The following is a 55647-nucleotide window of genomic DNA, read 5'->3' as shown; positions in this document are numbered from 1 at the left end:
TCTGCCACCGCCTTCCCCGAGGTATGGCGCCAGGGCTCCATCGACTACGCGCTGCGCTACAAGTTCGAGCCGGGCGATCCTTTCGACGGCGTCACCGTAGACGTGCCCGTGCCGCTTTTGGCTAACCTGCGGCCGGAAGGTTTCGACTGGTTGGTGCCGGGGCTGCGCTCCGAGCTGGCCGCGGAGTACATCCGCACGCTGCCGAAGGCGCTGCGCAAGACCGTAGTGCCGGCACCCGACTTCGCCGAGCGTGCCCTCGATGCGATCCGCGCGCAGCAGGAGGCCGACGGTGCCAGCGAAAGCGAGCTGCGCGAAACGCCGTTCGCCGAGGCACTCGCGGATGCGTTGCGCAGCGTCGGCGGGCGCGGCATCAACGGCACCGACTTCAACCCCTCTGCGCTGCCCGAGCATCTGAAGGTGACGTTTGCCGCGATCGACCGCCGCGGCAAAGTGGTCGACCACGACACGGATCTCGGCGCACTGAAGCGCCGCCAGGCCGGCAAGATCAAGTCCTCCGTATCCAAGGCAGGGCGCACCTCCGAGTCGGATGCGGTGGCGAAGTGGACTACCGACTCCCTCGGTGCGGTGCCGGAGACGGTGACCACGACTATCGACGGCAACGAGGTCGACGCCTACCCGGCACTCGAAGCCACCAAGGATGGCGTGAAGGTCACGGTGCACCCGACGAAGGCCGCCGCGGACGCCTCTATGGTCACGGCGACGCTGACGCTGCTACTGCGCGAAATCACGGTCAACGCCGCGCAGATGACCAAGGGGCTGCCGCTGCGCCAAAAGGTGGCGGTGGACCGCTACCCGCACGGCGGCGCCGCAGGACTTGTGGAGGACGCCCGCGTTGCTGTTATCCGAGATCTGATGTTCTCCTCCGGCGGGCCGGTGCGCTCCCCCGAAGAGTTCGACGCGCTCGTGGCCGAAATCCGTCCCCAGGTCGCTGGCGGGGTGCGCCGCGTGGTAGTCACGCTTGCGCCCGCGCTTGCGGAGTACGCGAACATCGCCGCGGAGCTGCAGCAGTGGGAAGGCCCAGCTATCGACGACATGGAGTCGCAGCTGCAGTTTTTCCTGCCGAAGCACGCGGTGACTGTCCACGGTATCGGCCACTTGCAGCATCTGCCCCGCTACATCGACGCGATGCGGATCCGACTGGAGGACATGCGCCTGGATCCGGACCGAGACGCCGACAGACAGTCAGTGATTGATTCGGTGAAGGCCTACTTGGCCCAGCGCATGAAGTCCCTGCCCGCTGGCCGCACGAAGACGGAGGCGTACAAGGACATTGTGTGGCAGATCGAGGAGCTGCGAGTGAGCTTGTTTGCGCAACGGTTAGGAACACCGAAGCCGGTGAGCCAACGCCGTATTGAGAAAAAGATTGACGCTCTGCGTTAGCCCCGGGACCGCGGGTTAGAAGTCTTCGCGGTCGCGGCGGCGCATGAGCCGGATTTCGGATTCGAAGTCGTCCGCGCTCTCGAAAGACTTGTACACGGACGCGAAACGCAAGTACGCCACTTCGTCCAGTGCACGAAGCGGCTCAAGGACGGCCAAACCGATCTCGTGGGCGGGCACCTGCGAGCTGCCTTGCGCGCGAACAGTTTCTTCCACTTCCTGGGCGAGGCGCTTCAATGCGTCGTCGGTGACATCGCGGCCTTGGCATGCTCGGCGCACGCCGACGATGAGTTTGTCGCGGTCAAACGGTTCGCTCACGCCGTTGCGTTTCACAACTGTCAACACGGCCTTTTCCACTGTGGTGAATCGGCCCCCGCACTCGGTGCACTCCCGGCGGCGACGAATGGCGGAGCCTGCTTCGACCAGACGCGAGTCCGTGACACGGGACTGCTCATTGTGGCAAAAGGGACAAAACACGGTTTTCCACCCCCGGAGTATTCAAGGCGTGTTCAAGGCTTGGTCTAGCCGTGAGTCTACGCCCTGCCTATCGCGCCGTTGCCACGGTGGCGGTGTGGGCCGCCTGACCGCTGGTCATCGAGGACGGATCCTCGTCCTGCGCCGAGAAGACGCCGCCGAAGGCAGAACCGATGAGCAGCGCCGCAGTCATGCACACGCCGAGCACGAGCGTGTCGCGCGTCTCGTGCCGTGTTTCGAACGTGTTCGCATCGGGGGAACCGCCCGAAACCGCTGTGGACGCCGAACGAGCACTCGTTCGATGGGATCCGGAAATGGTTCGAACACCGGCACCGCTGGTTCGGTGCTGCGACGCAGAATCTACATCCCAAACCTCCGCCGGGGGAACCACGGCTGCGGCACCCGGGCGAGATACGAATGCATTGTGTACTGGATTGATTGCTACAGACATGTTGGGTCTCCCTTCGTTTCGCGGCACACATTACGTTCGGCGCCGACACGCTCGAACGTTCTAACGTTCATTTGTTCGAATACGATTACGTGTTCGATTTATAGCACCACGGCCGATGCGTGTCCACCCAAACCTCGTAACCATCGAACATGAGTGCCCTATCTGGTAGGTTCGTAGGCGCACAACGCCACCGAGCCCAAGGAGAACGTCATGGCACGAAAGAAGTCCGAGCCCGGCAACCCGGATTACAACGCTCTGTCTGACCGTCAGCGCCGAATCCTCCAGGTCATCCAAGACGCAGTTGTTCTGCGCGGTTACCCGCCGAGCATCCGAGAGATTGGCGATGCCGCCGGTTTGCAGTCCACCTCCTCCGTCGCATACCAGCTCAAGGAACTGGAAAAGAAGAGTTTCCTTCGCCGCGACCCGAACAAGCCGCGCGCAGTGGACCTGCGCCAGCTGCCGGAGACTGGGCGTAAGAAGCGCAAGCCGCAGGAGGCGAAGCCGGAGGATTCCGGAAACGCGCGCTACGTGCCGGTGGTCGGCCAGATCGCGGCAGGTGCGCCGATCCTCGCCGAGGAGAACGTGGACACCTACTACCCGCTGCCCGAGGAGCTGCTCGGCGACGGCGACGTGTTCATGCTCAAGGTCGTCGGCGAATCCATGCGCGAGGCTGGCATCCTCGACGGCGACTGGGTTGTGGTCCGCTCCCAGCCGAACGCGGAGGAGGGGGAATTCGTCGCGGCGCTTCTGGACGGCGAGGCGACGGTGAAGGAGTTCCACCGCGACTCCACCGGTGTGTGGCTGTTGCCCCACAATGACGCTTTCCAGCCGATCAAGGGCGACGAGGCGGAGATCATGGGGCGCGTCATCTCGGTGTTCCGTACTCTTTAGTCGGTGCGTTTGCACCGTACACCCCGCCGATCCACGGACTGGATGCCGCACAGCTAGAAGCGCAGGAGATAGATGTACGCCGAGGAGCGTAGACGCCAAATCGCGTCTTTGACCGCAGTTGAAGGCCGCGTCAACGTCACCGAGTTGGCGCAGCGCTTCGACGTCACCGCGGAGACGATCCGCCGTGACCTTTCGGCGTTGCATGATGAAGGCGCGGTGCACCGCGTCCACGGCGGCGCGGTGGCGAACCAGTCTTACCGTTCAACCGAGATCCCGCTCGATACCCGTCAACGAGCGTCGCTAGCCGCCAAGGCCGCGATTGCGGAAACTGCGCTGCAGTTTGTTCCGGATGCCCAGAGCAGCACGATCTTTTTGGACTCGGGCACTACCATCAGCAGCTTGGGCAAGCGTCTTGCGGAAACCCGTGGGGACCGGGAGTACTCGGTGGTGACCAACTCCATCCCCACTGCCTTAGAGCTGAGCGATTCTGGTCTGAATGACGTGCAGCTCCTCGGCGGTTCCGTCCGGCCGATCAGCCAGGCGGTTGTCGGCAGTACCGCGCTTCGCACGCTCGCCCTCCTGCGCGCTGACGTGGCGTTCGTGGGAACTAATGCGTTGTCCATCGGCCACGGCCTTTCCACAGTAGACGCCCAGGAGGCGGCGGTGAAGGCCGCGATGGTGACCAATGCGCGCAGCGTAGTCGTGCTTTGCGATTCCACGAAGCTTGGCAACGACTACGTGGTCAGCTTCGCGCCGCTTGCGGATATCGATGTGGTGATCACCGACGCCGAAGCCCCATCGGCCTTCGTGGACGAGCTGCGCTCGCACGGGGTCGAGGTTGTGCTCGCACAGCCGTAGTGGCCAGAGCCACTCGGCCCGGCGCATGCCAACGCAACGCTGCGGGGTTTTCTCCGCGGATATGGTGGCATCTTCGCCTGTTTGCGACCTACACTCGTTGCAGACCTGAATGAAAACAACGGAAAGGACACCCGAATGGCTTCCAAGACTGTGAAGGTCGGTTCCACCGTCGGGCTGCACGCACGCCCTGCAACGGTGATCGCCGATGCTGCAGGCGAGTACGACGACGAGATTCTGCTGACCCTTGTCGGTGGCGACGATGACGACGAGACGGACGCTGCCTCCTCGCTGATGATCATGGCGATGGGTGCGGAGCACGGCGACGAGGTCACGGTCACTTCTGACAACGCCGATGCGGTAGAGAAGATCGCGGCGCTGATCGAGCAGAACCTCGACGAAGAGTAACCGCTTTTCGCTTCTCGACGAGCTCACGCCCGGGCCACGCGCCCGGGCGTTTTCACGTGCAGTAAGTACCGGACGCTAGAACGTCGACGGCTTCGCCACCTCGAAGTCCTTGCGGTACTGCCCCTCCCCCAACGTGTCGTACGCCCAGCGCATCAGCGGGTAGATCACGATGATGCCGACCGAGCCCAGCGCGATACCTTCTAACGTCACGGCGCCCACGTCCAGGGTGAGGTTGCCGATGCCCACAATCAGCGCCACCGCGGCCGCTGTGAGGTTCGCGGGATCGGTGAAGTCGACCTTATTGTCCTGCCAGATGCGCACGCCCAGCATGCCGATGAGCCCGTAGAGCACCAGGCACGCGCCGCCGAGCACGCCGGCGGGGATGGTAAAGATCACGGCGCCGAACTTCGGGATGAACGCGAGCACGATCGCAAACGCGGCGGCGACCCAGTACGCGGCTGTGGAGTACACCTTCGTCGCTGCCATCACTCCGATGTTCTCGGCGTACGTGGTAGTGCCGGAGCCGCCGAAACCGCCGGCGAGCGTGGTGGCGATACCGTCGCCGATCAGCGCACGGCCCTGCATATCGTCGAGGTTGCGCCCGGTCATCTCGGACACTGCCTTTACGTGGCCGACGTTCTCGGCGATCAGCACCACCAGCACCGGCAAGGTCACCAGCACCGCGGAGACGTGGAACTCCGGGCGGTGGAACTGCGGCAGGCCGATCCAGGGTGCGTCGCCGATGGTTTGCAAGGCGTCCTCGCCTAAGCCTCCCGTCAAAGCTGCGAACAGCCATCCGACGAGCACGCCGATGAGGATGGACAGGCGCGAAAGCAGTCCGCGGGTGGCAACGGTGACCACCACAACCGTCAGCAGTGTCACGCCCGCTACCCAGGGCTGGGTTTCCACGTTCGACACCGCCGTCGGCGCGAGGTTGAAGCCGATGAGCGCGACGATGGCGCCGGTGACCACGGGCGGCATGACCGCGTCGATGACGCGCTTGCCCGCCCATTCCACGATGATGCCGACGAGAATGAGCGCCGCACCAGTCAGCAGCACCCCACCCAGCTGCGCACCGACACCGTACTGTTGCGAGGCCGTCAACGGTGCGATGAAGGCGAAAGATGAGCCCAGGTAGCTGGGCACTTTGTTGCGGGTGATCAGCAGAAAGATGATGGTTCCCAGGCCGGAGAACAGCAGCGTGGTGTTCACCGGGAAGCCGGTCAGGGTTGGCACAAGCAGTGTGGCGCCAAACATGGCCACCACATGCTGCATGCCGATGCCGATGGTGCGCGGCCAGCTCAGCCGCTCGTCCGGGGCGACAACTGCCCCGGGGCGCACAGTGCGCCCGTCTCCGTGAAGGGTCCAGCCGAAAGTGTGAGTCACGAAATGCCATTATCACCCCGCCGCCTGAATTTTCCTGTGCCGGGGGTAGCGGGCGGACAAAGTGAACAGCTCTCAGAGTGCCCTTGCTATTTTGAGCATCATGGAAATTATTGTGCGCCCCACCGCCGAAGAAGTAGGCGTGTCCGCAGCCGACCTTATTGAACCGTTCGTGCGTGACGGCGCGACGCTCGGCCTGGCCACGGGTTCGACCCCGAACCCCACGTACATGGAGTTGGCCCGCCGCCACCGCGAGGAGAATCTGAGCTTCGCCCAGTGCGACGCGTTCCTCTTAGACGAGTACGTCGGGTTGGAACGCTCCGATGAGCAGTCCTACTACGCAACCATCCGCCGCGAGTTCACCGACCACATCGATATCGACGATGCGAAGGTGCAGTCTCTCGACGGCCTGGCGGCAGACCCCGAGGCAGAAGCCCGCAGCTACGAGGAGCGCATCACCGCAGCCGGCGGCGTGGACGTGCAGATCCTCGGCGTTGGCGCCAACGGCCACATCGCGTTCAACGAACCCCCCAGCGCGCTTGATTCGCGCACCCGCGAGATTGACCTGCACCCCACGACCGTGGCGGACAACGCCCGCTTCTTCGACAACGAGGACCAGGTGCCCCGCAAGGCACTGACCCAAGGCGTGGGCACCATCATGGAGGCGCACACCATCGTGCTCATCGCCACCGGCCCGAACAAGGCTGACGCGGTCAAGGCCCTCGTGGAAGGTCCGGTGACACCGGGCTGCCCGGCATCGGTGCTGCAGAACCACCCGCGCACCACGGTGATCCTCGACGAGGACGCCGCGGCCAAGCTCAGCCGCTAGCTAGCTAACCACGAACTCCGCGTACTGCTCAGCCAGGACGCGGGGCAGGCGGACGTCGATACGCGTGCCTGCCTCCTCGTACTCCTCCGAGCGCACCGTGCCCTCGTCGTGGACGCGGCTGACTACATCGCCGCGGGTGTAGGGCACCACCATGGTCACGTGCGCGTCAATGGAGTTGAGGTGCTGCTCAATGCGCGCCTCAAGCTCATCGATCCCCTCGCCAGTGAGCGCGGAGACGAACACGGCCGTGCGACCGGTTTTCTCAAACGCGTGGCGCAGCTCGGCTAGCACGAGCGGATCGGCCTCGTCGATCTTGTTTACCACCACGATCTCCGGGGGCATCTCCTCGCCGGAATCGCGGGTGACCTCCGCGAGCACCTCGTTGACGGCCTCGATCTGCTTCAGCGGGAACGCGTCGGAGCCGTCCACGACATGCAGCACGAGGTCTGCACCCGCGACCTCTTCCAGCGTGGATTTGAACGCCTCGACCAGCTGCGTGGGCAGGTGGCGCACGAACCCGACGGTGTCGGTGAGCACCACGTTGCGCCCGTCCGCGAGCTTCGCCTTGCGGGTGGACGGGTCCAGGGTGGCAAACAGCGCGTCTTCCACCAGCACGCCTGCACCCGTCATCGCGTTGATCAGCGAGGACTTGCCCGCGTTGGTGTAACCGGCAATGGCGATCTTCGGGATGGTGGAGCGCTGGCGCTTCGCGCGCTTGACCTCGCGCGCCGTGGTCATGTCGCGCAGCTGGTGGCGCAGCTTGGCCATCTCGGTGCGCAGGCGGCGACGGTCCGCCTCGATACGCGTCTCACCGGGACCACGCAGGCCCACACCGCCGTTGGAGCCGGCGCGGCCGCCGGCCTGGCGCGACAGGTTGCCGCCCCAACCGCGGGTGCGGCTGTAGAGGTACTCCATCTGCGCCAAGCTCACCTGGGCTTTACCCTCTTTACTTTTAGCGTGTTGGGCAAAGATGTCCAGGATGAGCATTGTGCGGTCGATCACCTTGATCTTCAGTGCTTCCTCAAGCGCGATCATCTGCGAGGGCGACAGCTCGCCGTCGAAAATCACCGTGTCAGCGCCGGTGGCCTGCACGATCTCGCGCAGCTCCGCCACCTTGCCCGAGCCGATATAGGTGCCCGGGTCCGGCTTATCGCGCTTCTGGTACAGCATGTCCAGCACCTCGGCACCGGCGGTTTTCGCCAGCGCCGCCAGCTCCCACATGCTCGCCTCGATCTCTTTGACGGTGCCTTCGGTCCAAGCACCGACGAGGAGGACTTGTTCGATGCGGAGCTTGCGGTACTCCACCTCGTAAATGTCGACGTGGTCTTCGGAGCGCAGCTCCGTGGCTCCGGCAACGGAGCGGAACGAGTTGCGGTCCGCCAGGTCTAGGGCGCCGACGGAAGGTTCTGCGCCGGGCTGTGGCTCGTTATGGCGAAACGCCTGTCGCAGCAGCTCTTCGTGGGTTCGTTGCTCGGGCGTCAGTTCGTCTTCAAGCAAAAAGCGATCTTTCCTGTGTGTTGAATCTGTCACTGTCATATCTACCCGATTAAACGCAGAAAGGCCCAGGATTCTTCCCGGTCGGGGCGATTGATTAGAATCTACGGCCATGAGCACAGCAGTGAGCACCGATCTTTCCGCACTCGGCTTGAGCTTTAACAAGTGGCAGGACGCGGTTGAGGCCGCGATCGCCACCGACCACCTCGCCGTCGTTGGCGAGGTGCGCGGCGGCCAGCTGATCCAGTACACCGACCCGTCGGGCGCGCAACTGAACATCCTGGCTGTGGAGCCGTTTGCCACCTTCGCGGGCTTCGAGTCCGTCACCCGCACTTACGCGCACATCACGCCGCTTAACGACGTCGTCGCGCTGGCCGATGTGGTCGATCCCCGCGGCAACGCCATTGCGTCGCTGACGGTGAACCTCGCGCAGGAGCCGCTGCTTGTGGACGATCCCGCGCTCGAGTGGCAGGAACTGTCCGTCACCGCCCTGGGCTTGGCGGTTGACCGCTACGAATCCACCGACGCCTACCTGGCGCTGCACCCGGGCGCTGTCGTGGGCACCGTGACCTCCCCCGGCGCCGAGGCCGTGGCAAGCGGCAGCGCCACCACCCCGGATGCAAGCGCAGAGTTTTCTGCCCGCGTGCTGGAGGCGGAGTACCGCACCTCCGCGCTGACCGGCCAGCGCTTCATCCACGTCTCCGTAGATGCTGTCTTCCCGTTCGACGTGTGCCTGCCGGACGGCGAGCTGCCCGCGCGCGATTCCGTCATCGCCGGCACCGCCGTGATGGCCGGTTCCATCCCGACTCCTTCCGGCGGCGGCTGCGGAGGCTGCGGCGGATCCTGCGGGTGCGGCGGCCACTAGCCGTTACAGGGGCTTCCCGATGAGCTCACCGAACAGGGATCTCTCCAGAGCGCTGCTTGGCGCGTTTGTCCTGGCCGCTTGCGTGGTGCTTGTGCTCTCGCTCAAGTTGCCGGGATTGTTGCTGTCAGTGCTGCTCATCATCGGCGCGGTCCTGTTCGCGCGCCGCATGCAGGTGGACCCGGAGGTGCTGGCGATCCGATCGTCGCTGCAGTACGCGCGCGACGACATCGCCGAGGTGCTCGACGCCTACGAACAGCTGCAGCACGGCGCGACCGCATCCGACATCGCGGACCGCACGCTGCACTACCCCGCCCTGGCAAACCCGGACAATTCAGTGCCGCAGGTCAACGAATTTCTCCTGCGCGCCTCTTCCGCCCGCCGCTTTTTGGAACGCATCGACGGCTACCTGCAGTCCACCTCCACCGACAAGGCGCAGCTGGAGCGCATCCTCACCGTCGCCGACGAGCGCGCCTTTGAGCTGCAGGAGGCCTGGGACGACGCACGCCGGGCCGCGAAAGAGATCGGCCCGGCGTAGGTCCGAATCTACAGCTCGTCCGCCAGCTCCCCGCGGAACACGATCGTGGACGGGCCGGTCATCGTGGCCTCGCCGTCTTCGAGCAGGACCTCGACGGCCCCGCCCGGCACGTTCACGATTACGGAGCCGTTCTCAATGCCCGCGTCCGCCAGTGCGGCCTGCGCGGCAGCGACTGTGCCGGTGCCGCAGGAGCGGGTCTCGCCCACGCCACGCTCCCACACGCGCATGTGCACGGCTCCCTGATCCAGCTCGGTGAGCACTTCCACGTTGACGCCCTTGGGGAAAAATTCGGGGTCGAACTCAGGGGCCACAAACTCCATGTCGGCCAGGTTCGAGGGGGTCAGCCCCGGGATCACGCACGCCAGGTGGGGGTTGCCCACGTCCACGCCGATGCCCGCGAACTGCTGCTCGCCCATCGCCGCGGTGGAGACACCGGTGACCTCAACGCGTCCCATGCCCACGGAGACAATCGCGTCGGCGCAGTCGGCGGAGATCACCCGGATGTGCTTGACACCGGCGCGGGTGTCAACGTCGAACTCGGTCGCGTCCTCGAGCCCCTCGGCCACCAGCACGTGGGCGAACGCGCGGATGCCGTTGCCGCACATCTCCGCGATGGTGCCGTCGGCGTTGCGGTAATCCATAAACCACATGCCTTCGGCTCCCCCGCGGCGCACCACGCGCAGCAACCCGTCGCCGCCGACACCGGCGCGGCGGTCGCAGAGGAATTCGACCTGCTCCGGGGTGACGTCGAGTTGGTCTTCAACGTCAATAAGAACAACGAAGTCGTTTTCGGTGGCGTGCGCTTTAATGAATTTCACGCCAGCGAGTCTAACGCGGCGCCCATAACGTCCGCGCCGGCCGCGTCCAGCCACATGGTTCGCGGGTCGCGGTTGAACCAGGAGCGTTGGCGGCGCACGTACCGGCGAGTGCCGGTGATCGTTTGCTCCACGGCCTCGTCCTCGGTGAGCTCGCCGTCGAGCATCGCCAGCACCTGCGCGTAGCCGATCGCCCGGCCGGCGGTGGAATCGCGTACGAGGCCGGCGTCTACCAGGCCGCGTGTTTCGTCGATAAGCCCCTGCTCAAACATCTTGCGCGTGCGCAGCTCGATGCGCGGGTTCAGCCACTCGGCGTTCGTGCGCAGCCCCAGGATGCGCGTACCCCAGCGGGGTGCTGCGTTCTTCGGCGGCTGGGAGGCCTGAAACGGTTTGCCGGTTAGCTCGATCACCTCAAGCGCGCGCACGGTGCGCCGCGGGTCTTTGTCCTCGATGACGCGCGCGGCGGCCGGGTCCACCTCGGCCAGCTCCACGTGCAGCGCGTCCACCCCGATCTCGCCGAGACGGGCTTCATACTTCGCGCGCACGGTGGGGTCGGTGGGCGGGAACGACCAGGCGTCGATAAGCGATTGCACGTACAGCATGGAGCCGCCCACCAGCACCGGCGTCTTGCCGCGCGCCATGATTTCTTCCGCCGTCGCGACCGCAAGCTCCTGGTACTCGGCCACCGAGGCCGTTTTCGTCACTTCCCAGATGTCCAGCAGGTGGTGCGGGATGCCCTCCCGCTCCTCCACGGGCAGCTTCGCGGTGCCGATGTCCATTCCCTTGTACAGCTGCATCGAGTCCACGTTGACCACTTCGCCGTCGAACTCGTGCGCCAACGCGATGCCAAGCGCCGACTTGCCGCTGGCGGTCGGGCCCACTACTGCGATCGGTTTCATACGCTCCACTCCGCTACGTAGCGTCCCACGCCCAAGGTGTCGTCGTGGTCCAGCAATGTCGCCTTTTGCGGCCGCAGCGTCGCCAGTTCATGCCACAACGCGGGTTCGAGCAATTGCTTATCGACGACCTCCGGTTGCCCACCGTCCAGCCACCCGCACAGCCGCTGGTGGTACTCCGGCGCGCCGTCGACCAGCGCGAGCGGGGCGCGCTGCGTCAGCCCGGCAGGGCCGTCGAGCACCACCACGGTCACCGCGTCCGGGTCGGGGGTGCCGATCTCGCCGCGGACCTCGCGCACTTCCGGATCCCCCAACGCGAAACGTGCGACCAGCTCGCCTAAGTGCTTGCCTGCACGCACGGTGATCTCCGGCCCGCCCCAGGCAGCAAAGGACCCGGTGTGGGCGGTGCGCCAGCGCTCATCCAGCGAGCAGACGATGTCGATCGCCCTGCCGCCGGCAGTCTCTGCGAGCGCGCGGACGGCCAGTACGAGGCGGTGCGAAGCGTCGTCGCTAGGCGAAAGCGCGAGTGCCGGCGATCCCGGCACGATCCACAGGTTTGGTCTCACGCGCACAACCCTACCCAGCGCCCCGTTTGCACCCCGCAGAGCGTGAAGTGCCGGTAATATCGCACGCATTGCGCAAGGCAGCCGCGACGCGCGGCACAGTGCGGCCATGTCAAAGGCCGCGGAAAGGATGTCCACCATGACCGATTCGAACTCCACTCCGACCCCGGGCACCAAGGCGCCGTCGCCGGCCGCGATGGCGAAGAAGCCCGGGCCGCGCCCCGGAGCAGCGGCGAAGACCGTCACCCCGGCTCCCCTGCCGGCACGCGAACCGTCGGACCCGTCCAAGTTCGGTCGCGTGGACGATGAGGGCAACGTCTTCCTCACCCGCGGCGGCGAGGAGCGCCAGATCGGTTCCTGGCAGGCGGGCACGCCCGCAGAGGGCCTGGCGCACTACGGCCAGCGCTACGACGACCTGGTCACCGAGGTGGAGCTCATCGAGACGCGCCTGCGCGCCCACCCGGAGGACGCGGATGCGCTGCGCAAGTCTGCTGAGGCACTCAAGGCATCGCTTGATGACGCAGCCGTGATCGGCGACATCGACGCCGTGGAGGCCCGCCTGGACAAGGCCATCGACGCCTCCGATACCGCGCGCGAGAAGGCGAAAGAGCAGAAGGCGCAGCGCCGCGAGCAAGCAATCGCCCGCAAGGAAGCGCTCGCCGCTGAGGCCGAGGACCTGGCGGAGAACTCCACGGAGTGGAAGGCCGCGGGCGACCGCATCCGCGAAATTTTGGAGGAGTGGCGCGGCATCCGCGGCATCGACCGCGCAACCGACGACGAGCTGTGGAAGCGCTACTCCCGCGCCCGCGACAGCTTCAACCGCCGCCGCGGCTCCCACTTCGCCGAGCTGGACCGCAACCGCGCACAGGCCAGGAAGACCAAGGAGGAACTGGTCGAGCGTGCCGAGGCGCTGAAGAATTCCACCGACTGGGGCCACACTGCCCGCGCGTACCGCGACCTGATGACGGAGTGGAAGGCCGCCGGCCGCGCCCCGCGCGAGGTGGATGACAAGTTGTGGGAGCGCTTCCGCGCCGCCCAGGACCACTTCTTCGAGGCCCGCAACGCCGTCAACGCCGAGCGCGACCGTGAATTCGAGGCCAACGCGGAGGCAAAGGACGCGCTGATCGCCGAGTACGACTCGCAGATCGATCCCGCGAAGGGCCTCGGCGCGGCGAAGTCGAAGCTGCGCGAGCTGCAAGACAAGTGGGACGAGATCGGCTTTGTCCCGCGCGGGCGTGTGCGCGAGTTCGAGGACAAGATCGGCCGCATCGAGCAGCGCGTGTCCGAGGCGGAGGATTCTCGCTGGCGCAAGACCGACCCGGCGCAGCAGGACAAGGTCAACCAGTTCCAGGTCAAGGCCGACGACTTTACCAAGCAGGCCGAGGCCGCCGAGGCCAAGGGCGACGCCACCAAGGCCGCCTCCCTCCGCGAGCAGGCGAAGCAGTGGCAGGAGTTCGCCGACGTCGCCGCCAAGGCCGTCAACGAGGGCTAGTAAGTTTCTGCGAGTGCTCCACCCCCACCTTTTCGTCCCCCGACCGGATGCTGCCGATGCTGGCGAAGCCGTGGTCGGGGGCTACGCCTTTTCCGCCACGTTGGCCATCCAGGACATCACGGGTCTTGCCACCTCCGGCGTGTCCGCGGCGCACATTGCCAAGCGCCTCGAGCCCTCCACAGAGTCCGAGGCGATGCTGTTCGGCCTGACGTCCTCGCAACACCTGCGACCGGTGACCGACTTGGGCTACCCGGAACTCTTCGCCGAGGACCTCGACTTCCTCGACGCCTGGCTGTTCGTTTCCCTGCCCCTGCTGGAGGACCGCGGGGTGATCGAAGCGAACTTCACGTTCGACTCGGAGCTCGCTCCCCTTCCGGGCGAGCCCATCCCCGACGCACCGTGGGAAAGCGCTCTTTTGCTTCTCGACGCCCTGTCGGCCCGCCTTTCCCGCCCCACCCGCCAACTGTGGGTCACCCACGCCCTCGACGCCGATGAGCCGCCGCACGTGCGGGGCTACGGCTACGCGCCAGCATTCCGGGAGGACCAGGGCACGTTTTCCATCTCCGCGATTGAGGGGCTGCCGGACGCCGTGGACACGGAGAACGTCGAGTTTGCGGTCATCGAGGGGCCGGGATTCTTCTCGCGCCGCAAAGCAGGCGCGAACGAGGTGGAGCAGTTCTCCCGCCTGCTCACGGCGGCGTCGCGCGACTACCCGCGCGGCGAGCTGGTCATGGACACCATCGAGTGGGACATCCAGCGCATCCGCGACGCCGGCGCCAGATTGCAGGACCGCGGCGGCGCGCAGCTGACGGGCCTCGCCTACGTCGACGGCGTGATCGTCGGATTGTGCGAGGTGGTGCGCTTCCTCGCAGACGATGCAAAGGTCTGCGAGCTGGGCCTTGTCTATGTGCTGCCCGAGCACCGCGGCCGCGGCATCGGCTCGGCACTGCTGCGCGCGTCGCTGACGCGCGCCAAAGAGATCTGGGAGGACCTGGAGACGGTCTACTGCTCCTACCCCGCCGACTCGCCCGCGGCGAACGCCATCATGCGCGGGCTTAACGCTGAGGTGGTTTCCTCCACCACCGCGTGGCAGAAAAGTTAGGCAGCGCGCTCACCCTGTAAACGCCGATATCGGCGTTTACAGGGTGAGCTGCCACAAAAGCCCAGTTCGCGGATCGGGGGTCACGCTACATGCCGATATCGGCTTTTGCGGGCTGGGGACCCTCCCCGAACTTGTACCTGTTAGTCCAAGGATTTGCGGTGTCGCTCTGCTGCGCGGGCGCGGCGGTCGTCGATAAGCAACGGGTTTTCCTGCTCCCTCGTCGCCGCGCACTGCGCGAGCGCAACCTCATCCTTGCCTTGCGCCTCGGCGCGCTTTCTCGCGACGGCCGCCTGCTCCTCGTTGCGCGACAGAATCAGCGGCAACACCGTGAACACCACAATCACTACCGCGAGCAGGACTAGGTAGTAGCCGGGACCACGACTAATGCCGGAGGCGTTGGAGTTGCGCAGCCAGATGCCAAGCACGGAGTAGACCAGCGAGACGGTGGTGACCATCCATGCAGGTACTGCCAGTGCGAATCGCTGTGTCACCACGGCAAGCGTGGTCAGCACACCGACGCCGATAAGCGAGATCCACGCGAAGACGTACTCCGTGATCGCGGTCTGGGCGTCCTTCGCCGCGTCGGTGGCGGCGAGCACCTGCCACAGCGACGCTCCGCCGACGAACGGCAGGAACAGCGCCACCAGATAGATGGCCACCGCGGCGGCGAGCACCCATCGCTTTGCGCCCATGTCCACGGTGGATGCGGCTTTCTTCTCCGCGCGGGCAAGGGATTCGGTGTTGGGCTGCGTCATGACAGTCACTGTAGCCCCTAGTACCTGCTATTGATTAGCCGCTACTGCGCGAGCGCCGCAGCCGGCGGAATAGCCGCGGCCCGGCGCGCCGGTAGCACTGCTCCAATCGCCGAAGCTGCGAGCAAGCCCGCCACCAGTGCGGCGAGCGAAGCCCACGGGATCGCTGTCACAACATGGAGCTTCTCGCCTCCTAGTAACGCATTCGCCCCAGCAACGCCGAAGAGCACTCCGAATACCACGCCAATGAGCCCGGCAGCGAGAGCAAGCAGCAACGTTTCAATCAGGATCATCCCTGTAATTTGGGTGCGCCGGGCTCCAAGGGCACGAAGCAGACCTATTTCTCGGTAGCGCTCGGTGACTGAGAGCGCCACGGTGTTGGATAGTCCCACTACGGCGATGATCAGAGCTACGGCGAGAAACGTGAGTCCGAGCACAACGAATTGTGCGAGTTCCGCATCCGTCTCGAGGCGTTGGACGGCCGGGTTGGTCAGCGTTGCCACACCGGGTAGCTCGCCAATCGCATCCGCCGCGTCAAGTGGGTCAGCTCCGGGTACCACCTTCACCCACACGCTGGGCGTCGACACCGCGAATCGTGCAAGATCCGATTGGTGCACGATGCCCATCAGGGGCGTGCCTTGAATAACCGTGATATCGAAGGGGTGTGCATTGCCAGACTGACGGAGGGTGACGGTGACTAGCCCTGACCCCGCAGTGGTCTCCGGTGTGGGTGGCAAAATGATCGTCCCTGGCTCGGGTTCAGGGATGATCGCGTCGGTGCGAAGCACGCTACCTAGCTGCGGGGTCCACGCTGTCACGGTCATCGGACCGTCACTATCCGGCGATGCAGCGAACTCCGCGTCAAGCACGACGTCTGACACGACGGCAGTATTTGCAACCTGGGGAAGCTGACTCACGCGGTTGCCTAGCTCCACAGGGTTGTCCGTGTCTCCGGCTGGAGTGACAATGATGTCGGTTGGTGTCGCAGCCTCGACAATTTCGCCCAACGTGGCCTGGGCCGTGGCGCTTCCGGAGAGCAACGCTGCCATTAATGTCGCCCCTAGCCACACTGCCGCTGCGGTGGCGTCAGATCGCCCGGGGTGGCGCCGCAGCTGCTCGCTGGCAAGCTCCGCGTGCGCTCCCCCTCGAGCAATTGCTATCCGGCCGAAACCCAGTGCCGTACTCGTAAAGATTTGCGCTCCAGGGCTCAACAAGCCGGCACATGCGAGGAGCGCTCCTGTGATCACCAGGGCCAGCGACTGAGTGGCCCCGCCGGTGACGGTAACAGCTATCCCGGTGAAGACGAGCAACACCGCCAACACCGTGCGCGAACCACCCCCACCACGAGAACCGCCAGTTGTCCGGACTGCTGGCTCCGTCCGACGAAGGGCTTCGACTGGCGCGACACGAGTTGCCCGTCGAGCCGGCCTCACAGACGACAACAGGCTAGGAAAAACTCCAGCAGCCAATCCAAGCGCGATCAGCCGCATCCAGAATCCCGCATCTGTTGACGCGGCAGGCATCCCCTTCAGCGCCAAAACTCCGGCAACCACGCCAAGTGCGATTCCGCCCGCCGCACCAAGTGCGCCGGCGACAGCGGCGCGGGCAATTACAGACGTAAACACCTGGCGCCGCAAAGCACCTATGCTCCGCAGTAGCGCAATCTCCCTCGTACGGCGTGCAAGCTGAAGTCTGTGGTTGTTACCAACCACCACGAGCGCAGCAAGTAAGGCGACAGCGGTAAGCAGACGCAGCGCGAGCATTACAGTTTGTGTGCCAGCTTCGTACTTCGACGCGTTCGCAGCAACGTATTCGCTGCTGCTCTCGACTCGCGCGGTAGTGCCAAATTGAGCAACTTTCTCGGCAACCTGTGCCCGAACATCGTCGACGCTGCCTCTTACATGAACAAATGCTGCGTTGCTTCCCGCGATCCCCAACAGCCGCTGAGCGGCACTGCGCGAACACAGAAGCGTGGGCAGGGACGGCTCCATCGTCGCGCCGGGGTCAGCCTCCGCGGTGCCGACAACGACGATGGTTTCGGAACCGCCCCCGTTATTCTTGAGGTTGATCTCGGCGCCGGGCAGATAACGCATCGGCTTTCCTGGGGTTTCCACAATGACCGACTCTTTGTCACTGGTGGGCATACGCCCCGCAGTGAGGCGGAACAACGTTTCGTCGAGAAGCGACTGCACTTCGATGGCTGAGCCTATTTCATCGTCGACCACCGCGATACCGGCAGTCTGTTCTTCGACCTTCTCTACTCCTGGCACTGCCCTGATCCCCCCAATGAGATCTGCGGGTAATGCCGAGTCAGCACCGGTGAGGGTGACAATGAGGTCAGCGTCGCCGGTTGCGGTGCGCACGGCTCGCTCGAGATCTCCGCGTACACCCGCTTGGAGGAAAACGGTGAATGTCACGAGCGCTGTAGCAAACAGGGCAGCGATTAAGTTCGCTGGCGAAGTGCGAGAGATACGGAGCACGCTAATTCACCGGCCTGGCAACGATGTCTCTGGCAATACTGCCATCGCGAAGCTCCACGATTCGATCAGCCCATTCGGCCACGGCTGCGTCATGGGTGACCATGACGAGAGTTTGGTTGAGCTCATCCGTGAGGCGCCTTAAGAACCGAATGAGGCTCGCACTCGTAGCTTGGTCAAGCGCGCCGGTGGGTTCATCAGCAAAGATGATGTCCGGCTGAGTGATAAGCGCGCGGGCGACAGCAACACGTTGTTGCTGCCCTCCGGAAAGCTCCGTCGGTTTATGAGTGAGGCGGTCCTGCAAGCCCAGCATCCCCACAACGTGATCAAACCAAACCGGATCCGCCGTGCGTTTGGCCATTTTCAATGGCAAGACAATGTTGTCTCGCGCGGTGAGCGTAGGAATCAGGTTGAACGCCTGGAAAATGAATCCAATCCGGTCACGCCGGGTGATGGTGAGCTGGTCGTCGCGCATCGCAGTGAGCACGTCGCCGTCCAACACGACCTGTCCCGCATCCACGGTGTCCAGGCCTGCAGCACATTGAAGAAGAGTGGATTTTCCAGAACCGGACGGGCCCATGATTGCGAGGAACTGCCCACGCGGAACATCCAAGCTCACCTGGTCAAGCGCCCGGACCGCGCCCGCACCGGTGCCGTAGGTCTTTTCGACTGCGTGTACATGCAGCAAGGGAGGATGTGTCATGGCGACAGTGTCCCTGAGGCCCACGCGTCGCCACATCGGACTGCGGTACACAAAGTTCATCTACTGCAGGAGGATGTATTGCGTAACGACAACGGAGGACAATACAGAGCATGGTTGAGGATTTCGCCGAACGCGTCAAAACCCGCCCATTAGTATGGGGCTGCATAGTTGCGACGCTTTCCTTTCCCTTGCTCACGATCGGAGCACTAGCCCGGTACCCGCTCCCCGATGAGTGGCCCAATCTCCTTCTTGCACTGGCATTCACCCTGCCCCTGATATTCCTGTTCGCCATCCCGGAACTCACCGTGATACTCAGCGTCCCCGCGCTCGTGGGGCAGGTGTTTCTGGGGCGGCTTGCGGATGCCGCAGATCTCACCTCCGGCAACGTCGTCCCGCTCATCGGCTTGTGCTTCATCGCTGTTCGGCGAGGATCGAAGACCACACGCTGGTGGACTGTGGCATCAGTGCTCGCGATGACCGTCCACACATGGTTCCGGTGGAACAGTTCGACACTTCGGCCAGCACGCACGCTCGTCGATTGGGTTCTCGATCCGATCCCGGTGCTGTTCGTTTCCGCGATCCCGGTGATCGGTGCCGTGTTGATTGGTGTGGTTGTCCGCATGCATCGAGAGCGCACAACCATGCTCGCCGTCCAAGCAGCGCAAACCGAACGCGACCATCGCCTCACCACTCAACTCGCCGTAGAACAGGAACGATCGCGTATCGCCGCAGATCTTCACGACATCCTCGCCCACTCCTTGTCGGTCATCGCAGTACAGACGGATGCCGCGGCGCATGTGCTCAACCAGTCTCAGAACTGCCCGCCTGGAGCCTATGAGGCAATCAGTTCCGCACACGCGGCCGCTGTGCAGGCACTACAGGACACCCGCAACCTGGTTCGTGCAGTCAGTTCCGAGACCGAAGACCATGCCCCGCAGCCCACCTTGGAGCAATTGCCTGACCTGGTGCGATCGTGCGACCCCACGGGTAAGCGCTTCGAACTTCGAAGCCCCGACGACCTTGCAAACTCCCCGCTTTTGCCCTCTGCTCAAGTCGCTTTGTACCGCATCGTGCAAGAGGCCCTCACAAATGTCATGCGCCACGCCGGTGAAGGGGCCCAAGCGTACGTGGCCGTCGCCGAAGTGGGTGAGCACGTCCGCGTCGAGATCGTCGATAATGGCGCTGCCCGCCAAACCGACGGCGCCCGCGGCAACGGAATTGCGAACATGACCCAGCGAGCTCGAAGCGTCGGAGGGGATCTTGTTGCAGCCCCACGGGACGAAGGAGGCTTCGCAGTGGTTGCACAGGTGCCAATTGCAGGCCAGGAGGTCAAGGCATGATTCGCGTATTGCTTGTCGACGACCAGCAACTGGTACGAACCGGCTTTCGCTTAGTACTTAGCACCGCGCCGGATATCGAGGTGGTCGGCGAGGCTGCAAACGGCAACGAAGCGCTCGAACTGCTTGAAAGCGGTTTGGAAGTGGACGTGTGCTGCATGGATATCCGCATGCCGCACATGAACGGGTTAGAAGCAACGCGAGCAATCACTGCCGCCGGGTACCCCACCCGCGTAATTGCCCTAACCACCTTCGATCTAGATGAATACGCCTATGAAGCACTCGCCGCAGGCGCGTCGGGATTCATGCTCAAGGACTGCGGCGCGGCCGACCTCATATCGGGGATTAGAACCGTTGCTACTGGCAACGCGATGCTTGCCCCCTCGACCACTGCACGGGTGATCGATCGGTTCCGCCCCCATATGGCCGCAACGAGTCCTTCCACGCTAGCGGCCAAACTCGCAAAAGAACTCTCACCCCGCGAGCTCGAGGTGCTCACCGCCATCGCGCGGGGACAGAGCAATCAGGAGATCGCCGCATCACTGCACATGGCGGAAACAACCGTGAAAAGCCATGTCGGTCGCCTCCTGAGCAAGCTCAACGCGAGGGATAGGGTTCACCTCGTCATCATTGCATACGATGCCGGTCTAACCACTCCGCGGCAGTGAACCGAGGAGGCTGCCCTAGCCGCCGCAGCAGGCGGAATCTGCTGGAGCGGCGGCGGGCCGGCCGAACGTCGGCAGGCCAAGGCCCACACCGATCGGCGCGGTGGTGGGCACCTCTCCCCGCTCAGAGTTGTCGCCGGCCTTAGTGCGGCGGTGCTCGTGGATCCCGGAATCTGCGATCAGGTAGTGCGGCTTCGCATCGGTGATGGTGACGGTGACGATATCGCCTGGGCGGACCTCGCCGTCGATGTTGCCCTCGAGCGCGAAGTGCACCAGACGCCCGTCGCGCGCGCGGCCGGACATGCGCTGGGTGCGGTCGTTCTTGCGGCCGTCCTCCTGCACCAACAGCTCCTGGCGCGTACCAACGAGCTTCGCGTTCTCCTCCGCACTGATGCGCTCCTGCAGCGCGTGAAGACGCTCGAAGCGCTCCTGGACCACGGCCTTGGGGATCTGCTGTTCCATCTCCGCCGCCGGGGTGCCGGGGCGCGGCGAGTACTGGAAGGTAAACGCCGAGGTGAAGCGGGCCTTTTCCACGACGTCGAGGGTGGCCTGGAAGTCCTCTTCGGTCTCGCCCGGGAAGCCGACGATGATGTCGGTGGTGATCGCCGCGTGCGGCAGCTTCTCGCGCACCTCGTCCAAAATGGCCAGGAACTTCTTGGAGCGGTAGGACCGGCGCATGTCTTTCAGCACCTTGTCGGAGCCGGACTGCAGCGGCATGTGCAGCTGCGGGCACACGTTCGGGGTCTCCGCCATCGCGTCGATGACGTCGGACGTGAACTCCGCCGGGTGCGGGGAGGTAAAACGCACGCGTTCCAAGCCCTCGATGTCGCCGCAGGCGCGCAGCAGTTTGGAAAACGCCGAACGATCGCGCTCCATGTCCTCGTCGACGAAGTTCACGCCGTACGAGTTCACGTTCTGCCCCAGCAGGGTCACCTCGGAGACACCCTGGTCCACAAGCGCTTCGACTTCGGCGAGGATCTCGCCCGGGCGGCGGTCTACCTCCTTGCCGCGCAGGCTGGGCACGATGCAGAACGTGCAGGTGTTGTTGCAGCCCACAGAGATGGACACCCAGCCGGCGTAAGCGGACTCGCGCTTGGCCGGCAGCACGGACGGGAATACCTCGAGGGCCTCCACGATCTCCACTTGGGCCTCATCCTCCACACGGGCGCGGTCGAGCAACGCCGGCAGCGCGGAGATGTTGTGGGTGCCAAAGACGGCGTCGACCCACGGCGCTTTTTCAATAACGGTGTCGCGGTCCTTTTGCGCCAGGCACCCGCCGACGGCGATCTGCATGCCCGGGTGGCCGGCCTTGACGTTCTTCAGCTGCCCGAGCGAGCCGTAGAGGCGCTTGTCGGCGTTCTCGCGCACCGCGCAGGTGTTGAATACCACCAAGTCAGGCTCCTCGCCGGCATCGGCCGCGACGTAGCCCGCGTCTTCGAGCATGCCGGAAAGGCGCTCGGAGTCGTGCACGTTCATCTGGCAGCCGAACGTGCGCACCTCGTAGGTGCGGGGATTGCTGTTTTGGGTGGTGCTCGCCGTAGTCACGGCGAGACAGTCTAACCAGGTGAGCTGTCTGCGCCTAACCGCCGCCTAACTGTCTGTAACCCGGGTTCTGTACGCGGTTTTCCAGGTGATTCACAAAATTATTTGCCATTTGTGTCATCTGGCTCACACTCTTGTCCTATGGTGCGTTACATGACACAGGAAATTGCCGAACCCATGATTCGCATGGTGGGTGTGGAGAAATACTTCGACGACTTCCACGCGCTGAAAAACATCAACCTCGAGATCCCCCGCGGACAAGTGGTTGTGGTGTTGGGGCCGTCGGGGTCCGGAAAGTCCACCCTGTGTCGGACGATTAACCGCCTCGAAACCATCGAGGAAGGCGCGATCGACATCGACGGCCAGGAACTGCCCGCAGAGGGCAAGGAACTGGCGCGGCTGCGTTCGGACGTCGGCATGGTGTTCCAGCAGTTCAACCTGTTTCCCCACCTGACCATCCTGGACAACGTCACACTCGGACCGATGAAGGTGCGCAAGGCCAAAAAGGCTGACGCCACCGCCCGCGCCCGGGAGCTGCTGGACCGCGTGGGCATCGGCAACCAAGCCGACAAGTACCCCGCCCAGCTCTCCGGCGGCCAGCAGCAGCGCGTGGCCATCGCTCGCGCTCTGGCCATGGAGCCGAAGGTCATGCTTTTCGACGAGCCCACGTCCGCCCTCGACCCCGAAATGGTCGGCGAGGTGCTCGATGTGATGAGCGAGCTCGCACGAAGCGGCATGACCATGGTTGTTGTCACCCACGAGATGGGGTTCGCCCGCAAGGTCGCGGACCGCATCTTGTTCATGGCCGACGGCGAGATCGTCGAGGACACCGACCCCGAGTCGTTCTTTACCAACCCGCAGTCCGACCGTGCCCGGGATTTCCTGGGCAAGATTCTGCCCCACTAAATCACCCTGCTTTTGAGAAGGAGACCCACAATGAAGCGCTCTATCCGCATCGCATCGTCCGCAGCCGCCGCCCTGCTCGCTGCCACTACCCTTGTCGCCTGCGGCGGCGAGGAAACCTCCGCAGATGGCGGCCTGCTCGGCCAGATTGAGGCCGGCAATGTCACCCTCGGCACCAAGTACGACCAGCCGGGCCTCGGCCTGCGCGAGGCAGACGGCTCCATGACCGGCCTCGACGTGGATGTGATCACCTACGTGGTCAACCACATCGCCGACGAGAATGGCTGGGAGCACCCTGAGATCACCTGGCGCGAGACCCCTTCCGCACAGCGCGAGACCGTTCTGCAAAACGGCGAGGTCGCGGCGATTGCGGCAACCTACTCCATTAACAAGTCCCGCTCCGAAGCCGTGGACTTCGGCGGCCCGTACCTGCTCACCCACCAGGCGCTGCTCGTGCGTTCCGATGACTCGGAGATCACCGGCTTGGAGTCTCTTGACGGACGCATCCTGTGCTCCGTGACCGGCTCCACCCCGGCGCAGAAGGTCAAGGACACCCTTCCGGGCGTGCAGCTGCAGGAGTACGACACCTACTCCTCCTGCGTTGAGGCGCTGCGCAACGGCAACGTCGACGCGTTGACCACCGACGCGACCATCCTCGGCGGCTACTCCGCCCAGTCCCCGGGCGACTTCAAGGTCGTCGAGCTGAAGAAGGACGGCGAGGAGTTCACAAACGAGCACTACGGCGTCGGTCTGAAGAAGGAGGACCCGGGCGCGCTTGAGGCCGTGAACAAGGCACTCGACGAGCTGTATTCCGACGGCTCCTTTGACAAATTCGTCGACGAGAACCTCGACGGCGGCCAGGGCGTGGAGAAGGACACCGTCGGCGACCTCTCCTTCGTCGAGTAACGCCCCCTCCGCCTCTTCCTATTCAGTTTTCACCGTTGGGAGTTTCCCGCTATGGATGCAATGTGGGCCGATCTCGCGCCCAAGCTGTGGCCAGCGTTCTGGACCACCATCAAGCTGACCTTCTACTCAGCGATCGGGTCGATGATCCTGGGCACGATTCTCACCGCCATGCGGGTTTCCCCCGTCGGTATCTTGCGGAGCATTTCGTCGTTCTACATCAACACAGTGCGAAATACCCCGCTCACCCTCGTGGTGCTGTTCTGCTCCTTCGGGCTGTACCAGAACCTGGGCCTGGAGCTTGCCAGCCGCGAGTCCCCAACTTTCCTAGCGGACCAGAACTTCCGACTGGCCATCTTGGGGTTTGTCCTATACACCTCGTGCTTCGTGGCCGAGTCTCTGCGAAGCGGCATCAACACCGTGCACTTCGGCCAGGCTGAGGCGGCGCGTTCGCTGGGTTTGAGCTTCGGGCAGATCTTCTCCCTGATCATCTTCCCCCAGGCGCTGCGCGCGGCGATCGTGCCGCTGGGCAACACCTTGATCGCGTTGACGAAGAACACGACCATCGCGTCCGTCATCGGCGTGGCCGAGGCCTCACTTTTGATGAAGTCCACCATCGAGTTCCACGCCAACCAGCTCTTCGCCGTGTTCGGCATCTTCGCGCTCGGATTCATCATGCTGACCCTGCCCATGGGCTTGCTCGTCGGCTGGCTCTCTAACCGTTTGGCGGTGAAACGATAATGTCTTCTTCCGTTCGAGCCACGGTGCTTTACGACGCCCCAGGGCCCAACGCCGTCCGCCGAAACTACATCTACACCGCACTGACCGTCGTCGCGGTCGTGCTCGCTGGCTGGTGGGTGCTGGACAACCTCGCCGCAAACGGCCAGCTGGAGGCGAGCCGCTGGAACCCGTTCTTGCAGGGCAACACATGGACCACCTACATCCTGCCGGGCCTGTGGGGCACGATTAAGGCAGCGGCGGTCTCCATCGTGTTCGCCATCGTCTTCGGCGTGGTATTCGGCCTTGGCCGGCTCGCGCCCAGCAAGCTCGTGCGGGGCATCTGCGCAGTTGTTGTCGAATGCTTCCGCGCCATCCCAGTGCTGCTGCTGATGATCTTCCTGTACCAGGTGCTGGCCGTCTACCGGCTGGTCCCGCCGAAGGACCTCGCGTTCTGGGCCGTGGTGATCGCGCTGACGCTGTACAACGGCTCGGTCATCGCGGAGATCCTGCGCGCCGGCATCAAGGCGCTGCCCCGCGGGCAGACCGAAGCCGCCCAAGCGTTGGGCCTGAGCCACTGGCAGACCATGGGCCGGATCTTGCTGCCGCAGTCGGTCGCGGCGATGCTGCCGGCCCTGATCTCTCAGATGGTCATCGCACTGAAAGACTCCGCGCTCGGCTACCAGATCGGCTACGTGGAAGTGGTGCGCTCCGGCACCCAGGTCGCATCCGCCAACCAGAACTACCTGCCGTCGTTGATCGTGGTAGCCATCATCATGATCCTGATCAACTACGGCCTGACCATGCTGGCAACGCGTGTGGAACGCCAGCTGCGCGCCGGACGCGCCCGCCGCAACCCGTTTGCCAAAGTGCCCACCGCCGGCAAGAACGTCGGACTGGACACCAAGGACACGGTGAACGTGGATTGGCAGGCGCCGGACTACACCCAGATTGATAACCCGGTGGAAAAGCGCTTCTAGCGAACCTGCCTCAGCGCCTGCGCCAGCCCGTCGATCTGCGCGTCGGTGTGAGTGGCCATCACCGTCACCCGCAGCATCGCAGCACCACGCGGGACGGTTGGCCAACGGATCGCGGGCACGAAGTACCCGGCCTCGCGGAGCCTGGCGGCCGCGTTCACCGCTCTGGTTTCGTCGCCGATGGGCACCGGGATGATCGGACTGGCCCACTCATCCATCCCGAGCTGGCTTGCTAAGCGACGGATGTTCCGATGCAGCGCAGGCACCGGACTCTCCTCTCCCTCGAGCACGCCGATGGCCGCCGAAACCGCCGCGCACGTGGCCGGTGTGGACGAGGTGGAGTAGACGAAGGTGCGGGCCTTCTGCCGCAGGAGTTTTGCCACGGGTGCGGAGGCAGCCACTGCCCCGCCTTCGACTCCGAGCGCCTTGGATGAGGTGGCGACGAGGATGTCCGGATGGTCGTCGATAAGCGAAAAGTGCTCCGTGATGCCGCGGCCCGTGGCACCGAGGGTGCCGGTGCCGTGCGCGTCGTCGACCATGAGGGCGGCGCCGCGGGCGCGGCAGACAGTGAGGAGTTCGGGGACGGGCGCGAGGGTGCCGTCCATGGAAAACAGCCCGTCGGTAACCACGATCGCTGCTCCGGAGTGGCCTCGCAGCAGCTCGTCGACGTGCGCCGGGTCGCGATGGCGGTACACACGCACCGTGGCACCCTGTGCCTTGGCCAAGCGGCAGCCGTCGATGATGCTGGCGTGATTGCGCTCGTCCGAGACGATGAGCGTGCCGGGGCCGGCGAGCGCCTGCAGCACGCCGGCATTGGCCATGAACCCGGCGGAGAAAAACACGGAGTCCTCGTAGCCGAGGAAGCGGGCGAAATCGCGCTCAACCTGGCTGTGCAGGTCCGTGGTACCGGTGGTCAGGCGCGATCCGCCGGAGCCCGCGCCGAAACGGTTGAGTGCGTCGGTAGCCGCTGTGGTCACGGCGGGGTGTTCGGCCAGCCCCAGGTAGTTCGAGGAGCTGAACAGGACATACTCGCGCCCGTCGATGGTCGCTACCGGGGTCTGGCCAGTGCTGAAGATTGCTTGGGTGCGCTCGAAGCCTTGGCTGCGCCAGTTGTCGCACTGTTGCTCGGCAGCGTTGTCGAGCCAGCTCATTTGGCCTCCCCGACCAGCACGGGAGTGTGCTCGAGGTAATCGATCAGGTCCGCAGGATCATCGGTGTCTACCACGAACAGGCGCCCGCCCATTTCGGAGCCGACCGGCTTCATGTTGGGCACGCGCAGGTACCCCATCTCTCTGGAGGCCACGTATCCGGTGGTGTAGTCCGGATCGTCCGAGATGCACACCTCGGCGAGCACCGCCGGGTGGTGCGCCACCTTGGAAGCGAGCACGAGCGCATCGGTGACGCGGGTCTTGCCGGAGTGCGCCTCGGGACGCTCCCCGGTGGCGGTGGCGGCGTCCATGGAGGTCACCCGTACGCCGCGGGCGTGATCCGGTTCGAGGCGTGCACCGGTATCCGCGTGGAACAGGATGGCCCCGCGCATGTCGCGCACGCCAGTGAGCAGCTCCCAGGCCTCGGCGGCGTGCGGGGTCAGCGGGGCGAGCGCGTCGATCACGGTCTCGCGGGCCTCTACCGGGTCTGCGCAATGCGCCTCCCTGATTGGCAACGCCGGGATATCTGCCACTTCGCCGTCGATTGCTGTGACCGTCACGGTGATCGAATCCGGCTTTCCCTTGCCGTGGGCCAGTGCGCGCTGACTCATCGCGGCGCACACGTCCGACACTTCTCGCTCCTCCACGATTCGTTCGGCGCCCGAGATGTGGGTGCCGAGCGCGCTGGAGCGCATCTTCACGCTGAACAATGCCATGCGGACAAGTCTAGGAGACCGTCTTGAACACTGTTCAGTGTTTCGGCCTACTCCGCGCACGCGGCGATGCGCGCGTCCAGCTCCTCTCGAGCGATGCGCAGCGCCATGCCCTGGTCAAAGCCGCGCCGGGCCAACGCACCCACGACGCGGCGCAGATGCTTGTCGTACTCGGCGCGGTCTGCGGGAGCCGCTTTGACCTTCCGCGCGGACTTTTCCGCCACCGCGCGGGCTGTGTGCTCCTCGTCTTCCTCGGAGATCTGCTCCAAGGCCGCGGCGCGGTCCGCTCCCCCGACGCCCTTGTCGCGCAGCTCCATGTCCAGCGCACGGGCGGACTTGCCCCGGCGGGCGGCGCGCTGGCGCACCCACTCGTGGGCGAACTGCGCGTCGTTGATCAGGCCGGAGCCGGCCAGGTCGTCGAGGACTTCGTCCACAAGCTGCGGTTCGAACTCGGCCTTGACCAGTCGCTCGTGCAGCTCCGCGCGGGAGCGCGCACGCTGATCCAGCAGGCCAAGCGCCCGTTTGCGAACGGGCGCCAAGGCCTCCTCGTGTGTCCGGTCGAAAAGACCGGTGCCCGGCTCGTAGGCGTCAAGCGCCGCCTGGAGCCGGGCAACCTTGTCCGCGTCCGTCAACTACTTCTCCGCGGTTGCCGGTGCAGCCACGTCGTCCTCGTCGTCGAAGTCGATGTTCGGCACCATATCCACCGGCTCGTCCGTCAGCTCGTCGGACGCGTTGGCGTACTTGCCCACGCCGAGCGCGCGGAAGATCTTGTCCTCGATCTCGTTGGCCAGGTCCGGGTTCTCCTTCAGGAAGATGCGGGCCTTCTCCTTGCCCTGGCCGAGCTGGTCGCCTTCGTAGGTGAACCAGGAACCGGACTTTTTCACGATGCCGTTTTCCACACCCATGTCGATGATCGAGCTCTCACGCGAGATGCCCTCGCCGTACATGATGTCGAACTCGGCGATCTTGAACGGCGGGGAGACCTTGTTCTTCACCACCTTCATCTTGGTGCGGTTGCCAATGGAGTCCTGGCCGTCCTTCAGCGTCTGAATACGGCGGACATCGCAGCGCACCGACGCGTAGAACTTCAGCGCCTTACCGCCAGTGGTGGTCTCCGGGGAGCCGAACATCACGCCGATCTTCTCGCGCAGCTGGTTAATGAAGATGGCGGTGGTGCCGGAGTTGTACAGCGCACCGGTCATCTTGCGCAGCGCCTGGGACATCAGGCGGGCCTGCAGGCCGACGTGGCTGTCGCCCATCTCGCCCTCAATCTCGGCCTTCGGTGTCAGTGCGGCCACCGAGTCAATCACAATCATGTCGATCGCGCCCGAGCGCACAAGCATGTCCGCAATCTCCAGCGCCTGCTCGCCGGTGTCCGGCTGGGAAACCAGCAGGTTGTCGGTGTCCACGCCGAGCTTGCGCGCGTAATCCGGGTCGAGGGCGTGCTCCGCGTCGATAAACGCCGCGATGCCGCCGCCGCGCTGCGCCTCCGCGATCGCGTGCAGCGCCACGGTGGTCTTACCGGAAGACTCCGGCCCGTAAATCTCCACGATTCGTCCGCGCGGCCAACCACCGATGCCGAGCGCGACGTCGATGGCAGTGTTGCCGGAAGAGATGGACTGGATCGGCGGGCGGTTCTCGTCGCCCAAGCGCATGACAGCGCCCTTGCCGTAGTCCTTCTCAATCATTGCCAGCGCTGCATCGAGCGCATTCTTGCGGTCGTTGCCGGCCGAAGCCGCGGACTTCTTTTTCGTTGCCATGTGGTGTTTCTACCTCCAAGTATTCGGCGGCGCTGGGCGCGTCGCGTGCACAGTTTCTTAGTTAGACGTATCGCCATACCGCTTCGGTTCCCTCGAACGCGAAGAAATCTTTCCCAAGCGGAAAACACGGCACACTGTAGAACGCGACGGCGACACGCCAGAGAATACACGCAAACGTGTTCGAAACTCAACAACACGCCGGGGCAGCGGAGCCGTCGATAAGCAACGGCCCCTAAGTGCCCGGGCGATCGACCCCGAGGCGGCGCTCCGCCGGGACATCGAACGCGTCGCAGAGCCCGCGCCACGCATCGCGCGGGTCCACGCCGGCATCAATGAGCTGTGCAGACGTCTGCTCAAACCCGGGCAACACCTGGGTCTGAATGATCCACTGCGCACGCTCCGAGCCGAATTCGTCCTGCACAAGCTGGTGAAACTCCGTCAAACGCATGCGCCCGACAGTACACGCCACCCGCCGCGGTACACTCCCGCGCATGAAGAAAAACTCTACGGCACAGGACATTGCGCTCATCGCGGTCTTCGCCGCCATCATCATCGTGCTGGGCTTCGTGTCCATTCCCGTCGGCGCTGCCGGCGTGCCCATTGTGCTGCAGAACGCCGCGGTCATCCTCGCTGGCCTCGTACTGGGGTGGCGTCGCGGGTTCTCCGCCGCCGCAATCTTCCTACTGGTGGGTCTGGCGCTGCCGGTGCTCGCGGGCGGCCGCACCGTGATTTCCGCCCTCGGCGGGCCGACCGTCGGGTACCTGGCCGGCTACCTCGTCTCCGCCGCCGTCGCCGGTGCGGTCGCGTACACCGCACCGTTCCGCTCGAACAAAGCGGCGAGCATCGGAATCCTCATCCTCGCCGGCTACCTGGGCCTGTTTTTCCAGTACCTCTGCGGCGTGTTCGGCCTGATGTGGCGCGCTGAAATGACCTTCGGCGCAGCTTGGGCGGCGCAGGTGCCGTTCCTGCTGCCGGACGCCGGCAAGGTCGCGCTCATGATCGCCATCGCGTTCGCGGTGCACCAGGCGTTCCCGGATCTGCGCGGGGCCCGCAAGTAGGCGCCATGCCCCTCATCGAGTTCCGCGGCGCCGCCGTCGCATATGACGGCGAGCAAATCCTCGCGCCGCTCACCGTGAGCCTGTCGGAGCAGCGCATCGGCATCATCGGCTCCAACGGCTCCGGCAAATCCACCACCGTGCGCCTGATCAACGGCCTCATCGAGCCAACAGCAGGGCAAGTGCTTTACGACGGGCTCACGCCCGACAAACGCGGCAAAGAGATCCGCAAACGCGTCGGTTTTGTCTTCTCCGACGCCGAATCCCAAATTGTCATGCCGCGCGTTTCCGACGACGTGGCGTTTTCCCTGCGACGCTTCAAGCTGCCGCGCGAGGAGGTCAAACGCCGCGTGGCAGACGCACTCGAGCGCTTCGATCTTGCCGACCGCGCGGAGCACTCCCCGCACACCCTCTCCGGCGGCGAGAAGCAAATGCTGGCGCTCGCCTCCGTGCTCGTGATCGAGCCGGACACGATCATCGCCGACGAACCCACCACCCTGCTGGACCTGCGCAACCGCCGCCGCATCGTGCGCGAGCTGATGTCGCTGGACCAGCAGCTCATCGTTGTCACGCACGACCTGGAGATGCTGCGCGGATTCGACCGCGTACTGGTCATCGACGACGGTGCCTTGGCCTACGACGGCGCCCCCGACGAGGCCATCGCCTTCTACACCGACCTAATGGACGCTAAGCCGTGATACGCGAACTCCCCCTAGGCGTCTACATACCCGGCGACACGTGGCTGCACCGCCTAGGCGCGGCGCTGAAGTTCGTGCTGCTGGTCGTTTTCATCATCGCCGTCACCGCCCTGCCGACCCAGCCGTGGCACGCTTCGGCCGCGCTCGGGCTCGTCGCTTTGCTCTATGTGTGGGCGCGCATCCCCGCACGGGTGGCGTGGCGCCAGCTCATGCCGCTACTGCCCGTGTTGCTGTTTCTGGGCGTGTTCATGGTGTGGCAAAACGGCGTGCAATCCGCGCTGACGCTGCTGATCGGTCTGCTCGCCACCATCGCCGCGGCGAACCTGCTCACGCTGACCACCCCGGTCGAGGCGCTCATGGACGCCCTCGACCGCGCCCTCGCCCCGCTCGGCCGCGCCGGCGAGCTGACGTCGCTGACCATCGCGCTGACCATCCGGCTTATCCCACTCATGCTCGCCACGGCCAACGAAGTGCTCGACGCACGCAAAGCCCGCGGATCCGGCTTCTCGCTTCGCGCCTTCGGCACGCCACTTGTGATCCGGTCCGTGCGCCGCGCGCGGATGATTGGGGAGGCGCTGATGGCCCGCGGAGCCGTGGATTAGCTGCGCAGCCACCCCTCCCCTTTTCCAAATCCAGCTACTAAGACCCGGCTATTCGGCTCTGAGGGACGGATAGCTGGATCCTGATAGCTGGAAACGCCAAGGAGAAGCCGTGGAGAGGTTGCGCTCGCACTCCGCTGTAGAACGACAATCCGCCCGGCCCCGCATCAGAGGGACCGGGCGGAAAGCGTTTCGAAAGCGTCTGCGGCGCTACGCGCTTACTCCCCGCGCAGCTCGCGCATGCGCTGTGCGACAGCGTCGTCGGAGACATCGTTAGCGACCGGGTTCGAAGCACCAGAAGCACCGGCGGCACCAGCCTGGGCGGCGCCACCCTGTGCGGAATTGCCCTGCTCGATGGCCTGCTTGTTGCCGGAGGTCAGCTCGCCCGCCATCTCGGCGCGCAGCTGCTCCAGGCGGCCGTGACCCGCCATTTGGATGCCGGCCTGCTCGACCTCAGCCATGCGGCCTTCGATGGAGTTCTGCGCCAGCTCGGCGGCACCGAGTGCGTTGGCGTAACGGCGCTCGATCTTGTCGCGCACCTGGTCCAGGTTCGGGCCGGAGGCGGTGATCGAGTTCATGGACTGCATGGTCTCCGAGACCTTCTCCTGCATCTTCGCCTGCTCCAGCTGGGACAGCAGCTTGGAGCGCTCAGCCACCTGCTGCTGCAGGTGCGCGGCGTTGCGCTCGACGGCCTGCTTTGCCTGCGCGGCCTGCTGCAGCGCCTGGTCGTGCAGCTGCTTGGTGTCCTCGACGCCGGACTCGGCGGTAACCAGCTGTGCAGCGAATGCCTCGGCGGCGTTTTCGTACTCCTGCGCCTTCTGGGCGTTGCCCTCGCCGCGTGCCTTGTCGGCGAGCTGGAGTGCCTGGCGAGCGTTCGCCTGCAGCTTCTCGACGTCCTCCAGGCGGCGGTTGAGCTGCATCTCCAGCTGGCGCTGGTTGCCAATCACGGCAGCCGCCTGCTGGGACAGTGCCTGGTGCTGACGCTGTGCGTCGTTAATGGCCTGCTCGATCTGGACCTTCGGGTCTGCGTTTTCTTCGATCTTGTTGTCGAAGAGCGCCATTAGGTAGTTCCAGAACTTGGTAAAGGGATTCGCCATGGCTAAAGCACCGTGACCTTTCTGTCAGTAGATTGCGTTAAACGCCAACCACTGTAGTCGCGGATTGCCGGCTACGCTTCCGCTGCGGCCGGCGTGGTGCGCTCCAGCTCTTCGGTGAACGAATGCAGCGACATGTTCGCCACAGCCTCCAGCAAAACCTCGGAGACCGTGGTCCCCAACGCCTCGCACAGGGAGGCCAACAGCTCGGAGGAAACTTCCTTCCGGCCACGCTCCAGCTCGGAGATGTAGCCGGAGGACACTCGCGCTTCCTTTGCCAGCGCACGCAGCGTCACGCCCTTGTCCGCGCGGAACGCACGCAGCGACATGCCGAGCGCCTCACGGAACAACGGCTCGCGGGATGCGGCGGGGGCAACATCGGCCGGGGCGAGCGGCACGTTTACCGGGGTGTCGTAGAGCAAAGTAGTAGTGGTCATCATTTTCTCCAACGACTCGCCGTTTAGTTTTGTTCCCGCACGCCCGTCAGCGCACCGACCAGCGCGGCCTCCACCGCCAGGCGGCGGACCTCATTGCGCTGCCCCGACAGCACACGCACCGGCACCGCAGCTCCCGGCATAAGCGCGTACTGGCCTACTGCTGGATCGAGCAGATCCGCCGCCTGCGACGAGGCGGTCCATTTCGGCCCGGCCAGACCGATCCACACGGTGCCGGCGGGTACGCCGTCCTGGCCGTCGGGGCCCGCGACACCGGTCAGCGCCACCGCCCAGTCGGTACCGCACACGCGCCGCGCCCCACGCGCCATCTCGCGCGCGACGGCGGCAGAGACTACGCCCTCGCGCTCGATCAGATCCGCGGGCACGTCCACAAGCGATGTCTTCAACTCCGGCGAGTAGGTCACCAGCCCGCCGACCAACACATCCGAGGCACCGGGCACATCAGCCAACGTCGCCGAAGCGAGACCGGCAGTGAGCGACTCGCAGAAGGCGATGGTTTGGCGGCGGGTGCGGAGCTCGTCGATAAGCAATTGCGCAGTAGTCACTTGTTCACCTTCCCTGCATCAACCAAATACTGCACACCCGTGACCACAGTGACCGCAACCGCCAACAGCATCACCACGAACGTCGGAGTGTCCATCCACGCAGGCAGCGGGCACAGGTACAGCCCCACGGCGAGGGTTTGCAGCGCGGTCTTGAGCTTGCCGCCCTTCGACGCCGGCACCACCTTGCCACGGCGCAGCATCACCATGCGCCACACCGTAATGCCCAGCTCACGCGCCACAATGACCACCGTCACCCACACCGGCAGCGTGCTCGCGATGTTCAGCGTGACCAGCGCGGTGATCATCAGCGCCTTGTCCGCGATCGGGTCGGCGATTTTGCCGAAGTCCGTGACCAGCCCACGGGCGCGCGCGATGTCGCCGTCGAGCTTGTCCGTGATCATGAGCGCAACGAACAACCCGAACGCCCACCACCAGCGCTCAGACAGCACCAGCCAGGCAAAAACGGGAATGAACAGGATCCTCAACGAGGTCAAAATGTTCGGGAGGTTCCAATTCGACTGCTTGTCGGGTTGCATCACAACCTCCACCATACCCATGCTGCGCCGCGCTCCTAGACTGCCCTGCATGAAGTATTTCGCAGCCACGTACACCTACGGCGAGCAAAAGCTTGTCGACGACACACGCCCCGCCCACCGCGAATTCATCTCGTCTCAGCTGTCGCTGGGCCGGATCGTCGGCTCCGGGCCGCTCGCGGGCGCCGAGCAGGCCCTGATCATCCTGCAGCTGCCGGACACCGCCAGCGAGACGGACGCGGCGGCCATCCTGGACGGCGACCCCTACACCGTCGCAGGGGCCCTAGCCGCCCGCGAGATCCGGGAGTGGAACCCGGTGATGAATATCTTCAGCTAGGGGTTTAGCCCTTGCGGCCGCCGCGCGCGACGTCGAGGTGGGCGGTATCGCGCGAACCAGTGGCGGTGTGGTCGCCCTTGCCGGAGGTGGCCGGATCGTCGATCCATTCGACGTGGTGGCCTTCGCGGTCCACCTTGCGACGGTTGCCGTGATCGTCGTAATCGATGTGGTACTTGCCCTCCTCCGGATCCCGGCGGCCGGCCTTCACGTCCGCGCGGTCCTTCATCAGCGAGGCAACCGCGGTGACCACAAGCACGCCAACGATGACCAGCAGCGAGGCCACGGTGCCGACCTCCGGCACGTTGAGGCCCTCGCCGCCGTTGATGAACGACAGGTTGTTCTCGTGCAGCGCGTGCAGCAGCAGTTTCACACCGATGAAGCCGAGTACCACCGCCAGGCCGTACGGCAGGTACACGAGCTTATCCAGCAGGCCGTTGAGCAGGAAGTAGAGCTGACGCAAACCAAGCAGCGCGAACGCGTTGGCGGTGAAGACAAGGAAGGATTCCTGGGTGATGCCGTAGATCGCCGGAATGGAGTCGAAGGCGAACATGACGTCGATGAACCCGATGGACAGCAGGGCCACGAACAGCGGGGTGACCGCCTTCTTGCCGGCCTGAGTCTTCGAAACAAGCCGGTCGGAGTGGTACGACTTGGTCACCGGAATGACTTTGCGCAGCGTTTTCACCACGAACATGTCGTTCGGGTCCGGGTCCTCCTGGTCGGTGACCTCGTCGTAGACCAGCTTGATGGCGGTGTAGATGAGGAACGCGGCGAAGATGTAGAACACATCCGACCACGCCTCGATGATCACGGCGCCAAGCAGAATGAACAGTAGGCGACAGATCAGCGCGATCACGATGCCGATGAGCAGCACCTTCTGCTGGTACGCGCGCGGGATCTTGAACGAGCCCATAATCAGGGCGAAAACGAACAGGTTATCCACCGACAGCGACAACTCGGTGATGTAGCCGGTGAAGAACTGCACGGCGTGCTCCGCATCCCACAGCCACCAGACAAGCCCGCCGAACACGCACGCCATGGACATGTAGAACAGGGCCCAGCCGCCCGATTCCTTCATCGTCGGCTCGTGCGGGGTGCGCACATGCGAGACGAAGTCGAAGATGAAAAATCCCAGGATCACAGCCGAGGTGATCAGCCAAATGTAAAGGGGCACATGCATAAATAAGCCTCCGGTCAGCGTTGCGAAAAAGACCGGAGGTCTCCCCCACCACTGTGGGCGGTCCGGACCGGGGCCATCGCCTTACGACGGCACCGTGCTGACGATCCTGGACACTTCCGGGGTACTCCCCTCCAAGCGCGTTACACACTACACCACGCGGGGTGGCATGCCGTTTTCGCCGCCCGGAGCATCCCCGTTCTCCCACCCAAGCAAAGGATCCAGCTACTAGGACCCAGCTACTCGTCTCTCAGGGGCTATTAGCTGGGTCTTAGTAGCTGGATTTGGAGCTGAATCCCCCACCGCGCAGCGCCGCAGCCTAGAACGCGCCGCCGGTCGGGTTGTACGTCGCGGTGACGGTGCGGGTGTCGGAGTCGCCACCGGCATCGGAGCCATCCGCGCCAGAACCGGAACCGTCGGCGTCGTCGGCGCCGTCGTCAAGCGAGACGTCCTTCGGTGCCTCGGCCGGGTCCGCGCCCTTGATCATCCAGATGATGGTCTCCAGCTCCTCGGGCTTGACCAGCACGTCGCGGGCCTTGGAGCCTTCGGACGGGCCGACCACGCCACGGGATTCCATCAGGTCCATCAGACGGCCGGCCTTGGCGAAGCCGATGCGCAGTTTGCGCTGCAGCATCGAGGTCGAGCCGAGCTGGGAGGTGACCACGAGCTCGACGGCTTCGAGCAGGTCGTCCATGTCTTTGCCGATGTCGTCGTCGATGACTTTGGCTTCGGCCTGCTTGTCCTCGGTGACGCCCTCGACGTAGTCAGGCTCGTCCTGCTGCGCCTTCGCGGCCTCAACGACCGCCTGGATCTCTTCGTCGGAGACGAACGCGCCCTGGAGGCGCTGCGGCTTGCCGGCGCCCTGCGGGATGAATAGTCCGTCGCCCATGCCGATGAGTTTCTCGGCGCCGCCCTGGTCCAAAATCACGCGGGAGTCGGTCAGCGAGGACGTCGCGAAGGCGAGGCGCGACGGCACGTTGGTCTTGATCAGGCCGGTGACCACGTCCACGGACGGGCGCTGGGTGGCCAGCACCAGGTGGATGCCCGCCGCACGCGCCTTTTGGGTGATGCGCACGATGGATTCCTCGATCTCCTTCGGCGCTGTCATCATCAGATCGGCAAGCTCGTCCACCACGCACACAATGAACGGGTACGGGCGCATCTCGCGCTCGGATCCCGGGGGTGCGGTCAGTTCGCCGGAGCGGACCTTGCGGTTGAAATCCTTGATGTGGCGCACGCGCGCGGACTTCATGTCCATGTAGCGCTGCTCCATCTCCTCCACCAGCCACTGCAGGGCGGCGGAGGCCTTCTTCGGCTGGGTGATGATCGGCGTGATCAGGTGCGGGATGCCCTCGTACGGGGTCAGCTCCACCATCTTCGGGTCCACCAGGATCAGGCGGACTTCCTCCGGCGTCGCGCGCGTGAGCAGCGAGATCAGCATCGAGTTCACAAACGCGGACTTACCGGAGCCGGTAGAACCGGCGACCAAAAGGTGCGGCATCTTCTGAATCGAGGAAGCGATGAAGTCGCCCTCGATGTCTTTGCCCAGGCCGATGAGCATCGGGTCGTCCTGCGCGGAGACCTTCGGCGAGTCCAGCACGTCGCGCAGCCGCACCATTTCGCGGTCGGCGTTGGGCACCTCGATGCCCACGGCGGATTTGCCGGGGATCGGGGTGAGTAGGCGCACGTTGTCCGTGGCTACGGCGTAGGCGAGGTTGGACTGCAGGTTGGTGATCTTGGAGACCTTCACACCGGGTCCAAGCTCCACCTCGTAGCGGGTCACTGTCGGGCCGCGGGAGAAGCCGGTGACTTGGGCGTTGACCTTGAACTCTTCGAAGACGTCGGTGATCGCCTCGATCATGCGGTCGTTGGCCTCGGTGCGCGTCTTCGGCGCATTGCCCGCGAGCAGCAGGTCCGTGCTGGGCAGGTGGTAGTCGCCCTGCGGGATCTTGCGCACCTGCTTCGGCGCGGGCTGCTCGGTCTCCGACTTTGGGGTGGTCGCGGGGATCTTGGAGGCGTCGATGCCGCTGCGCGCCGCGATCGCCTTCGCCATCTGCTCGCGCGAGCTTGCTACGGTGTCGGGGGCAGTTGCTTCTCGACGTTCACCTTCCGGCGCTTCCCGCTGCAGTACCTTCGTCTCGTTGTCGCGCTGGGGCGGCTTCGGTGCTGCAGGTTTGGGTGCCGCTGGCTTGGGTGCCGGTGCCGTTGCGGCCGCCGGGCGCTGGACTACGGCGGTCTCTGCGGAGTCGGCAGGCTCGGCTGCGGGCTGTTCAAAGCTATCTTCGACCTCGTCGGCGAAGTCGAACAGGTCCAGCTCGTCGTCGCCGTCGGCCGGGTAGCTTTCCATCGGAGTGGGGCGGCGCAGCGACGGTCGCCGCGTCGGGCGGGCCGGGCGGTCCGGGCGTTCGGTGTCGGCTGTGCGGCCGCGTGAACGTCGAGAAGCTGCGCGAGTGGTGCGGCGCTCACGGCCTTCCGCGATGTCGTCCAGGTCTTCGGCGACGTGGCTGTACGGGTCCTGGTCTTCGTTGTCGGGTGTGTCCGTGTTGGACAGCATGCGGGTGACCAGGTCTTTGATGTAGTCGTAGGCTTCGCGCACGGTGATGCCGGTGGCCTTGAGCGCGCCGTAGAGAATCACCAGGCCAAGCAGCGGGATGGCGACGAACGAGGAGAAGCCTGCTGCGAGCACGCCGCCGGTGAAGGCGCCGAGCGCACCGCCTGCGAGCTTGCGCTCCTCCCACGACGCCGGGTTGCCGGCGAAGACGTGGATCAGCCCGAGCATGCCGATAGCGATAATCGAAAAGCCCAGCGTGACGCGTGCGCGCACTGCGTCGGAGGTGCGCACGTTGAGCATCAGCGCGATGGCGATGCCGACGAGGATCACAGGCAGGATAAGCGCGCCTGCGCCGATGAGCCAGTGCGTGCCGGTGGAGATGACCTCTCCCACAGGACCAGCCACGTCGAACCAGACCGAACCGCCGATAACGGCGGCCAGACCAATGAGAACTAAACCCCACGCGTCGGCGTGGGTTTCAAACGTGCTGTGGCCGACGGAGCGGCTTTCCCGTCGCAGTTCGCGGCTTCGGCGTTCGTCTTTGGCGGAGCTTTCAGTGCGCTCCTCTGGCATCTCGAAATCGTCCTCCCATTCGTCGTCCCAATCGCCGCGGCTGCGTCTGGGGCTGCGTGTGGCGGTGTCGTCGTAATCGGACTCGTCTTTGTCGCGGCGGAAGAACGACCCGACGCCCCGGGCGGCGGCGCTCAGCGAATGGCCGACGACCTTGTACGCGGAACCCACACGTTCATCCGCGGTTTCAGCGGCCACGTTCGACGATGTCGTCGGGTGCGTCATGGACACCGGACCGCCATAGCGGGTGCCGCCTGTAGGACGGCGCGTTGAAGACCGCGACGAGCGCGGCGCGGTGTTTTTGACAGACATGCATGTAACTCTAACGCCTTAAGTCACATTTACACCTCACGCCACACCCGCGACGTGCAGTCAAGGGTCACATCTTGATCTCGAAACCCTCAAACGCCTCCACGGCACCAGTCAGCTCCATCTTGGCGGCGTCGCGCCCGGACACCCACAGCAGCAGCTCGCCCGGATCGCCAGCGACACGCAGCACGTTATCGCCGCGCTCGGCGACCCCAGCCTTATCGCCGATGGTCGCGGGCGGCATGGTCGGCGGGGTCAGGATCACCGGCACCGGCGCATTGCGCAGCGTCAGTTTGCCGAAGCGCTTCGCCAGCACGAAGAGCTCCTCGTTGATGACTTGGGAGAATTCGCGCGGCTCCACCACTCCCCCGCCCCGGCGCACGTCCTCGTGGTGGATGAAGTGCTCGGACGTGTTCATCGCAGAGTTGAGCGGCTTGAGCCACACCGGCGGGCCGGCAGCCCATTCGCGCACGACGTCCTCGTACGGGCGGGCCTTCTGCTTCGCAGTCTCCTTCTCGGTGATGCCGGACAGCGCATCCACGAAGATTCCCGGGGCCGCCGCCGGCTTGGACTCGCGGATGAGCAGGTGGACTGCAAGGTCCCGGGTGGTCCAGCCCTCGTTCAGCGTCGGCGCATCGGGGCCGACCTCAAGGAGCAGCTCGGCGAGGCGTTCACGTTCTTTCTGCGCAAAAGACATGCGCCCAAGCCTAGCTGGAAAGGCTCACCCCGGAGTCGCTGGACAGTTTCATCTCCAGCTCGTGGTAGCTCCTGATCTGCGGGGCGAACTGCTCAATCTTCGGGTCGAAGGTGATCACCTCGCCGCCGCGGCCCCAGCCGAGCTTGGTTGCCTGCTTGCCATCCTTGTAGCACTCGTTGCGTCCGCCCTTGGCGTTCATGTGGCACATGACAGAGTCGCCCTCGAAGGCGCCCAGCACGCGCACTCCCTGCACCTTAATGTTGCGGAAGTTCGGGTCACCGAAACGGATCACGTCGTAGAGTTTCCACGCGGACGCGTAGCCAGGGTCGTACGGAACCTCAGTACCGGGCGGCAGCGGTCGGCCGCCGGTCCAGTCAACGTCGTCCTGTGCATGAGCGGTTGGTACAAGTGTCACCGTGGCGGCAAGCAGTGCCGCGGCGGTTTTCGTAGCGGTCTTCATGGGCCACATTGTGCACACCCGTCTCAGAGCTGCCTAGCCCTTGTTGCGTGGTTGTTATGAAACCGTACGGTTTCCGCCTAGATCTGGGAGGACCCCGCAAGGAGGTTGGACAGGCCCAGCCGTGCCTGGAGTCCCAGGAAGAAGCGGATCACCGGTGCGAAGAAGGTGACCAGCGGATCGGTGGTGACAACCTTGCCGTACGGCATGTAGGCCAGCTCCGTCGCCTCCTTGCCGTCGACGTAGCAGCCCCACATGCCGGACTTCGCGTTTTCCAGGCACAGAATCGAATCCTGGTTGAACTGCCCGATCACGCGAACGCCCCGCGCGTCCTGGTTGCGGAAGTTCGGCTCGCCCCACTTCACTACGTCGTAGCTGCGCCACTGGGTGGCGTAGCCGGGATCGAACGGGACCTGCGTTCCCGGCGGGAGCGGGTGCCCGCCGGTCCAGCTGGTCTCATCGGCGGCGGCTGCTGGGGAGAGAAGCGAAGCGGAAAGAACGACGGCTGCTGTGGTGCGGTTGAGGTGTCTCATACCCGTTGTATCGAAATGCCCTGGAAAAGCGTTAGCCCCTTCGGCTGCCACGGGGCGGGCCGAAGGGGCGTCGATAAGCAAATGCTTAGCGGGATTCGCGGGTGGACGCGATCTCGTCCTCGGTGGCGATGTGGTTCTCCGACGACATCGGCACCACGGTCGGCAGAATCACCGGCTGACGCTTGTAGTTCTGCTCAATCGCGCGGGAAACCTTGCGGCGGATCTGCTGCACCATGCGGAACGCATCGTTCTCGCCTTCGGCGGCCAGATCGCCCATGACGGCCTCGACACCCTCGACGACCTTCTTGTTGAAGTCGCGGTCGTCGTCGCTGTAGCCCGTGGTGGACACCTGCGGCGCCTCCAGCAGACGGCCGGTGCGGTCGTCGATCACACAGGTGATGGACACGACGCCACCGGACGCCAGCGAGGTACGGTCCGCCAGCACGTCCGGGTCCACGTCACCCATGGTGGTGCCGTCGACGTAGAGCTGGCCCACCTGGTACTGACCGGCAACCTTGATGTTGCCCTTGTGCATGTCCACAACCACACCGTTCTGGGCGAGCGCCGTGTTGTTCGGCTTCACGCCGGTGGAGATTGCCAGCTCCTTGTTGGCACGCATGTGACGCCACTCGCCGTGCACCGGCATCGCGTTGCGCGGGCGCGCCGCGTTGTACAGCGCGAGCAGCTCGCCTGCGTAGCCGTGGCCGGACGCGTGGACGTGCGCCTCGGCGTTGGTGATCACGTTCGCGCCGATCTGCGCGAGGTTGTTGATCACCGCGAACACCGCCTCCTCGTTGCCCGGGATGAGCGAGGAGGACAGGATGATCGTGTCGCCGTCGTGGATGGTGATCTGGCGGTGCTCACGGCGGGACATGCGCGACAGCGCAGCCATCGGCTCGCCCTGGGTACCGGTGGTGATCAGCACCGTCTTGTGCGGCGCCATTTTCGCGGCTTCCTCGATCGGGATGATCGTGCCCTTCGGCGCCTTGAGCAGGTTCATCTTCTCCGCAATCTCCATGTTGCGCAGCATGGAGCGGCCGTTGAAGGCCACCTTGCGGTTGTTGGCCACTGCGGCGTTAATCGCCATCTGCACGCGCGCCACGTTAGAGGCGAACGACGCGATGACCACACGCTGGCGGGCATTCGACACTAGGCGGGTCAGCGTCTCCTCGATGCCGGCCTCCGAGGCGGAAATGCCCGGAATGGTGGCGTTGGTGGAATCGCACATGAACAGGTCGATGCCCTCGTCGCCGAGGCGGGAAAGCGCCGGGATGTCCGTCGGCTTGCCGTCGTACGGCGTCTGGTCCACCTTCACGTCGCCGGTCATCACAACGTGGCCGGCGCCGGTCTTGATGGAGACACCCAGGCACTCCGGGATGGAGTGGTTGACGTGCCAGAAGCGCAGACGGAACGGGCCGACGGTGACCTCGGAATCCTTGTTCACGTCGTTGAGCTTCGGACGCTGGCGGTGCTCCTGCGTCTTCGCCTTGATCAGCGCGTTGGTGAACTTGGACGAGTAGATCGGGATATCGCTGCGCAGCTTCAGCAGCCACGGGATCGCGCCGATGTGGTCCTCGTGGCCGTGCGTGACCACGAGTGCGTCGATCTTGTCCAGCTTGTTTTCAATCGGGCCGAAGTCCGGCAGCACCAGGTCCACGCCCGGCTCATCGGAGTTCGGAAACAGCACGCCGCAGTCCACGATGAGCAGGCGGCCGTTGTACTCGAAGACCGTCATGTTGCGCCCGATCTCGGAGATGCCGCCGAGCGCGTAGATGCGCAGCGTGTCCTTCGCCGGCTTCGGCGGTGCGGGCAGGCGCTTGGTCAGATCGGCACCCTGCATGGACTTCATGGGGTTGCGGCGGCCGCCGCCCTGGCCCCCACCGTTGCCACCATTGCCGCGGCCACGGCGACGGCGGTTGCGGTTGCTGCCGCCACGGTTATTACCACCGTTTCCGCCGCCACGGTTGTTGCCGCCGTTGCGGCCGCCGTTGTCGTCGCGGTTGCCGCCGTCACGGCCGTTGTTTCCACCGTCGCGCTCAACTGGCGCGTCGTTGCCGCCGCCGTTCGCAGGGGCGTCGCTCGGTGCCTGGAAAACCGGCTGCTGTTCGTTTGCCTCCGGCGGCCCGGCCTTGCGCGTCACCTTGCGTGCGCGGTTGCGGGGTTCATTCATATTTATAGGACTCCAGCCTGTGTCATTTCTTCGCGGAGCCGCTCGACCTGCTCGTCCGTCGCCGCGGCGACGGGCAGGCGCGGGTCTCCTACTTCGATGCCCTGCAGTCGCAGAGCTGCCTTTGCAAATGTCACGCCGCCCAGCGCGCCTTGTTGGCGTGCGAGCACGTTGAGTGTGTTGGCGTTGATTTCCCGTGCGCGGGCGAGATCGCCGTTCTCGTATGCAGTCACTAGTTCACGCAGTGCCTTCGGTGCGGCATGCCCAACCACGGAGATCATTCCGGTCGCGCCGAGGGCGAGCCACGGCAGGTTCAACGGATCGTCGCCCGAGTACCAGGCCAGCCCGGTCTCCTGGATCAAGGTAGACGCTTCGAGCATGTCGCCCTTCGCGTCCTTCATTGCCTTGATCGTGTCCACTTCCGCAAGCCTGCGGATGGTGTCGGAATCGATCGGGATGCCGGAGCGGCCGGGGATGTCGTACAGGCAGACCGGGAGATCGGTTGCTTCCGCGACTGCGCGGAAGTGCGCCTCCACCCCTGCCTGAGACGGCTTGGAGTAGTACGGCGTGACAACCAACAGGCCGTCAGCGCCGGCCTCCGCGGCCGCTTTCGCCATTTCCACCGCGTGGCGGGTGTCGTTGGACCCCGCGCCTGCGATGATGCGGGCGTTGCCCCCTACCTCTTCGCGCACTGCCTTTAGCAGCGCGACCTTTTCTTCGTCGGTGGTTGTTGGGGATTCGCCCGTTGTGCCTGCGAGCACTAGTGCGTCGATTCCTTGTTCTACCAAGTGGGCAGCGAGATCGCGGCCTGCCGCAACGTCAAGTTCGCCGTCGGAATCAAACGGCGTGACCATTGCTACGCAGACGGAGCCGAAGATGTCGGCTCCCAGATCAGCTTTGAGAGATGTGCCCATGGCCCAGTAGGATACCTGCCTCACGCGAGCAATTGCTTATCGACGTTCCCCTTCGGCCAAATCGCCGAAAAGCAGCGGCGCCTCGCCCTGCATGACCTCGAGCACAGCAAGTGCGAGCTGACGGATCTCTTCGTGCTCGAACTTGCCGTTGTGTGTGCCGATGAATTCGCGCCAGGCCCGGTAGGTGCCAGTAGCGACCAGCTCGGTCGCGGCCGCAGCGGGCACAAGCGCGTCCGCCGCTTCCTGCGAGCGCTTGCGCCTCACCAGCGCATTCGGCTCGTCCACCATCGCGTCCTCCAGCGCGTGCAGCAGCTCGCCGCGGACGAACTCCGCCTCCTCGACGGCAGCCTCGAACAACCGCGTGAGCTCCTCGTCTGCCGCGATCGCGGCCGGGATCACCGCGCCCTGCGCCGCGTGTTCGCTGACTGCCAAGCCGTGTCCGCGGACCGCGGCTGCCGCGTCGCGCGAGACACCCCGGATATGCAGGGTGGCGCTGGCGTGTTCCAGCATGGCCGCGCGCGAATCCGCCAAGTCGTCGGCGTTGCGGCGAAGGAGGGCGGCCGAAGGTTCGTCGCTAAGCAAGGCGTAGGCAACCGCACCCTCGCCTTGGGTGATGCCCTCTGCGACCGGGACCCTAAGTGCGGTGGCCGCGATGAGTTCAACCTGCATCTACAACCCGAGGTAGGCGTCGAGGCCAATCGTCAGGCCCGGGCGGTTCGCCACCTCGCGCACCCCGGTGAGCACCCCGGGGACGAAGGATTCGCGGCCGTAGGAATCCTGGCGGATGGTCAGGGATTGCTCGGTGGTGCCGAAGATGACCTCTTCGTGCGCGACCATGCCCTGCATGCGCACTGCGTGCACCGGCACGCCGTCGACGTTCGCGCCGCGCGAGCCGTCGAGCGCCTGCTCGGTGGCATCCGGCATGTCGGTCAGGCCCGCTTCCTTACGCGCATCCGCAATGCCCTGCGCGGTCTTCACCGCGGTGCCGGAAGGCGCGTCCAGCTTGTTCGGGTGGTGGAACTCCACGACCTCGGCGGACTCAAAGAACGGTGCGGCCTGGCGGGCGAACGCCATGGTGAGCACAGCGGAGATGGCGAAGTTCGGGGCGATGAGCACTCCCACGCCCTCGTTTGCCACGCACCAGTCGCGCACCTTTTGGTAGCGCTCGTCGTCGAAGCCGGTGGTGCCCACCACGCAGTGGATGCCGTTATTAATGCAGAACTCCAGGTTGTCCATCACGGCGTTCGGGGTGGTGAAGTCGACGATGACGTCCACGCCTTCGTCCACCAGCACCTGCAGCGAGTCACCAGCGCTCACCTGTGCGGCGAGCTGCAGGTCATCTGCCTTTTCCACACCGGTAACAACGGCGGAGCCGACCTTGCCGGTCGCCCCAAGCACTCCAACTTTGATCATGGGTGTCCTTTCTGTTTGTCTCCGCTGGCCATGGTAGCCCCGCTAGGGTGGGACTATGACACTCCACAGCCGCAAGTTCAGCCCCACCCGCCGCCGAGCCGTGTACGCAGCACTCGCGGCGGCCGCCTTGACCGTTGCGGGCTGCGGCGCAGAAACGGGAGACACCGGTTCGTCTGCTGAGCCGGAAGCGGGTTCACCCACGACCTCCGCTGCGACCTCCACTGCACCGGCATCCACTTCCGCGACCGCAGAAGACACGTCGGAGGCGGATACCAAGGACGTCTCCGCAGCGGCGGCGCCGGCAGGCGGCCAGTCCGCCACCCCGTTCACCCTGGAAGACACTCACTTACAGAACCCGGGCCACCCCGAGCTACAGATCGAGGACGTCCGGGCCGGCTCCCACGAAGACGTCGACCGCGTCGTGGTGGAGCTATCTGGCACCGGCACGCCGAACGTGTTGGCTGGCTACACCGCAGACCCGCGCCAGCAGGCCTCCGGGCTGCCGCTCGTACCGGCTGGCAATGCGTACTTCGAGCTGATCATCCAGGGCGTGCCGTGGTCGATGGGCTTAAGCGATGCCGACTTGGCTAAGGCCGACCCCTCCGGAGTGGCGGCCGGTGGCATCCAGGAGATCGCCGACGGCGGAATCTTCGAAGCGGACGCCCAGTACATCGTGGGCCTTAACGCTCAGCGTCCGTACAACCTGTACCTGTTGGAGAACCCGACCCGCGTGGTCGTGGACTTTCAGAAGTAGGAGGCAACAATGAGTCTCATTTCTTGGCTTGGACTCGGTTTCGTGGCATTGCTGGCCATTGGCGACATCGTCGCCCTGGGCAACACCTCCAAGGAGATCTACCGCAGCGACATGGAGGAAGACTCCAAGCGCCGCTGGGGATTCCTCCTTGGCTTTTCTCCCCTTGCCGGGTTGTACGCCTACAAGAAGCGCGATGAGCTGTTCGGCCACGGCGAGCGGCCAGTAGATGAACCTGGCCGCGGCGACGATCGGGATGAATTTCGTCGCTAACATTCTGAGCCTTTATGCGACACCGCACCTAGCAAGCGTCTAGAGTGAACGGGAACACACTGACGCCCAAAAGTGGCGCCGGAGAGTCTGTGTGAAAGGTTTAAGTGATGTTTGACCCCTATCGCCGCCCCACGGTGGCGGTTGTCGGCGCTGGTATCTCTGGTTGCACCGCTGCAGCGGAGTGCGCGTTTTCCGGCTTCGACACCACACTGTTCGACCGCCAGGAGTACATCGGCGGCCATCTCACCGCCCCGGACGCGCCCACGGTGTCCAGGCGGCAGCACTTCCGCACCCCGTATTTGAAGCGCACAACTACGGACGGCACCCCGCGCTCCCTTATCGCGCACCTCGAGGCGGCTGTCGATGCGAGCGGTGCGACATTCACAGGTGGTGCCGAGGTCACGGGCGCCGAATGGAACCCCGCAGAAGGACAGTGGGAGGTCAGCTACACCCGCGGCGGTGAGACACGCACTGAGCTTTTCGACGTGCTGATCCGCGCCACCGGCGAACCCTCCCCGTGGATCGGCGTCCCCGGCCGGGCGAACATCAGCGCAGACGAGCTGTACCTTCACAACGGCGTGGACGTCGTCGGCCTGCCAAACGCCCTGTTCGTGGACTACCACACCCCTGACCCGAAATTTGACCAGAAGTCCTGGGCCGTGTTTGAGGCGCGCGGCGACTACGCACGCAGGTACGTGCGCCAACTGGAAATCCGCGGCCCCGGCGCACTGACCGTCAAGTCTGATAAGTGGCGCGTGCAACCCGGCACCGTCCGCGGGCTGAAGGCAGCCCTCGTCGAGTTCGATCCGGACGTGCACTCTTTCGCCCGCGCCGAGAACTACCAGGCCGCATCCCGCCGCACCCGAAGCGAAGCCGCAAGCTAGACCGCGACGAACGAACACTTCCGAGGAGACACGATGACCACCCTGAAACCCTCCGCCAACATCGCGCCGAGTGAGCAAGACGTTCCAGCTGTTGCAGTAGACACCAGCGGCCTGCCCGAGCTCGGCCCGGATTCTATTTTGTGGCAGCGCTTCGGCGACTGGCGCTCCCTGTTCGTGGCGCTGAGCGCCGGCGTGCTGCAGATCGCGCAGCGCGACATCAGCCGCTCCCTGGTGCAGCAGTCCAACGTGTTCGACAACGAGGTCGCCCGCCTCGTCCGCTCCGCGTTCCCGATCATCCGCACGGTGTACGAGGGCCCGGAAGTCGGCGCGATGATCCGCGACTTCCACAAGGACATCAAGGGCACCCACCCGGACGGCTCGCGCTACCACTCGCTGAACCCAGAGGTCTACTACTGGGCGCACGCGACGTTTACCGCCATGCCGTACCTTCTGGCGGGCAACTTCATGCCCGACATGACGCGCGCCGAGCGTGAGCAGCTCTTCCAGGAGTCGCGCACGTGGTACAGCTACTACGGTGTTGCCGAGCCGGAAGGTGCCCCGAAATCCTACGACGAGTACGTCGCCTACATGGATGCCATGTACGACAAGCTGGGACCGAGCGAGACCATCGACCGCTCCCGCATCATGAACGGCCTGACGCTGGATCCCCCAGATCCGTCAGTGCCGCGCTGGGCGTGGAAGCCGATCGCGCCGTACGCGTCGAAGCTGCTCTTGTGGGTGTCCATCGGGTTGCTTCCGGAGAAGGTCCGCAACTCCCTTGGCCTTGAGTGGACAAAGTCGGACCAGCGAAAGCTCAACGTCTTCTCCCGCGCCACCCGCACCGTTTTCTCAGTGCTGCCGCGTAAGGCCCGCATGGTGCCAATCGCATCCCGCGCCTTCGAGCGCGCCGAGACTAGTTAAGACACACAACAGAGGGGCCGCCGGTTTTCCAACCGACGGCCCTTCCAACTTCTCCAGCGTTATTTCGGCACCCTCAACTGCACTGCGGGCGCGTGCAGGTGCAGCCCGTCGAGGCTGACCATCTGCATGGTGACCCCGCCGAGCGATATCCGGTCCATCACAAAGTTGGGCACGGGGACGTTCGGTACCGGGCGAGCATCCGGCACACCCAACTGGGCGAGTATGTCGCCGAGCGAGCCCTGAAGATCCACTGTCACCGGCACCGTGGGCACCCCGGCAACCACTGGGGTTGCGGTCAGTCCCGTGGCTACGACGGTCACCGGCCCGTCGTAGACCTTGGTCTCCACCGGGCCGGTGGTCAGCAGGCCGCGCGCCGAGAAACCCGGCACTTCCAGTGCAAGGTTGCGCGCGGTGAGTCTGTCGCCGGTAAGGATTAGCGTCCGAGTCGGCACATCTCCGATGGTGACCATGCCCATCGTTGCGCGAACATTGCCGGAGATAGCGACGTTGTCTGCGGTCACGGTGCTGAGGTTCTGCGGCGCAATCGTGCGCGTCGGCTCGAGCTCGGGATATGTCAGGAGATTACGCGGATCTGGGGGTTGTGGCGCCGACACCGAAGGTAGCTGCGGCGCCAGCGGCAGCTTGATGTCGGGCGAGTTGGGCAAGCTCGGCAGCTGCGGCAGGGTGGGCACCGACGGCAGTTCCGGCAGCGCAGGAATCTGCAGCTGCTCAGGCGCCGTCTCTTGGGCGTTCACCGCAGGTTCGTCTCCCATGTTGGCGACGATGAGGCCCGAAGCCGCGATTGCGATGGCCACCGTTTTGGCGTTTCGCAGTGAGGCGAGATCGATTTTGGTTGATCCTCCTGGGCGGGGCGTTTCCCCTCCGCCCGGCACCGCTGGGTCTTCGTGCTCCGAATCCGGAGGTGCCTGCTCCCTCTTCCCGCCACGCGCATGCCTGCCCTTCGGTGTCGCGTCTGTGTCTTCCCACGCGAGACCGAGAGCGCCCCCGATAATGCCCAGCAACGAGCCGACCACAAACCCGCCCAGATTCGACGTGGGCAGGGCGATGATGGCGACCAAGATGCTCATCACGCCCAGGTAGGGTGCGGCAAACGGCTGCAGCCACATCCCGATGCCGAACATGATGAGCGCGGCGCCGATCAGCAGCGTGGATACTCCTGAAATGGTCGCGATCATCACCAGCAGGTCGGACACGCGGATAGTGAAGTAGGCCGGCGCGAGCATCACCACGCCAGAGAGGATCACGAGCAAGCCGGGAAGAAAAGGGCGCTGTTTCCTCCAGGTTGCGAACCGTTCCCGTACGGACGCCCGCTGCGTGCGGTGCTCGCCGTCGCGACGCGTCGCCCCTCGCCTCCTGCGGGTTGCAGGGGCTGCGGCATCGGCAGCGCTGTCGTGAGGGTTCTCGGAATCGCCGCCGTCATCCCCGAAGAAGAAGTCGTCGTCCTCCGGGTCGGTGCTAGCTTGTGCAACCATCGGCCATTCCCCGAGAGACGTCAACAACCACACCGGAGGCTATGAGCTTCTTCGCGCCGACGGAGGTGGCGCGAATGTCCTCCGCACTCAGCGTGACCTTATTTGCGTGCAGACCCCACGTGCCCTGTGGCGCCATGGAGTTGAATTGGCTGGCATCGGCACCTACCGAGGCGTCCGTCAGATCGAGTGCACCCTTGATGTCCGTGGCACCCACGACGAGGTCGCGGACCTCAACGCTGTTGTCGCCGAGCGCCTTCAACGTGAACGTACTCTCGCCGACCACGGGCACGTCGGGCAACGCAGCGGACAGGCAGAGGTTCGACGCATACGCATGCTCGAACTTGAGCCGCGCGACAGGAAGAGTGTCGTTGGCCATCTGTTCACTGTCGGTGAAGATGCTCAAGCCCTCCCCCTCAAGGTGGGTCATGCTGATCTTAAAAAACGTTCCGGACAACGCCAGGTTGGCTGTCAGCCCGCCCTGCGCTACCGCAACGCCCGTCGCGCCGAAGCCGATGAGCCCGGCGAGCAGAGCGACACCAGCTTTCGTTTTGTTGATCCTTCCCATGGCAATTCCTTCCGCCCGTGGCCGGACACCAAACCGCCAGCGTATCGACGGCTGCCATCACGGTAATCACTTATGATTTGGAACACCGTAACACACGCTATGTAAGGGGTTTAACAGCTCGGCCGCTTGTTTCCGTCACAATACTCGTGACCTAACCCGCAGTGACTATTTCGGTGTATTACACTTCACATAAAGCAACAAACACCTCAGCAGGGAAAGGAAGACGCGATGTCTCAAGCAGTTGCACCTGAAGGAGCAGACGCCCGTAAGAACGATTCTGGGGAAGATACCCGCTTCGCCCAACCAGATAACCTGGACAAACCGGAGCGAGCCAAGCGGGAGCTGAAGCGGGCGCCGCTGGGCCCGGATTCCCTGCTGTGGAAGTGGGGATCTGACCAGCGTCTGCAGTTGCTGCGCGGCTACACCGGCGTGCTGCAGAACATGCACCCGGCGATCGGCCAGTCGCTGCTGGATCACTCGAAGTTTTTCGACGAGCCCTTCGCACGCCTCGAGCGTTCCACCCCGCAGATCATCTACTCCATCTACGACGACGGCACGCGCGCCAAGATGATCCGCGATTACCACCACACCATCAAGGGCAAGCTGCGCAACGGCGAGCGTTACCACTCACTGAACCCGGACGTGTACTGGTGGGCGCACGCCACCTTCGTCTGGCGCGTCATCTGGGCGCAGGAGCTTTTCGGCACCCCCTTCACCCGTGCGGAGAAGGAGCAGATCATTCAGGAAGGCGTGACCTGGTGGGATATGTACGGCATGTCCGAGCGCCCGGTGATCGACACCCTCGACGGCTACATCAAGTACTTCGAGGAGATGGAGGATGAGGTCCTCGAGCGCAACGAAACAGTCGATTTCGCCCTGCGCACCGCCCGCGTGGAACCGGTGAAGGCCCCGGACGGCGTGCCGGAAGCCGTGTGGAAGGTCATTTGGAAACCGCTGATGAACAGCGTCATCTGGTTGACCTACGGCACGCTGAGCGACAAACAGCGCAAGATCCTGGACCTGCCGTGGTCCAAGAAGGACCAGCGCAGGTTCGACCGCATTGCGAAGGCGGTGAAGAAGCTCTTCACGATCCTCCCGGAGGACAAGCGCTACATGGAACCGGGCCGCTCGATGATGATCAAGGCCGGAATGATCGAGGGCAAGTACAAGGAGCCGAAGCTTGCCGACGCCTACCACGGCCAAGGCGAGAACGACGCGGACAGCGCGCCCAAGGACGCCCCCAAGACCGGCGCTCAGGACGGCGACGCGGACGAGCGCCGCGCCGCCGGCTGCCCCTTCTAACCCCGTATCCACCCCAGGACCGCTGGCCCTGCACCCCCGCAGGCGCCGCCGGTGCTGGGGTGCGCTTCTCTTTCAACCATTGTTACGGAGATTTCATGGCTATCACTCGCTTGAAAGAACAACCGCTTCCCGCCGATTTCCTCGACCGGCTGCAGAAATTCACCACCAACGCGACGACCGGCTCCCTGTACACAGGCGAGCGCAAGGCAGTCAATTCCCCGTTCTTCGAGGGGGAACTCGGCTGGGTCGGTGTCGGCACCGCCGCAGACGTGGATGAGGCATTCAGGCTCGCCCGCCGCGCGCAGCCGTTGTGGGCCGCAAAGCCGGTGAAGTACCGCGCCGCTCTGCTGGAACGCTTCCACGACCTGGTCAAGGAAAACCGTGAGCTTCTCGCGGACATCGTCCAGCTTGAAACTGGCAAGGACCGCACCGCGGCGTACGACGAAGTGCTGGACGTGATGAACAACGCCCGCTACTACGCCAACATCGCCGCCGATGAGCTGGAGATGAAGGCGCGACCGGGCGCATTTCCCCTCATCACAAAGACCGTCGAGCAGCGCGTACCGAAGGGCATCGTCGGCCAGATCAGCCCGTGGAACTACCCGCTTGCGCTCGGCATCTCCGATGCGCTCGCCGCGCTCGTAGCCGGCAATGCCGTGATTGCCAAGCCGGACCTGAACACCCCGTTTTCCAACATCATCTCGCTGAACCTCCTGCTCAACGCCGGCCTTCCGCACGACGTGTTCCAGATTGTCACAGGCACCGGCAGCGAGGTGGGCCAGGCGATCGCGCAGCAATGCGACTACCTCATGTTCACCGGCTCCACCGCCACCGGCAAGCTTTTGGGCAAGGTTGTCGGCGAACGCCTCGTGGGCTACTCCGCCGAGCTCGGCGGCAAAAACCCGATGATCATCGCGCCGGATGCGGACATCGAGGCCCACATCGACACCATCGCCACCGCCTGCTTCTCCAACTCCGGCCAGCTGTGTGTCTCCATCGAGCGCATCTACGTGCCTGACGAGGTCTTCGACCGTTTCATCGGCGCGTTCCGTGATGCCACCAACCGCATCAAACTTGGTTCGGGCTTGAACTGGAACTATCAGATGGGCTCGCTGATCAACCAGGACCAGTTGGACACCGTGCAACGGTTCGTGGACGACGCCGTGTCCAAGGGCGCGACCGTCGTCACCGGCGGCACACCCCGCCCGGACCTTGGGCCGTTCTTTTTCGAACCGACGGTGCTCACCGACGTGCCCGACAGCGCTGACCTGCTCACCCGGGAGGTCTTCGGACCCGTCGTCTACGTCCAGCGGGTGGCGGACACCGATGAGGCGATCCGCCTGGCTAACAACACAAACTACGGCCTCAACGCCTCCGTTTTCGGTGCTCCCGACACCGCTTGGGAGATCGCCGAACAGGTGCAAGCCGGCGGCGTGACCATCAACGACGGCTACGCGGCAACCTGGGCATCCGTGTCCACCCCGCTCGGCGGCGTGAAGGAGTCGGGTGTGGCCCGCCGTCACGGCCCCGAGGGCCTGACGAAGTACACCGAGGTCAAAAACATCTCCCAGCAGCGGATCATGCCAATGCGCGGCCCGAAGCAGATGCCGCGCAGGTACTACGGCGAGCTCATGACCACTGCGCTGGATCTGGGCAAGAAGTTGCGATTCTTGCCGTGACGTGAAACGTCGATAAGCAAGAAAGCGGGCGCCCTCGCCACGAGAGCGCCCGCTTTTCGACGACTACCTGTCGGTTTACTCGCCGTCCTCGACCGGGACCAACGAGATCTTGCCGCGGTTGTCGATGTCGCGGATCTCCACCTCGACCTTGTCGCCGACGTTGATGACGTCCTCGACGTTTTCCACGCGGGTGTTGCCACCCAGGTTGGAGATGTGGATTAGGCCGTCGGTGCCCGGCATGATGGACACGAACGCGCCGAACGCAACGGTCTTGACCACGGTGCCTAGGTAGCGCTCGCCCACCTTCGGCATCTGCGGGTTGGCAATCGCGTTGATCTTCTCAATCGCGGCGTCCGCTGCCTCGCCGGAAGCGGCGGAGACGAACACGGTGCCGTCGTCCTCGATGGAGATCTCGGCGCCGGTGTCCTCGGTGATCTGGTTGATCGTCTTGCCCTTCGGGCCGATGACCTCGCCGATCTTGGACACGGGGACCTTCACGGTGGTGATCTTCGGGGCGAGCGAGTTCATCTCATCCGGGCCCTCGATGACCTCGGCCATGGTGTCCAGGATGGCGTCGCGCGCGTCGCGCGCCTGGTTCAGCGCGTCCGCCAGCACCTTCGACGGGATGCCGTCGAGCTTGGTGTCCAGCTGCAGCGCGGTGATGAACTCGCGGGTGCCGGCGACCTTGAAGTCCATGTCGCCGAACGCATCCTCGGCGCCCAGGATGTCGGTGAGCGCAACGTATTCGGTCTCGCCGTTGACCTCGCCGGAGACCAGGCCCATGGCGATGCCGGCCACCGGGGCGGCCAGCGGCACACCCGCGTTGTACAGCGACAGCGTGGAGGCGCACACCGAGCCCATGGAGGTCGAGCCGTTGGAGCCCAGCGCCTCCGAGACCTGGCGGATGGTGTACGGGAAGTCCTCGCGCGACGGGATCACCGGCAGCAGCGCGCGCTCAGCGAGCGCGCCGTGGCCGATCTCGCGGCGCTTCGGAGAACCGACGCGGCCGGTCTCACCGGTGGAGTACGGCGGGAAGTTGTAGTGGTGGATGTAGCGCTTGGAGTCCTCCGGGTGCAAAGAATCCAGGTGCTGCTCCATCTTCAGCATGTCCAGGGTGGTCACGCCGAGAATCTGGGTCTCGCCGCGCTCGAACAGGGCGGATCCGTGGGCGCGCGGGATGAGCTCGACCTCGACCTCGAGGTCGCGGATGTCGGTCACGCCGCGGCCGTCGATGCGGAAGCCTTCGGCGAGGATCTTCTCGCGCACGATCTGCTTCATCAGCGCGTTGTAGGCCGCGCGGATCTCCTTCGACGCTGCCGCGTACTCCTCGCGGTCATCGTCGTCGATGTCGAAGTCGTCGAGAAGGCTCTCCTCGATGTCTTCCATGTACTCGTTGGTGGCCTCGTCGCGCTCGGCCTTGCCCTTGATGGTGAGCAGCTTGCCCAGCTTCTTGGACGCCTTCTTCTCCACGGCATTGAACACCTTGTCGGAGTACGCCGGGAAGAGCTGGAACTCCTTGGTCTCCTTGGCCATCTCGTCTGCCAGGCCGCGCTGGGCGCGGCACAGCGTCTCAATGAACGGCTTGGCGGCCTCGATGCCCTCGGCGACGGTGGACTCAGTCGGTACCGGGTAGCCGGCCTCAATCTGCTTGACCACGTTCACGCCGGCACCAGCCTCCACCATCATGATGGCGACGTCTTCCTCGGTCTTGCGGCCGCGCTTGCGCTCGACCATGCGGCCGGCCACAACCATCTCGAACAGGCAACGCTCGTGCTGCTCGTGGTTGGGGAACGCCACCCACTGGCCCTCCGGGTGCTTGTCGTCTGCCAGCAGCGCCATGCGCACGCCGCCTACCGGGCCGGAGACCGGCAGACCCGACAGCTGGGTCGCGGCAGACGCGCCGTTGATGGCCACGACGTCGTAGTACTCCTCCGGGTGCTGCGAGAGCACGGTGATAACCACCTGCACCTCGTTGCGCAGGCCCTTGACAAAGGTCGGGCGCAGCGGGCGGTCGATCAGGCGGCACGCCAGGATCGCCTGGGTGGAGGGACGGCCTTCGCGGCGGAAGAAGGAGCCCGGTATCTTGCCGGCTGCGTACATGCGCTCTTCCACGTCCACAGTCAGCGGGAAGAAGTCGAAGCCCTCGCGCGGCTGGTTGGATGCGGTCGTGGTGGCCAGCATCATCGTCTCGTCGTCGAGGTAAGTGGTTACGGAGCCGTCCGCCTGGCGGGCCAGCTGGCCCGTTTCAAAACGGATGGTGCGCGAACCGAAGTCGCCGTTGTCCAAGGTTGCTACTGCCTCGGTGATGCCAAATTCCTCGTCCACGTGGACGTCGAAAGCATTCTTTGGCTTGAAATTGCTCAAAAGGATCCCTCTCCTTGAAGGTTCGTGGCGATCATCGGTGCCGCCTTGTCGTGTTTCTCATGCAACGGCCAATGATGATAACAAAAAACGCCCCACCACGCAGGTGAGGCGTTCTTTTTGGGCCGAAGCTTTGCGACGGCTTGACGACGCTTAGCGGCGCAGACCCAGGCGACCGATCAGGTCACGGTAGCGCTCGACGTTGTTCTCGCGCAGGTACTTCAGCAGACCGCGACGACGGCCGACGAGCAGCAGCAGGCCACGAC

At 64.7% G+C, this 55647-nt stretch carries 58 protein-coding genes (2 of these 58 running past the window's edge); 25 read left to right on the top strand and 33 right to left on the bottom strand.

Translation table 11 applies throughout. The features are described 5' to 3' along the window. On the top strand, positions 1 to 1401 hold the 3' end of the coding sequence (hrpA, locus tag QP996_RS01630; RefSeq protein WP_284870894.1) for an ATP-dependent RNA helicase HrpA. The gene continues 2565 nt to the left of window position 1, outside the view; the window shows 1401 of its 3966 coding nt (coding positions 2566-3966); the start codon falls outside the window, past its left edge; its stop codon occupies positions 1399 to 1401. Between the two features lie 15 nt (positions 1402 to 1416). On the opposite strand, the gene nrdR is transcribed toward hrpA, so the two are convergent. After that, a complete protein-coding gene (nrdR, locus tag QP996_RS01625) occupies positions 1417 to 1875 on the bottom strand; it encodes a transcriptional regulator NrdR (RefSeq protein WP_034998765.1) in 459 nt (152 codons plus the stop codon). Positions 1876 to 1942: 67 nt separating this feature from the next. Beyond that, entirely contained in the window at positions 1943 to 2071 is a 129-nt protein-coding gene (locus tag QP996_RS01620; RefSeq protein ID WP_284870893.1) for a hypothetical protein, read from the bottom strand. A gap of 462 nt (positions 2072 to 2533) precedes the next feature. On the opposite strand from QP996_RS01620, the gene lexA reads away from it, so the two are divergent. From lexA to QP996_RS01605, 3 genes are all read left to right on the top strand, one after another. Continuing rightward, complete coding sequence (gene lexA, locus QP996_RS01615; RefSeq protein WP_284870892.1) at positions 2534 to 3214, top strand: transcriptional repressor LexA; 681 nt, start codon at positions 2534 to 2536, stop codon at positions 3212 to 3214. 72 nt (positions 3215 to 3286) lie between these two features. Beyond that, on the top strand, positions 3287 to 4072 hold the full coding sequence (locus QP996_RS01610) for a DeoR/GlpR family DNA-binding transcription regulator (RefSeq protein WP_284870891.1): 786 nt from the start codon (positions 3287 to 3289) through the stop codon (positions 4070 to 4072). 135 nt (positions 4073 to 4207) lie between these two features. Continuing rightward, the gene (locus QP996_RS01605; RefSeq protein ID WP_070474252.1) at positions 4208 to 4477 is read left to right on the top strand and encodes an HPr family phosphocarrier protein; all 270 of its coding nucleotides are present in this window, start codon (positions 4208 to 4210) and stop codon (positions 4475 to 4477) included. A 75-nt stretch (positions 4478 to 4552) separates the two neighbouring features. Here QP996_RS01605 and QP996_RS01600 read toward each other — a convergent pair whose 3' ends face one another. Beyond that, positions 4553 to 5863: a uracil-xanthine permease family protein gene (locus QP996_RS01600; protein ID WP_284870890.1), complete on the bottom strand. Its 1311-nt coding sequence runs from the start codon at positions 5861 to 5863 to the stop codon at positions 4553 to 4555. A 100-nt stretch (positions 5864 to 5963) separates the two neighbouring features. On the opposite strand from QP996_RS01600, the gene nagB reads away from it, so the two are divergent. Then, positions 5964 to 6689 carry a glucosamine-6-phosphate deaminase gene (gene nagB, locus QP996_RS01595; RefSeq protein ID WP_284870889.1) on the top strand — a complete coding sequence of 242 codons (726 nt, stop codon included), beginning with the start codon at positions 5964 to 5966 and terminating at the stop codon, positions 6687 to 6689. Here the strand turns inward: nagB and hflX are convergent, their stop codons facing one another. Continuing rightward, positions 6690 to 8225 (bottom strand): GTPase HflX, encoded by a 1536-nt coding sequence (hflX, locus tag QP996_RS01590; protein ID WP_284870888.1) that lies wholly within the window; start codon positions 8223 to 8225, stop codon positions 6690 to 6692. Positions 8226 to 8295: 70 nt separating this feature from the next. On the opposite strand from hflX, the gene QP996_RS01585 reads away from it, so the two are divergent. Further along, a complete protein-coding gene (locus QP996_RS01585) occupies positions 8296 to 9048 on the top strand; it encodes a hypothetical protein (protein WP_284870887.1) in 753 nt (250 codons plus the stop codon). A gap of 19 nt (positions 9049 to 9067) precedes the next feature. Further along, positions 9068 to 9583: a hypothetical protein gene (locus QP996_RS01580; protein ID WP_284870886.1), complete on the top strand. Its 516-nt coding sequence runs from the start codon at positions 9068 to 9070 to the stop codon at positions 9581 to 9583. A gap of 8 nt (positions 9584 to 9591) precedes the next feature. Here QP996_RS01580 and dapF read toward each other — a convergent pair whose 3' ends face one another. From dapF to QP996_RS01565, 3 genes are read right to left on the bottom strand one after another with little or no spacing between them, the layout of a single operon-like run. Next, positions 9592 to 10401, bottom strand: coding sequence for a diaminopimelate epimerase (gene dapF, locus QP996_RS01575; RefSeq protein ID WP_284870885.1), 810 nt, complete (start codon positions 10399 to 10401; stop codon positions 9592 to 9594). Continuing rightward, positions 10398 to 11297 carry a tRNA (adenosine(37)-N6)-dimethylallyltransferase MiaA gene (miaA, locus tag QP996_RS01570; protein ID WP_284870884.1) on the bottom strand — a complete coding sequence of 300 codons (900 nt, stop codon included), beginning with the start codon at positions 11295 to 11297 and terminating at the stop codon, positions 10398 to 10400. The genes dapF and miaA overlap by 4 nt, the downstream gene beginning before the upstream one ends. Beyond that, complete coding sequence (locus tag QP996_RS01565; protein WP_284870883.1) at positions 11294 to 11860, bottom strand: hypothetical protein; 567 nt, start codon at positions 11858 to 11860, stop codon at positions 11294 to 11296. Before QP996_RS01565 ends, miaA begins: the two co-directional genes overlap by 4 nt. A 127-nt stretch (positions 11861 to 11987) precedes the next feature. Between QP996_RS01565 and QP996_RS01560 the strand changes: the two genes are divergently transcribed. Together QP996_RS01560 and QP996_RS01555 are read left to right on the top strand one after the other, a co-directional pair. Beyond that, entirely contained in the window at positions 11988 to 13349 is a 1362-nt protein-coding gene (locus tag QP996_RS01560) for a DUF349 domain-containing protein (RefSeq protein ID WP_284870914.1), read from the top strand. A 13-nt stretch (positions 13350 to 13362) separates the two neighbouring features. Next, positions 13363 to 14451: a GNAT family N-acetyltransferase gene (locus QP996_RS01555; protein WP_284870882.1), complete on the top strand. Its 1089-nt coding sequence runs from the start codon at positions 13363 to 13365 to the stop codon at positions 14449 to 14451. Positions 14452 to 14591: 140 nt separating this feature from the next. Here QP996_RS01555 and QP996_RS01550 read toward each other — a convergent pair whose 3' ends face one another. The 3 genes from QP996_RS01550 to QP996_RS01540 form a co-directional block, all read right to left on the bottom strand. Continuing rightward, positions 14592 to 15206 carry an Rv2732c family membrane protein gene (locus tag QP996_RS01550; protein WP_284870880.1) on the bottom strand — a complete coding sequence of 205 codons (615 nt, stop codon included), beginning with the start codon at positions 15204 to 15206 and terminating at the stop codon, positions 14592 to 14594. 41 nt (positions 15207 to 15247) lie between these two features. Next, a complete protein-coding gene (locus QP996_RS01545) occupies positions 15248 to 17620 on the bottom strand; it encodes an FtsX-like permease family protein (protein WP_284870879.1) in 2373 nt (790 codons plus the stop codon). A 64-nt stretch (positions 17621 to 17684) separates the two neighbouring features. Further along, complete coding sequence (locus QP996_RS01540; protein WP_284870877.1) at positions 17685 to 18383, bottom strand: ABC transporter ATP-binding protein; 699 nt, start codon at positions 18381 to 18383, stop codon at positions 17685 to 17687. A gap of 110 nt (positions 18384 to 18493) precedes the next feature. Here QP996_RS01540 and QP996_RS01535 point away from each other — a divergent pair, with 110 nt between their 5' ends. After that, positions 18494 to 19723, top strand: coding sequence for a sensor histidine kinase (locus QP996_RS01535; RefSeq protein ID WP_284870876.1), 1230 nt, complete (start codon positions 18494 to 18496; stop codon positions 19721 to 19723). Next, on the top strand, positions 19720 to 20388 hold the full coding sequence (locus QP996_RS01530; RefSeq protein WP_284870875.1) for a response regulator: 669 nt from the start codon (positions 19720 to 19722) through the stop codon (positions 20386 to 20388). Before QP996_RS01535 ends, QP996_RS01530 begins: the two co-directional genes overlap by 4 nt. 15 nt (positions 20389 to 20403) lie before the next feature. Here the strand turns inward: QP996_RS01530 and miaB are convergent, their stop codons facing one another. Beyond that, a complete protein-coding gene (miaB, locus tag QP996_RS01525; protein ID WP_284870874.1) occupies positions 20404 to 21930 on the bottom strand; it encodes a tRNA (N6-isopentenyl adenosine(37)-C2)-methylthiotransferase MiaB in 1527 nt (508 codons plus the stop codon). 174 nt (positions 21931 to 22104) lie between these two features. On the opposite strand from miaB, the gene gluA reads away from it, so the two are divergent. From gluA to QP996_RS01505, 4 genes are read left to right on the top strand one after another with little or no spacing between them, the layout of a single operon-like run. Continuing rightward, the gene (gluA, locus tag QP996_RS01520; protein WP_284870913.1) at positions 22105 to 22833 is read left to right on the top strand and encodes a glutamate ABC transporter ATP-binding protein GluA; all 729 of its coding nucleotides are present in this window, start codon (positions 22105 to 22107) and stop codon (positions 22831 to 22833) included. Positions 22834 to 22863: 30 nt separating this feature from the next. Continuing rightward, positions 22864 to 23736, top strand: a complete 873-nt coding sequence (locus tag QP996_RS01515) for a glutamate ABC transporter substrate-binding protein (RefSeq protein WP_284870873.1) — start codon at positions 22864 to 22866, stop codon at positions 23734 to 23736. A 51-nt stretch (positions 23737 to 23787) separates the two neighbouring features. Next, a complete protein-coding gene (gene gluC, locus QP996_RS01510; RefSeq protein ID WP_284870872.1) occupies positions 23788 to 24474 on the top strand; it encodes a glutamate ABC transporter permease GluC in 687 nt (228 codons plus the stop codon). After that, positions 24474 to 25430: an amino acid ABC transporter permease gene (locus QP996_RS01505; RefSeq protein WP_284870871.1), complete on the top strand. Its 957-nt coding sequence runs from the start codon at positions 24474 to 24476 to the stop codon at positions 25428 to 25430. The genes gluC and QP996_RS01505 overlap by 1 nt, the downstream gene beginning before the upstream one ends. Here the strand turns inward: QP996_RS01505 and QP996_RS01500 are convergent. The 5 genes from QP996_RS01500 to QP996_RS01480 form a co-directional block, all read right to left on the bottom strand. Beyond that, on the bottom strand, positions 25427 to 26578 hold the full coding sequence (locus QP996_RS01500) for an aminotransferase class I/II-fold pyridoxal phosphate-dependent enzyme (protein ID WP_284870870.1): 1152 nt from the start codon (positions 26576 to 26578) through the stop codon (positions 25427 to 25429). The two genes, QP996_RS01505 and QP996_RS01500, sit on opposite strands and share 4 nt — an antisense overlap. Then, a complete protein-coding gene (locus tag QP996_RS01495; RefSeq protein WP_284870869.1) occupies positions 26575 to 27291 on the bottom strand; it encodes a 6-carboxyhexanoate--CoA ligase in 717 nt (238 codons plus the stop codon). The genes QP996_RS01500 and QP996_RS01495 overlap by 4 nt, the downstream gene beginning before the upstream one ends. A 47-nt stretch (positions 27292 to 27338) precedes the next feature. Continuing rightward, the gene (gene recX / locus QP996_RS01490) at positions 27339 to 27920 is read right to left on the bottom strand and encodes a recombination regulator RecX (protein ID WP_284870868.1); all 582 of its coding nucleotides are present in this window, start codon (positions 27918 to 27920) and stop codon (positions 27339 to 27341) included. After that, positions 27921 to 29048: a recombinase RecA gene (gene recA / locus QP996_RS01485; protein WP_239357377.1), complete on the bottom strand. Its 1128-nt coding sequence runs from the start codon at positions 29046 to 29048 to the stop codon at positions 27921 to 27923. Positions 29049 to 29280: 232 nt separating this feature from the next. After that, a complete protein-coding gene (locus QP996_RS01480; RefSeq protein WP_239357380.1) occupies positions 29281 to 29496 on the bottom strand; it encodes a DUF3046 domain-containing protein in 216 nt (71 codons plus the stop codon). 43 nt (positions 29497 to 29539) lie between these two features. Between QP996_RS01480 and QP996_RS01475 the strand changes: the two genes are divergently transcribed. From QP996_RS01475 to QP996_RS01465, 3 genes are read left to right on the top strand one after another with little or no spacing between them, the layout of a single operon-like run. Then, the gene (locus QP996_RS01475) at positions 29540 to 30106 is read left to right on the top strand and encodes a biotin transporter BioY (protein WP_284870867.1); all 567 of its coding nucleotides are present in this window, start codon (positions 29540 to 29542) and stop codon (positions 30104 to 30106) included. Between the two features lie 5 nt (positions 30107 to 30111). Beyond that, positions 30112 to 30801 carry an energy-coupling factor ABC transporter ATP-binding protein gene (locus tag QP996_RS01470; RefSeq protein WP_284870866.1) on the top strand — a complete coding sequence of 230 codons (690 nt, stop codon included), beginning with the start codon at positions 30112 to 30114 and terminating at the stop codon, positions 30799 to 30801. Next, the gene (locus QP996_RS01465) at positions 30798 to 31403 is read left to right on the top strand and encodes an energy-coupling factor transporter transmembrane component T family protein (protein WP_284870865.1); all 606 of its coding nucleotides are present in this window, start codon (positions 30798 to 30800) and stop codon (positions 31401 to 31403) included. The genes QP996_RS01470 and QP996_RS01465 overlap by 4 nt, the downstream gene beginning before the upstream one ends. Before the next feature lie 215 nt (positions 31404 to 31618). Here the strand turns inward: QP996_RS01465 and QP996_RS01460 are convergent, their stop codons facing one another. From QP996_RS01460 to pgsA, 4 genes are all read right to left on the bottom strand, one after another. After that, positions 31619 to 32497: a PspA/IM30 family protein gene (locus QP996_RS01460; RefSeq protein WP_284870864.1), complete on the bottom strand. Its 879-nt coding sequence runs from the start codon at positions 32495 to 32497 to the stop codon at positions 31619 to 31621. A 71-nt stretch (positions 32498 to 32568) separates the two neighbouring features. Then, entirely contained in the window at positions 32569 to 32931 is a 363-nt protein-coding gene (locus tag QP996_RS01455) for a helix-turn-helix domain-containing protein (RefSeq protein ID WP_502870088.1), read from the bottom strand. Positions 32932 to 32954: 23 nt separating this feature from the next. Further along, positions 32955 to 33494 (bottom strand): CinA family protein, encoded by a 540-nt coding sequence (locus tag QP996_RS01450; protein WP_284870862.1) that lies wholly within the window; start codon positions 33492 to 33494, stop codon positions 32955 to 32957. Further along, positions 33491 to 34030 carry a CDP-diacylglycerol--glycerol-3-phosphate 3-phosphatidyltransferase gene (gene pgsA, locus QP996_RS01445; protein ID WP_081634444.1) on the bottom strand — a complete coding sequence of 180 codons (540 nt, stop codon included), beginning with the start codon at positions 34028 to 34030 and terminating at the stop codon, positions 33491 to 33493. Before pgsA ends, QP996_RS01450 begins: the two co-directional genes overlap by 4 nt. 49 nt (positions 34031 to 34079) lie before the next feature. Between pgsA and QP996_RS01440 the strand changes: the two genes are divergently transcribed. Continuing rightward, the gene (locus tag QP996_RS01440; RefSeq protein WP_284870861.1) at positions 34080 to 34364 is read left to right on the top strand and encodes a YciI family protein; all 285 of its coding nucleotides are present in this window, start codon (positions 34080 to 34082) and stop codon (positions 34362 to 34364) included. A 4-nt stretch (positions 34365 to 34368) separates the two neighbouring features. On the opposite strand, the gene QP996_RS01435 is transcribed toward QP996_RS01440, so the two are convergent. From QP996_RS01435 to dapB, 9 genes are all read right to left on the bottom strand, one after another. Then, the gene (locus QP996_RS01435; protein WP_284870860.1) at positions 34369 to 35544 is read right to left on the bottom strand and encodes a TerC family protein; all 1176 of its coding nucleotides are present in this window, start codon (positions 35542 to 35544) and stop codon (positions 34369 to 34371) included. Positions 35545 to 35860: 316 nt separating this feature from the next. Further along, positions 35861 to 38974 carry an FtsK/SpoIIIE family DNA translocase gene (locus tag QP996_RS01430; protein WP_284870859.1) on the bottom strand — a complete coding sequence of 1038 codons (3114 nt, stop codon included), beginning with the start codon at positions 38972 to 38974 and terminating at the stop codon, positions 35861 to 35863. A 67-nt stretch (positions 38975 to 39041) separates the two neighbouring features. After that, positions 39042 to 39668, bottom strand: coding sequence for a TIGR03085 family metal-binding protein (locus QP996_RS01425; protein ID WP_284870858.1), 627 nt, complete (start codon positions 39666 to 39668; stop codon positions 39042 to 39044). 10 nt (positions 39669 to 39678) lie between these two features. Further along, positions 39679 to 40128 carry a hypothetical protein gene (locus tag QP996_RS01420; protein WP_284870857.1) on the bottom strand — a complete coding sequence of 150 codons (450 nt, stop codon included), beginning with the start codon at positions 40126 to 40128 and terminating at the stop codon, positions 39679 to 39681. A 77-nt stretch (positions 40129 to 40205) separates the two neighbouring features. Next, on the bottom strand, positions 40206 to 40658 hold the full coding sequence (locus QP996_RS01415; RefSeq protein ID WP_284870856.1) for a hypothetical protein: 453 nt from the start codon (positions 40656 to 40658) through the stop codon (positions 40206 to 40208). 85 nt (positions 40659 to 40743) lie between these two features. Further along, the gene (locus tag QP996_RS01410; protein WP_284870855.1) at positions 40744 to 42828 is read right to left on the bottom strand and encodes a ribonuclease J; all 2085 of its coding nucleotides are present in this window, start codon (positions 42826 to 42828) and stop codon (positions 40744 to 40746) included. 2 nt (positions 42829 to 42830) lie between these two features. Next, positions 42831 to 43739, bottom strand: a complete 909-nt coding sequence (dapA, locus tag QP996_RS01405) for a 4-hydroxy-tetrahydrodipicolinate synthase (RefSeq protein WP_284870854.1) — start codon at positions 43737 to 43739, stop codon at positions 42831 to 42833. Positions 43740 to 43775: 36 nt separating this feature from the next. Next, positions 43776 to 44408 carry an FAD-dependent thymidylate synthase gene (locus QP996_RS01400; protein WP_284870853.1) on the bottom strand — a complete coding sequence of 211 codons (633 nt, stop codon included), beginning with the start codon at positions 44406 to 44408 and terminating at the stop codon, positions 43776 to 43778. Then, complete coding sequence (gene dapB / locus QP996_RS01395) at positions 44409 to 45152, bottom strand: 4-hydroxy-tetrahydrodipicolinate reductase (RefSeq protein ID WP_284870852.1); 744 nt, start codon at positions 45150 to 45152, stop codon at positions 44409 to 44411. Positions 45153 to 45207: 55 nt separating this feature from the next. Between dapB and QP996_RS01390 the strand changes: the two genes are divergently transcribed. The 4 genes from QP996_RS01390 (at position 45208) to QP996_RS01375 (ending at position 47981) form a co-directional block, all read left to right on the top strand. Then, a complete protein-coding gene (locus tag QP996_RS01390) occupies positions 45208 to 45906 on the top strand; it encodes an AMIN-like domain-containing (lipo)protein (RefSeq protein ID WP_284870851.1) in 699 nt (232 codons plus the stop codon). 9 nt (positions 45907 to 45915) lie between these two features. Beyond that, positions 45916 to 46176, top strand: coding sequence for a hypothetical protein (locus tag QP996_RS01385; RefSeq protein ID WP_284870849.1), 261 nt, complete (start codon positions 45916 to 45918; stop codon positions 46174 to 46176). 107 nt (positions 46177 to 46283) lie between these two features. Further along, on the top strand, positions 46284 to 47060 hold the full coding sequence (locus QP996_RS01380) for an NAD(P)-binding protein (RefSeq protein WP_284870848.1): 777 nt from the start codon (positions 46284 to 46286) through the stop codon (positions 47058 to 47060). A 33-nt stretch (positions 47061 to 47093) separates the two neighbouring features. After that, positions 47094 to 47981 (top strand): oxygenase MpaB family protein, encoded by an 888-nt coding sequence (locus QP996_RS01375; protein ID WP_284870847.1) that lies wholly within the window; start codon positions 47094 to 47096, stop codon positions 47979 to 47981. A gap of 59 nt (positions 47982 to 48040) precedes the next feature. Here the strand turns inward: QP996_RS01375 and QP996_RS01370 are convergent, their stop codons facing one another. Together QP996_RS01370 and QP996_RS01365 are read right to left on the bottom strand one after the other, a co-directional pair. Further along, entirely contained in the window at positions 48041 to 49474 is a 1434-nt protein-coding gene (locus tag QP996_RS01370; protein WP_284870845.1) for a DUF6114 domain-containing protein, read from the bottom strand. After that, positions 49458 to 50039: a DUF6230 family protein gene (locus QP996_RS01365; protein WP_284870844.1), complete on the bottom strand. Its 582-nt coding sequence runs from the start codon at positions 50037 to 50039 to the stop codon at positions 49458 to 49460. The genes QP996_RS01370 and QP996_RS01365 overlap by 17 nt, the downstream gene beginning before the upstream one ends. Positions 50040 to 50267: 228 nt before the next feature. Between QP996_RS01365 and QP996_RS01360 the strand changes: the two genes are divergently transcribed. Both QP996_RS01360 and QP996_RS01355 read left to right on the top strand, forming a co-directional pair. Beyond that, positions 50268 to 51341, top strand: coding sequence for an oxygenase MpaB family protein (locus tag QP996_RS01360; RefSeq protein ID WP_284870843.1), 1074 nt, complete (start codon positions 50268 to 50270; stop codon positions 51339 to 51341). A gap of 95 nt (positions 51342 to 51436) precedes the next feature. Then, positions 51437 to 53020 (top strand): succinic semialdehyde dehydrogenase, encoded by a 1584-nt coding sequence (locus QP996_RS01355; RefSeq protein WP_284870842.1) that lies wholly within the window; start codon positions 51437 to 51439, stop codon positions 53018 to 53020. A 75-nt stretch (positions 53021 to 53095) separates the two neighbouring features. On the opposite strand, the gene QP996_RS01350 is transcribed toward QP996_RS01355, so the two are convergent. Both QP996_RS01350 and rpsO read right to left on the bottom strand, forming a co-directional pair. After that, positions 53096 to 55384: a polyribonucleotide nucleotidyltransferase gene (locus QP996_RS01350; RefSeq protein ID WP_284870841.1), complete on the bottom strand. Its 2289-nt coding sequence runs from the start codon at positions 55382 to 55384 to the stop codon at positions 53096 to 53098. A 150-nt stretch (positions 55385 to 55534) separates the two neighbouring features. Further along, positions 55535 to 55647, bottom strand: the end of a protein-coding gene (gene rpsO, locus QP996_RS01345) for a 30S ribosomal protein S15 (RefSeq protein WP_070474158.1). 157 nt of this gene lie beyond the right edge of the window; 113 of the gene's 270 nt are visible here — the last part of the coding sequence; its start codon lies beyond the right edge, outside the window; its stop codon occupies positions 55535 to 55537.

The organism is Corynebacterium sp. MSK008 (assembly GCF_030232585.1).
GTDB lineage: Bacteria > Actinomycetota > Actinomycetes > Mycobacteriales > Mycobacteriaceae > Corynebacterium.
The sequence above is the reverse complement of the archived record's forward strand: the minus strand, read 5'-3'. Positions and strand labels throughout refer to the sequence as shown.

Excerpts from the sequence above, each read along its gene's own strand:
- lexA (WP_284870892.1), top strand. The coding sequence starts at position 2,534 with ATGGCACGAAAGAAGTCCGAGCCCGGCAACCCGGATTACAACGCTCTG.
- QP996_RS01610 (WP_284870891.1), top strand. The coding sequence starts at position 3,287 with ATGTACGCCGAGGAGCGTAGACGCCAAATCGCGTCTTTGACCGCAGTT.
- QP996_RS01605 (WP_070474252.1), top strand. The coding sequence starts at position 4,208 with ATGGCTTCCAAGACTGTGAAGGTCGGTTCCACCGTCGGGCTGCACGCA.
- nagB (WP_284870889.1), top strand. The coding sequence starts at position 5,964 with ATGGAAATTATTGTGCGCCCCACCGCCGAAGAAGTAGGCGTGTCCGCA.
- hflX (WP_284870888.1), bottom strand. The coding sequence starts at position 8,225 with ATGACAGTGACAGATTCAACACACAGGAAAGATCGCTTTTTGCTTGAA.
- QP996_RS01585 (WP_284870887.1), top strand. The coding sequence starts at position 8,296 with ATGAGCACAGCAGTGAGCACCGATCTTTCCGCACTCGGCTTGAGCTTT.
- QP996_RS01580 (WP_284870886.1), top strand. The coding sequence starts at position 9,068 with ATGAGCTCACCGAACAGGGATCTCTCCAGAGCGCTGCTTGGCGCGTTT.
- miaA (WP_284870884.1), bottom strand. The coding sequence starts at position 11,297 with ATGAAACCGATCGCAGTAGTGGGCCCGACCGCCAGCGGCAAGTCGGCG.
- QP996_RS01560 (WP_284870914.1), top strand. The coding sequence starts at position 11,988 with ATGTCCACCATGACCGATTCGAACTCCACTCCGACCCCGGGCACCAAG.
- QP996_RS01550 (WP_284870880.1), bottom strand. The coding sequence starts at position 15,206 with ATGACGCAGCCCAACACCGAATCCCTTGCCCGCGCGGAGAAGAAAGCC.
- QP996_RS01540 (WP_284870877.1), bottom strand. The coding sequence starts at position 18,383 with ATGACACATCCTCCCTTGCTGCATGTACACGCAGTCGAAAAGACCTAC.
- QP996_RS01535 (WP_284870876.1), top strand. The coding sequence starts at position 18,494 with ATGGTTGAGGATTTCGCCGAACGCGTCAAAACCCGCCCATTAGTATGG.
- QP996_RS01530 (WP_284870875.1), top strand. The coding sequence starts at position 19,720 with ATGATTCGCGTATTGCTTGTCGACGACCAGCAACTGGTACGAACCGGC.
- gluA (WP_284870913.1), top strand. The coding sequence starts at position 22,105 with ATGATTCGCATGGTGGGTGTGGAGAAATACTTCGACGACTTCCACGCG.
- QP996_RS01515 (WP_284870873.1), top strand. The coding sequence starts at position 22,864 with ATGAAGCGCTCTATCCGCATCGCATCGTCCGCAGCCGCCGCCCTGCTC.
- gluC (WP_284870872.1), top strand. The coding sequence starts at position 23,788 with ATGGATGCAATGTGGGCCGATCTCGCGCCCAAGCTGTGGCCAGCGTTC.
- QP996_RS01505 (WP_284870871.1), top strand. The coding sequence starts at position 24,474 with ATGTCTTCTTCCGTTCGAGCCACGGTGCTTTACGACGCCCCAGGGCCC.
- QP996_RS01500 (WP_284870870.1), bottom strand. The coding sequence starts at position 26,578 with ATGAGCTGGCTCGACAACGCTGCCGAGCAACAGTGCGACAACTGGCGC.
- QP996_RS01495 (WP_284870869.1), bottom strand. The coding sequence starts at position 27,291 with ATGGCATTGTTCAGCGTGAAGATGCGCTCCAGCGCGCTCGGCACCCAC.
- recA (WP_239357377.1), bottom strand. The coding sequence starts at position 29,048 with ATGGCAACGAAAAAGAAGTCCGCGGCTTCGGCCGGCAACGACCGCAAG.
- QP996_RS01480 (WP_239357380.1), bottom strand. The coding sequence starts at position 29,496 with ATGCGTTTGACGGAGTTTCACCAGCTTGTGCAGGACGAATTCGGCTCG.
- QP996_RS01475 (WP_284870867.1), top strand. The coding sequence starts at position 29,540 with ATGAAGAAAAACTCTACGGCACAGGACATTGCGCTCATCGCGGTCTTC.
- QP996_RS01470 (WP_284870866.1), top strand. The coding sequence starts at position 30,112 with ATGCCCCTCATCGAGTTCCGCGGCGCCGCCGTCGCATATGACGGCGAG.
- QP996_RS01460 (WP_284870864.1), bottom strand. The coding sequence starts at position 32,497 with ATGGCGAATCCCTTTACCAAGTTCTGGAACTACCTAATGGCGCTCTTC.
- QP996_RS01455 (WP_502870088.1), bottom strand. The coding sequence starts at position 32,931 with ATGACCACTACTACTTTGCTCTACGACACCCCGGTAAACGTGCCGCTC.
- pgsA (WP_081634444.1), bottom strand. The coding sequence starts at position 34,030 with ATGCAACCCGACAAGCAGTCGAATTGGAACCTCCCGAACATTTTGACC.
- QP996_RS01440 (WP_284870861.1), top strand. The coding sequence starts at position 34,080 with ATGAAGTATTTCGCAGCCACGTACACCTACGGCGAGCAAAAGCTTGTC.
- QP996_RS01435 (WP_284870860.1), bottom strand. The coding sequence starts at position 35,544 with ATGCATGTGCCCCTTTACATTTGGCTGATCACCTCGGCTGTGATCCTG.
- QP996_RS01430 (WP_284870859.1), bottom strand. The coding sequence starts at position 38,974 with ATGTCTGTCAAAAACACCGCGCCGCGCTCGTCGCGGTCTTCAACGCGC.
- QP996_RS01425 (WP_284870858.1), bottom strand. The coding sequence starts at position 39,668 with ATGTCTTTTGCGCAGAAAGAACGTGAACGCCTCGCCGAGCTGCTCCTT.
- QP996_RS01420 (WP_284870857.1), bottom strand. The coding sequence starts at position 40,128 with ATGAAGACCGCTACGAAAACCGCCGCGGCACTGCTTGCCGCCACGGTG.
- QP996_RS01415 (WP_284870856.1), bottom strand. The coding sequence starts at position 40,658 with ATGAGACACCTCAACCGCACCACAGCAGCCGTCGTTCTTTCCGCTTCG.
- QP996_RS01410 (WP_284870855.1), bottom strand. The coding sequence starts at position 42,828 with ATGAATGAACCCCGCAACCGCGCACGCAAGGTGACGCGCAAGGCCGGG.
- dapA (WP_284870854.1), bottom strand. The coding sequence starts at position 43,739 with ATGGGCACATCTCTCAAAGCTGATCTGGGAGCCGACATCTTCGGCTCC.
- QP996_RS01400 (WP_284870853.1), bottom strand. The coding sequence starts at position 44,408 with ATGCAGGTTGAACTCATCGCGGCCACCGCACTTAGGGTCCCGGTCGCA.
- dapB (WP_284870852.1), bottom strand. The coding sequence starts at position 45,152 with ATGATCAAAGTTGGAGTGCTTGGGGCGACCGGCAAGGTCGGCTCCGCC.
- QP996_RS01390 (WP_284870851.1), top strand. The coding sequence starts at position 45,208 with ATGACACTCCACAGCCGCAAGTTCAGCCCCACCCGCCGCCGAGCCGTG.
- QP996_RS01385 (WP_284870849.1), top strand. The coding sequence starts at position 45,916 with ATGAGTCTCATTTCTTGGCTTGGACTCGGTTTCGTGGCATTGCTGGCC.
- QP996_RS01380 (WP_284870848.1), top strand. The coding sequence starts at position 46,284 with ATGTTTGACCCCTATCGCCGCCCCACGGTGGCGGTTGTCGGCGCTGGT.
- QP996_RS01375 (WP_284870847.1), top strand. The coding sequence starts at position 47,094 with ATGACCACCCTGAAACCCTCCGCCAACATCGCGCCGAGTGAGCAAGAC.
- QP996_RS01370 (WP_284870845.1), bottom strand. The coding sequence starts at position 49,474 with ATGGTTGCACAAGCTAGCACCGACCCGGAGGACGACGACTTCTTCTTC.
- QP996_RS01365 (WP_284870844.1), bottom strand. The coding sequence starts at position 50,039 with ATGGGAAGGATCAACAAAACGAAAGCTGGTGTCGCTCTGCTCGCCGGG.
- QP996_RS01360 (WP_284870843.1), top strand. The coding sequence starts at position 50,268 with ATGTCTCAAGCAGTTGCACCTGAAGGAGCAGACGCCCGTAAGAACGAT.
- QP996_RS01355 (WP_284870842.1), top strand. The coding sequence starts at position 51,437 with ATGGCTATCACTCGCTTGAAAGAACAACCGCTTCCCGCCGATTTCCTC.